Raw genomic sequence first — 56333 nt, 5'->3', positions numbered from 1 at the left:
GGTACATCCAGACAAGAGATCGCGCAAACCATCGAGCGGAGCGGTGACGGCTGATATATCCGGTAGGTCGCCCCCTGCTACGGGGATCGCGACGTCAAATGTTCCGCTGGCCGCACGGTAGTGCATGCTGATCCGTCGCTTAGGGACCCGGACTCGAAGCCCGTCTGGAAATCGCTCTCTGAAACGGATGTGCCAGAGTGCCCGCAACTCCTCGAAGCAGCGCGTGGCCGGCGTTCGTAAGGAGGTGTCCGGCAGGGACAGCACCCAGAGCAACGCATCTTCGCTAGATAGTGGGTGCCCAGCCGCCAAACGTGTGCCGAGGTGCACCTTAATCGAGATCGGAATTTCATAGCCGTCGCGCAAGTCGGGCGCGGGTTCGGGAGCGGCGTTCGGTGTGCCGATTAGCAGCTCGCCGGCATCGAGCAATCGTCGCGCGTAGCTATTGAAGGACCCGTTCCCTCCGTAGATGCCGAGAAGACGGCGCACTTCAGCGATAATCGCCGCGGCCTCTTCAGCCGATCGGTCGACGAAGAGCCGTCGTTCCAGACCGTAGAAAAACAGGAAGACGTGGCCGATGCCTATGTCTGGATCCTGCCTGTGATCTGCCAACCACTCGAGATAGGATCGCCGTGCGCTCGGCGAGATGCTTGAGTAGGACGGCCAGTACGACATCGTATCGCCCGCCGGGTCCACGTCGCGCCGCGACACCGGGAGTTTTGGATCGATTAGACAATTCTCTTCGAACCCTGTTCGGTTCGAGGAAAGTCGACCGCCGACATAGATCATGCCGCCCGGAATAAGGAACCCGGCAATCTCAAGAGTCTCTCCGGCGGGCACCCAACGTGCCTTTGGCCGTTCGGCGCGCGACGGTTTTTGTTGTTGATTGCTAGGTAGACGTCCAGAGATTGCGTCATGCGTTAGGTGGACCGCTACAGGTTCGCCTCCACGCGCGGTGCGGGAGTTGCGGCGCCTAATCCAGACCCAGACGAACAGCGCAATAGCGCCAACGACCAACCACTCCACGGGTCGCTCCAGCTAGAAATCCAGTCACTTTCTTCCTTCCATTAGGATGGCACAACTTGAGAGTTATCCTCTACCCCAACATTGTACCTAAAATAGAAGAGTATACCTGAGGCGCGCGTTACAACGCAGCCGACCGTAGTCATGTGGGCGCGCCGCGCACCCAATACTTTCGCAAATAACCATAATGGCAATGAACCGCTCAAATTAGCGCAACTCAATGGAAATTGGGTTTTCTAATCGTATTAGTGTGTTACTAAAGCCATCTTCTACTATTAGCTGTATCGGTGCAGACGAAGGTCTCGAAGTGAGCATCAAGCTAATCCATACTTCAGACTGGCAAATCGGAAAAGTTTTCCGGTTCGTGGACAACGCCATTATGGGGCTTCTGCAGGATGCCCGCCTACGCGCGATTGCCCGCCTCGGCGAATTGGCGGCCGTTCACGGTGCACGACATGTGCTGGTCGCTGGCGATGTCTACGACATGGAGGTGCTCTCGCCGCGCTCGATCAACCAGCCGATCGAGCGCATGCGCGCTTTTCCTCATCTTCGCTGGCATCTTCTGCCAGGAAACCACGATCCGTATCGTCCGAATGGTCTCTGGGATCAGCTCCTTCGCAGGGGCCTGCCCGACAACGTTCACGTTCACGCCGCGCCCGAACCCGCAATTTTGGAAGACGACACTGCCGTCCTCTTACCGGCGCCGTTGCGACATCGGCGCACCATCGGCGATCCTACTACCTATATGGACGACGCCACCGTTCCGGATGGGCTGATCCGGATTGGACTCGCTCACGGCACAATAGCCGGGTTCGGTTCCGATGACGCGGACATGCCCAACTACATTGCGCCGGATCGCCCAGACAAGGCGGGGCTTTCCTATCTTGCGCTTGGCGACTGGCACGGCCAGAAGAAAATCAACTACCGGTGCTGGTACAGCGGCACGCCCGAGCTCGACGCCTTCGACGTTATCGGCGGCGGACAGGCGTTACTTGTCGAAATCGAGGGACCGGGTGCTCTCCCCAAAGTTACGCCGGTGGCCACGGGCCATTACACTTGGTTTAGCCTGTCCCAGCAAATCAACACCCGCGAAGATATCGACTTCCTTGACGCCAAGCTGCGCGGTGTCACCGAAGACCTCAATAGCGTCCTCGTTCATCTTGCGGTCGAAGGCGCATTGTCCCTGCAAGACCGCAACTATTTCGAGGAGCGGATAGTCGAAAGCGTTTCGGCTGCGCTGTGTTTTCTGCGTATCGATGAGCGCCGCCTCTTTCCGCGCCCTACTCCGGAGGATCTTGATCAGATCGACCGCGGCGGATTTGTGCGGGCAGCGGCAGAAGAGTTGATGCGACAATCAGAAGAGGGTGGCGAGTCCGAGCGGGCCATCGCAGCCGAGGCGCTTCAGCGGCTCTACATCGAGCACATGAAACTTCAGGTGGGGCAGAAATGAAGCTACGGTCCGTAGCTGTCAATCAGTTCAAGAAGTTCACCAGTCCTATCCGGCTCGATGGCCTCGGCGACGGCCTCAATGTAGTCGTCGGCCCGAACGAGATGGGTAAGTCAACCTTGCTCGATGCGCTCCGCGCGGCGCTTTTCGAAAAATACAGCTCCAGGGCGCAGCCCATCTCCGCCTTGCAGAACGACCGCAACCAGGCTGCGCCAGTAGTTGAACTTACTTTCGAGCTTGATGACGGGCTGTACCGGATCACGAAGCGCTTCATCAAAAAGCCTTACGCGCGCCTGTCCTGCCCCGACGGAAGGACACTGGAAGGCGATGCCGCGGAGGACACGCTGCGCACCTTGCTGGGCTTCGATGAACCCGGCAAGACCGGAGCCAAAGCGGAAACGCTTGGTATGTGGAATGTTCTTTGGGTGCAGCAGGGGCAGTCGTTCGGCGCGCTGGATATACCGAGTACCGCCAGATCGAGCCTCCACAGTGCCCTTGAAGCAGAAGTTGGCATGGTCCTGGGGGGACGGCGTGGCAGGGCATTGCCGCAGGCCGTGGAAGCACAGCTCGGCGTGTTTGTGACCAGTGGCGGCAAGCCGCGCGGCAGCTATAAGGAGCTGATCGACCGCATCGATGCTCTGCAGAACGAGCTTGGGGAAATCCAAGGGCGCCGCCAGGAACTGACGCAGACACTAGAGGAACTCGAAACGGCTGAAGAGAGCCTCGCTCGGCTGATTGCCCTTGACCGCGACGAGGCGGACCAGAAGGGGCTTGATGAAGCGCGGCAGCGTCATAGCCAACTTGCCGAGTTAGAGGCGCGCATAGGCGCGGCATCCGCGGAGTTGGAGCTAAAAAAGCGAAATCTCGTCCAGGCCGAGAAGGCGGCCGAAGACCGGCAACGCCTCAAGGAAGACATCAAGGCCGAAGAGGCTGCGCTTAGAGAGTCCGGGCAGCAGCTCTCCGAAACGCGCAGCCAGGAGAAGGGGGCCCGGTCGCAGCTTGATGCACGGCGCGCGCAAGTGCGGGAATCTGAAGCAGCAGTTGCAACGACCGACGATGCCGTTTCCCGCGCGCAGCGCATCACCACGATCGTCGATCGAGAAGCCCGCATTCGCGAACTTGAGGACCGCTGCGCAAAGGCGCAGGCGGCCGAAGACCGCCAGCGAAAGGCTCAGCAAAAAGCCGCCGCCATTCTGGTGACAGACAAATCGCTTGCGGCAATCCTCAAGGCCGTTAAGGAACTAGATGTCGTCACCAGCCAGCTAAGCGCCACGGCTACGCTCGTCTCGTTCGACATCGCATCGGAACGACGAACCGGCATCGAGATTGACGGGCAGCCACTCAAGGCCGGGCAGTCATCCATTCAGGCGGTCGAGCCCACCACTATTTTTATTCCCGATCGCGGCCGGATTACGGTCGAGCCCGCGATCAAGGACCGGGATAATTTACTCCGCCAACAACGAGACTCGACGGCAGAACTTAAAGACGCCCTCGCGGAGGTTGGCGTCGCCGCCGCGGCCGACGCCGAAGAGCAATACGCCACGCGCCGGAGCCTCTTGCAAGAGGCAGAACTTGCCCGCCATGAAGCGGCGCTGCACGCCCCGGCAACGGAAGACCATGATGGGGGCGCCCAGTCTCTTTCTGATTATATCGAGGGAATGCGCACAGTCCTGGAGCGTGAGAAGACCGAGCTTCACCTTGGGCGGTTACCATTGCGCTCCGAAGCGGAGGCGGCCTTACGGGCGGCCCGGGAGCAGGCAGCAGAAGCGCGCAACTCACTGCAAACGGCGCGTGCCGTCCTTACTGGCCCGGAAGAAACTCTGACACGGCTCCAGAGTGAACTTGCGACCGTAAACGCCCGGCATGAGGAAGCTGAAAAGCGCGCCGGAAAACTCCGCCGTCAGCTCACGGACGCCGAGGTCGCGTGTGCCGATGATCAGCTTGCAGCGGCGATTGAGGTATCCCGCAACGTCCTTTCCGAGCAGGAGCGCGCTATCGCGGCCCTCGAAGGGCAGCGGACCGATGAGACGCTGCCACAGTTGGAAGCCCGGATCGGGCGCCTTGAAAAAGCGCTACAGGACCGCCGCGACAAGCGCGCCACCCTCAGGGAGAAGATCGCGGGCTGGCGGTCGCGTGTCGAGGCGGCCGAAGCGGCCGGGCTTGATGAAGCGATCGCGCAAAAGGGCCGCGAACTGGCGCTGCGCGAGAGAGAGCGCCAGCGCCTTGACCGGGAGGTTAAGGTTCTCGGACTTTTGTTGACGACCCTACGAAATGCGGAGCAGGAGGCCAAAGAGCGTTACTTGTCGCCTGTGCTGCGGCGCGTACGTCCCTATTTGCAGCTTCTGTTTCCCGGCGCCGATATCCGGATCGATGAGGATCTCCGGATTGCCGGCGTTGTACGCGAGGCCGGCTACGAGGAAGCCTTCAGTCACCTCAGCGTAGGGACGCAGGAACAGATCGCAGTGCTGATCCGGCTGGCCTTTGCCGAAATGCTCGTCGAACAAGGCCATCCGGCTACGGTCATTCTTGACGATGCGCTTGTCTTCTCTGACGACCGCCGCATGCAATGTATGTTCGACATTCTCAATATGGCGGCGCGCAACGTACAGGTGCTCATCCTCTCTTGCCGCGAGCAGCTTTTCGAAGAGCTTGGGGGACGGGCACTGTCGCTTACGCCAGGCAACAGCGAAGAGCTGTTGTCGGCGTGATTATGCAAATGGGGGCAATGAACAATGAGGATAGAGACTGTCAGAATCGAAAATTTCAGATCCTTCGCGGACGCCACCATTCCTTTCAACGATTACGGCTGTCTGGTCGGTCCTAACGGTGCTGGCAAATCAACCGTGCTCACCGCCCTAAATGTATTCTTCCGCGAGTCAGAGAACCTCCAGACGGATCTGAGTCAATTGGACCAGGAAGACTTCCACTGCAAGAACATCGGTGAGCCGATCAATATCACGCTCACCTTCTGCGATCTCAGCGACGGAGCAAAGCAGGACTTTGCCGATTACGTGCGGCAGGATCAGCTTGTCATCTCGGCAGTCGCCACGTTCGATGCTGCCACAGGAAAGGCGCAGGTGAAGCAATACGGGCAGCGGCTTGCCATGCGCGCCTTCGCGCCCTTCTTCGAGGCTGCCGACGCGGGCACGAAAGTGGCGGAACTGAAAGACGTCTATTCCAAACTGCGACTGACCTATGCCGACCTGCCGGCGGCCGGTACGAAAGACGCTATGTTCCAAGCTCTGCGCGAATATGAAGCGGCACGGCCCGGCGAATGCGAGCTGATTCGGAGCGAGGATCAGTTTTACGGCTTCTCCAAGGGCGCGAACCGCCTCGCGAAACACATCCAGTGGGTCTATGTACCGGCCGTGAAGGACGCGACCTCCGAGCAGGTCGAGGCGCGGAACTCGGCGCTTGGCAAGCTTCTCGCCCGCACCGTCCGCTCAAAGACGAATTTCGATGAGAGGGTGAAAACCCTTCGCTCCGATATGCAGCAGCAATACCAGGCCCTTCTCGACGAAAATCAGAACGCCTTGGATGATATCTCTACAGCTCTTCAGACACGGCTTTCCGAATGGGCGCATCCGGACGCACGTCTGCGCCTGCAATGGAAGCAGGACCCAGATAAATCCGTCCGCGTCGAAGAGCCGTGGGCACACATTCTCGCCGGCGAAGGCGATTTTGAAGGTGAGCTGGCGCGCTTCGGTCACGGCCTACAGCGCTCGTATCTACTTGCGCTGTTACAGGAACTCGCCGGCACGGACGCCGAAGGCGCCCCTACACTCATCCTCGCATGCGAAGAACCAGAGCTTTACCAGCATCCGCCACAGGCGCGTCATCTGGCTTCCGTTCTTCACAATCTTAGCCGCGGCAACTCTCAAGTTATCGTGTGTACCCACAATCCGCTATTTGTGTCGGGCGAAGGATTTGAGGACGTGCGGATGGTAAGGAAAGAACAGGGCGACCCGTGTTCCACCGTTTCGCACATGACGTTTGCGGAGATCGCTGCAGCGGTCGCCGGCGCCACGGGTGAGCCACCGACCAAGCCCGCCGGCGCTCTTGCCAAAATACACCAGGCCCTGCAACCGGGCCTAAACGAAATGTTCTTCACCCGCCGTCTTGTACTGGTAGAGGGGCTGGAGGATGTGGCTTATATACTGGCCTACCTCAATCTTCTCGACCGGTCGGATGATTATCGACGCCTCGGCTGCCACATCGTGCCGGCTAATGGTAAGAGCGAGCTGCTACAGCCACTCGTCATCGCGAGGCACATGCGGATTCCGACTTACCTGGTTTTCGATTCAGATGCTGACAAGCCTGATAAGAACGGCAGCAAGGCCAAGCATGAGAAGGACAACACGGCGCTTCTCACGCTTGCCGGCAATCCCGGCGCGGACCCGATGCCGCCTGCGACCGTTCTGGGAAAGGGGTTCACAATGTGGCACTCCGATATCGGGACAGTCGTCGAATCGGAAATCGGCGCGACCGATTGGGCCACGTACCGTGCCGAAGCCGACAAGCGCTACGGCCACGCTGGAGGCCTGCGGAAGAACTCCCGCCACATCGGAGCAAGTCTCGCGTTCGCTTGGGAGGCAGGACAGCGCTCAGGAAGCCTTGAGGAGCTATGTACCCACATTCTCGACGCCGCCAACTTCCTCCCGTATCCACCAGTAGCGGCGTCCTGATCCAAGCCATGCGCCTTCCGCATTGACGGGCACCAAAGCGTCATCTCTCGGTTTATCGGCCACCGTAAGGGTTTCAAACTATTTATATGAAGCGCACGGTGAATCGTCTCAATATCAGCGATTTATCAGCACGTACTATTTTGCCAAGGTCATGAGCTTCGGAGAAATCCCGATACAGAGAGTAGAGTCTAGCCAATCTTCGTGTGATCGTGGTCAACAGCCACGCTTACAGCGATCCCCGGCAAGACTACATCTTTCGCAGCCGTACCAACTCAAGAGCAGAAATCGGATTCTTAGAAATGGCGGAGAGGGAGGGATTCGAACCCTCGGAACGCTTGCGCGCTCAACGGTTTTCGAGACCGCCCCGTTCGACCACTCCGGCACCTCTCCGCGGTCGGGGCGTCGGCTGTTGCGGCCGACGAGCGGGCACTTCCTACACGACACGTTCGCGTCGAACAAGCACCGTCGTCGCAAATGGGGACAAGCCGTCCCCGGCGCAATCCCAATTGCGCAATCCCGCCCCTGCGATCCCCGCGGCAATCCCCGTCCGCCCGCTCGCCGTCGGACACGGGCCCGCCGCGCCGCATGTCGGCGACACGCACGTGACGATGAGCGACGCGCACGCCGCCGATCGGCCGCGTCCCGAAACCGTGTCCCGTGTCGCCGCCGGGCCGAAGGCCGCGGGCTGTATCCCTTTGGGGGGCTCGCGCCGGGGCGGGGCCAGACCGCCGCGGCGGCGCTGTCGGTGGCCTTGGCACAGAAGGCCAGGCGCACAAAGGGCCCCTGGCCCAGAAGGCCGGCATCGCAGCGGGCTGTATCCCCGTGGGGGGCGGGAGCGGCGGACACCACCCGCTAACCGGCTGTTTGCTCCCGGTTTCTTGGCCGCTTATGCCCCGTTTCAGGATTGACTCCGCGCCCGCGCTTCGTATATTTCGCCCCGGATCGCGCGGGGGCCTGACGCCGCCGCGCTCAATTGCGCTGTCCGAGGCCCGGATCCGCCCGATAGGCCGGATCCCCTCGAAAGTCCGCCGTTGCGCGGCGCCGAAGGACGCGAGACGACAGAAGGAACAGACCCGATGTTCGCGGTCATCAAGACGGGCGGCAAGCAGTATCGCGTCGCCGCCAACGACAAGATTACCATCGAGAAGCTGCCGGCCGAGGCCGGTTCGACCATCACCTTCGAGGAAGTGCTGATGGTCGGCGACGGCGACAAGGCGACCGTCGGCACCCCGCTCGTGGCCGGTGCCAGCGTCGCCGGCGAAGTGGTCGAGCAGACCCGTGGCGACAAGATCTTCGTCTTCAAGAAGAAGCGCCGCAAGCACTATCGCCGCCGGGCCGGTCACCGCCAGTATCTGACCGTGGTGAAGATCACCGACATCCTCACCGACGGCAAGACGGCGGCGCCGAAGGCGGCAGCGGCCGAGAAGGCCAAGACCGAGAAGGCCGCCGAGAAGGCCGAGGCCGCGCCCGCCGAGAAGACGGCGGAAAAGGCTGCCGAGGCGAAGGCCGCCGAAACGAAATCCGAGGCCAAGAAGCCGGCGGCTAAGAAGCCCGCCGCGAAGAAGGCCGCCCCTAAGGCCGAGAAAGAATAAGGAGACTGACCAATGGCACATAAGAAAGCAGGCGGTTCGTCCCGCAACGGTCGCGATACAGCCGGCCGCCGCCTCGGCGTGAAGAAGTTCGGCGGCGAGCAGGTCATCGCCGGCAACATCATCATTCGCCAGCGCGGCACCAAGTGGCACCCCGGCAGCGGTGTCGGCCTTGGCAAGGATCACACGATCTTCGCCACCGCCGACGGCGTGGTCGAGTTCCGCACCTCGACCGGTGGCCGTCAGTACGTGTCCGTCGTTTCGCCGGCGCCGGTCCCGGCCGAGTAACCGGCGCTTTCCCGCCGGTGTCCTCGTCGACCCCGGCGCACGCACGTCACGAAGCCAGGGGAGACGGACCGCCGTCTCCCCTGTTTTCGTTTTTGAAGCCCGATCGTCGTCATGACCGCCCCGCTGGAAACCGAGATCCGCACCGAACGGCTGCTGCTGCGGCCGCTCGCGGCATCTGACGCGCCGGCGATCGAACGGCTGGCGGGCGACGAGCGGGTCGCCCGCCTCACGGCACGCCTCCCCCATCCCTATCCCGCCGGCGCGGCCGAGGACTTCATCGCCATGACCCTCGGGCAGGCGCGCGCCGACGCCGGCCGCTGGTTCGCGATCACCCGACAGGACGAGCCCGACGCCCTGCTCGGCGTGATCGGGCTCGAGGCCGATGACGCCGGCACCGTCGAGATCGGCTACTGGCTCGGCGTTCCCGCCTGGGGCCAGGGGCTGATGAGCGAGGCCGTGCCCACGGTCGTCTCGTTCGCGCGGCAATGGCGCCCCGGCGCACGCATCGCCGCGCACACCTTTCCCGAGAACGTCGCCTCCCAGCGCGTGCTGGAGAAGGCCGGCTTCCGCCGCGACGGCGTCGGCGTCTGCGAGGCACCCGCCCGCGACTGCAGGACCGTTCGCAACGCCCCCCTGTTCGTCTTCGCGCCCGACGAAACCGCCTGAGAAAGCCGCCCCCATGAAGTTCCTCGACCAGGCGAAAGTCTATGTGAAGTCCGGTGACGGCGGCGCCGGCTGCATCTCCTTCCGGCGCGAGAAATACGTCGAGTTCGGCGGCCCCGACGGCGGCGACGGCGGCAAGGGCGGCGACGTCTGGGTCGAATGCGTCGACGGGCTCAACACGCTCATCGACTACCGCTACCAGCAGCACTTCAAGGCCGCGAAGGGCGAGCACGGCAAGGGCGCGAACCGCACCGGCAGGGGCGGGGAGGACGCCGTCCTCAAGGTGCCCGTCGGCACCGAGATCCTGGAAGAAGACCAGGAAACGGTAATCGCCGACCTGACCGAGGTCGGCCAGCGGGTGAAGCTCGCCACCGGCGGCAACGGCGGCTTCGGCAACACCCACTTCAAGTCCTCGACCAACCAGGCCCCGCGCCGCGCCAATCCCGGCCTCGCCGGCGACGAACGCTGGATCTGGCTGCGCCTCAAGCTGATCGCCGATGCCGGCCTCGTCGGCCTGCCCAATGCCGGCAAGTCGACCTTCCTGGCCAGCGTCACCGCGGCCAAGCCGAAGATCGCGGACTATCCGTTCACCACCCTGCACCCCAATCTCGGCGTGGTCCGGCTCGACGACCGCGAGTTCGTGCTCGCCGACATTCCCGGCCTCATCGAGGGCGCCCACGAAGGCGCGGGCATCGGCGACCGGTTCCTGGGCCATGTCGAGCGCTGCCGCGTGCTGATGCACCTGGTCGACGCCACGCAGGAGGATGTCGTCGAGGCCTACCGCATCATCCGCGACGAGCTGTCGGCCTACGGCGCCGGCCTCGACGAGAAGCCCGAGCTGCTGGCGCTGTCGAAATGCGACGCCGTCGACGAGGAGACGCTGACAGAGAAGCGCCGCGCCCTGGCCGCGGCCTCGGGAAGCGACGTGCTGCTCGTTTCCGCCGCGACCGGCGCGGGCACGCGCGACGCGCTCGGCCTCATGCTCAAGGTGATCGACGAGGCGCGCGCCGAGGACGAGGCCAAGGCGACGGCCGAGGTGACCCGGCGCGAAGGCTGGAGGCCCTGAGGCGATGTCCGGGGACACGAGGACAGGGGACGCGAAGACCCGAACCGGCAAGGCCCGAACCGAGAAGAGCGGGGACCTGAAGAAACGCCTGTCGGCCTATCGGCGCATCGTCGTCAAGATCGGCTCCGCCCTGCTGGTCGATCCGGCGAAGGGCCTCCGGCGCGACTGGCTGGCGGCGCTCGCCGCCGACGTGGCGACGCTGGCCGGGGGCGGCGCCGAGATGATCATGGTCTCCTCGGGCGCCATCGCGCTCGGCCGCTCCGTGCTGGGGATGCCGCGCGGCGGCCTGAAGCTCGAGGAAAGCCAGGCGGCCGCGGCCATCGGCCAGATCGCGCTGGCGCGCGCCTGGGCCGAGGCCCTCGGCGCCCACGGCCTGCAGGCCGGCCAGATCCTCGTCACGCTCGGCGACACCGAGGAGCGGCGGCGCTATCTCAACGCCCGCTCGACCATGGCGACGCTGTTGAAGCTGAAGGCCGTGCCGGTCATCAACGAGAACGACACCGTGGCCACCAGCGAGATCCGCTACGGCGACAACGACCGCCTCGCCGCGCGCATCGCCACCATGATGAGCGCCGACTGCCTGGTGCTGCTGTCCGATGTCGACGGCCTCTACACCGCCCCGCCGGCGACCGATCCCGACGCCGAGTTCATCGCCGAGGTCGAGACGGTGACGCCCCGCATCGAGGCGATGGCGGGTGCCGCCGGGTCCGACCTGTCGCGCGGCGGTATGCAGACCAAGATCGAGGCCGCCCGCATCGCCACCGCCGCCGGCACCGCCATGGCGATCGCCTCCGGCCATATCGACCATCCGCTCGCCGCCATCGACGCCGGCGGCCGGGCGACCTGGTTCCATCCGCACGGCAATCCCGTCGCCGCGCGCAAGAAATGGATCGCCGGCGCGCTCGAGCCGCGCGGCGCGCTGATCGTCGACGACGGCGCGGTCACCGCGCTGAAGGCGGGCCGTAGCCTGCTGCCGGCCGGCGTGCGCCGCGTCGAGGGCACCTTCGCCCGCGGCGACGCCGTGGTGATCCGCGACGGCGACGGCAACGAGATCGGCCGCGGCCTGTCGGCCTACGACTGCGCCGACGCCGAGCGGATCCTCGGCCGCAACAGCCGGGAAATCTCCGGCATTCTGGGCTATGCTGGCCGCGCCGAGATGATCCACCGCGACGATCTGACGGTAAAGAAGGTATGAGGGACGAGATGGCTGCCGAAGTGCACGAGTTGACCCGCGACGACGACATCGCGACCGTCATGGCCGGTCTCGGCAGGCGCGCCCGCGCCGCCGCAAACCGCCTCGCCACCGCCCCGGCGGAGCAGAAGAACGCCGCGCTGGCCGCGATGGCGGCCGCCCTGCGCGCCCGCACCGCCGAGATCCTGGAAGCCAATGCCGGCGACGTGCAGGCGGCGCAGGCCAGGGGCACGGCCGCCGCCTTCCTCGACCGGCTCAGACTCGACCCCGCGCGCATCGAGGCGATGGCGAAGGGCATCGAGGACATCGCCGCCCTCGCCGATCCGGTCGGCGCGGTGATCGCCGAATGGGACCGACCCAACGGCCTGCACATCGAGCGCGTGCGCACCCCGCTCGGCGTCATCGGCGTCATCTTCGAGAGCCGCCCCAACGTCACCGCCGACGCCGGCGCGCTGTGCCTCAAGGCCGGCAACGCGGTGATCCTGCGCCCCGGCTCCGAGAGCTTCCACTCCGCCCGCGCGATCCAGGCCTGCCTCGCCGAGGGGCTTGAAGCCGCCGGCCTGCCCGCCGACGCGATCCAGATCGTGCCGACCACCGACCGCGCCGCCGTCGGCGAGATGCTGAAGGGGCTCGACGGCAATGTCGACGTGATCGTGCCGCGCGGCGGCAGGAGCCTGGTGGGCCGCGTCCAGACGGAGGCCCGCGTGCCGGTCTTCGCCCATCTGGAAGGCATCTGCCACGTCTACGTCCACGCCCCCGCCGACCTGGAGATGGCGAAATCCGTCGTCGTCAACGCCAAGATGCGCCGCACCGGCATCTGCGGCGCCGCCGAGACGCTGCTGATCGACCACGCGCTGGCCGGCACCCACCTGGCGCCCATCGTCGGCGCGCTGATCGACGCGGGCTGCCAGGTGCGCGGCGACGAGGCCGTGCAGGCCGCCGACGCCCGCGTCGTCCCGGCGACGCCCGAGGACTTCGGCAAGGAGTTCCTCGACGCGATCATCGCCGTCCGGGTCGTCGACGGCCTCGACGCGGCGATCGCGCATATCGCCGCCCATGGTTCCGGCCACACCGAGGCGATCATCACCGACGACCAGGCCGCGGCGGACGCGTTCTTCGCCCGCGTCGATTCGGCGATCCTGCTGCACAACGCCTCGACCCAGTTCGCCGACGGCGGCGAGTTCGGCATGGGCGCGGAGATCGGCATCGCCACCGGCCGCATGCACGCGCGCGGGCCGGTCGGCGTCGAGCAGCTCACCAGCTTCAAGTACCGGGTCCGCGGCACCGGGCAGACCCGCCCGTGAGCTGACAGGCCCGTGAACCGGAAGTCCGCGACGCGCCGGGCGCGCAGGCCCGACACGAGCCCGGTCTGGCCGGCGCTGCCGCCCTACGGCTCGGGCCAGCGCATCGGCCTGCTCGGCGGTTCGTTCAATCCGCCGCACGCCGGCCACCGGCTGATCAGCGAGCTCGCCCTGCACCGGCTGCGCCTCGACGCGGTCTGGTGGCTGGTGACGCCGGGCAATCCGCTGAAGGATCCCGCCGCGCTCAGGCCCATGGCCGAGCGCATCGCCGAGGCCGGCCTGATCGCCCGCCATCCCCGCATCCGCGTCACCTCGGTCGAGGCCGACGTCGGCGTCAGCCGCACCCGCGACACCCTGCGCTTCCTCACCGAGCGCTGCCCGACGCTGCGCTTCGTCTGGCTGATGGGGGCCGACAACCTGCCGAGCTTCCACCGCTGGCACGCCTGGCAGGAAATCGCCGGGATGGTGCCGATCGCCGTGATCGACCGGCCCGGCAACACCCTGCATGCCGCCGCCGGGCGCGCGGCGAGCTGGCTCTCCCGCTACCGGGTCGACGAATCCGACGCCGCGACGCTCGCCGACCGCGCCCCGCCCGCCTGGGTTTTCCTGCACGGGCGCCGCTCGCCGCTGTCCTCCACCCAGCTCCGCGGCTCCGGGCGGGCGGAAACGGCGCCGTCCGCGTGAAAGGCGCCCGCGTATCGCGCTTATTGAAATTGTTACATGACGTGACTTATCTTAGGGACACGGTAGTGCTTCGCCCCTGCGGAGCCGCCGCTGATCTCGGATGGTATGACGAGAGGTAGAACCCCTGACACCATCGAACACCGCTGAGGGCGTCGTCCGCGGCGCGCCTCCCGTTGCGGCTGGCCGGCAGGTAGATCCGTCGGACGGTCTGCTAGAGACGATCGTGGTCGCGCTGGAAGACGGCAAGGCCGAAGATATCGTCACCATCGATCTCGTTGGAAAATCGTCGATCGCCGACACCATGGTCGTCGCCTCCGGGCGGTCGGACCGGCATGTCGGCGCGGTCGCCGATCGCGTGCTGCGGGCGCTCAAGGAGGCCGGCTTCGGCAAGGCCGCCGTCGAGGGCCTTCAGACCTGCGACTGGGTGCTGATCGACGCCGGCAATGTCATTGTCCACCTGTTCCGCCCCGAAGTCCGCGCCTTCTACAATCTGGAGAAGATGTGGTCCTCGGAGATTCCGCGCGAACGGGCGGTGATCTGACGCGCCACTGACCGGGCCGGCGGTTTTGACGCCGCCGGCGGCACCATGAGAATCGATATCCTCGCCGTCGGGCGCCTCAAGGCCGGAGGCGGCGAACACATCCTTGTCGAGCGCTATCTGGAGCGCGCCCGCGGCGGCGGGCGGGCGATCGGCCTGAGCGGCTTCGCCGTCGGCGAGCTTCCCGACGGCAAGAGCGCCGACTGGGAAGCGGACGCCCTGCTTGCCCGCATGAAGCGCGGATCGCGGCGCATCGTCCTCGACGAGCGCGGCAAGACCGTCTCCAGCGAGACCTTCGCCGGCACCCTCGCCGACTGGCGCGACCAGGGCGCGCCCGCCGCCGCTTTCCTGATCGGCGGCCCGGACGGCCACGGCAGGGCGGCGCGCGACGGCGCCGATCTGATGCTGTCCTTCGGCGCGATGACCTGGCCGCACCAGCTCGTGCGCGCCATGCTCGCCGAACAGCTCTACCGGGCGGTGACGATCCTCTCCGGCCACCCCTATCATCGCGCCTAGGCCCAGGGCCGGTCGCGAGCACGGCCGGTCGCGAGCATGGACGGATCTTAACTGGCGCGGCCGCGTTCTCGCCGCAAAGTTACGGTTATCAACCCGTTAACGCTCAGGACCCTAGTATCGGCCTCATGCGATTCCGTGTTTCGACGCACCGGGTTCCGGCGGTCGCGGCGATCCTCGCCACGGCCGCGCTGACATGCGTCCAGATTCCGGTCGTGAACGCCGAGCAGACGGTCACCGAACAGCCGGCCTCCGAGCACCCGGCCGATATCACGCGGGTCGAGAAGGAGAAGGCGCTGGAAGCCCTGCGCAGGGACATCGAGTCCCAGCACGCCGCCGAAGCCGCGCTCGCCACCGAGATCGAAACCCTGCGCAAGGACCGCGCCGCGCTCAACGAGCAGCTGATCGAGACCGCCGCGCGCGTGCAGGATATCGAGGCCTCCATCGACGAGGTCGAGGAACGCATCGATGGGCTTGAGCAGCGCGAGGATGAATTGCGCGCCTCGTTCCGCTCCCGTTCGGGCCTGTTGTCCGAACTGCTCGGCGCCCTGCAGCGCATGGGCCGCAGGCCGCCGCCGGCGGTGCTGGTCGAGCCCTCGGACGCCCTGAAGACCGTGCGCACGGCGATCCTGCTCGGCGCCGTTCTGCCGGGCGTTCGCATCGAAACCGAGGCGCTGGCATGGGATCTTGAGGAAATGGGCCGGCTGAAGCGGCAAATCGACTCCGAAAAGGCCCGATTACTGGCCCGTTCGCGCGACCTTGCCGGTGATCGGCGACGCATCGCCGCCCTCGTGGAGGCCAAGCGCGAGTCCGTCGCGAAGGGCGAGGAAGAGCTCGGTTCGATTCGCGAGAAGGCGAAGAAATTCGCCCTGGAAGCGCGCAATCTCGAAGAATTGATCGCCTCGATCGACCGCGAGATCGCCGTCGCCCGCCGCGAAAGGGAAGCCGCCGCCAGGCCGCCGGCGACGCCGGAACAGGCGCTCGGCGCCCTGCGCGACCCGACGCGGCTGGAGCCCGCGATGGCCTTCCCGCAAGCGGTTGGCCTGCTGCCGATGCCGGTTACAGGGGCCGTGACGCGCGATTTCGGCACTCCGGACGAGATCGGCAGCCCGGCGCGGGGCATCTCGATCGCGACGCGCTCGCGGGCCCAGGTGACGGCACCGAGCGACGGCTGGGTCGTCTATGCCGGGCCGTTTCGGTCATACGGGCAACTCTTGATCCTGAACGCCGGCGACGGATATCATGTATTGCTCGCCGGCTTGGATACTATCGCGGTTGACTTGGGTCAGTTCGTATTGACCGGTGAACCAGTGGGACAGATGGGCGGGCTTGAAGTGGCGAGCGCCGAAAGCGTGACGGTCGGGCGGAGCCAGCCGGTCCTTTATGTCGAATTTCGGAAGGATGGGCATCCCATCGACCCCGCCCCATGGTGGGCGGAAGGCCGCACAGGAGCAGGCGGATAATGCGTAGAACGACGATACTTGTGCTGGGAATGATGGTGGGTGCGGTCGCGACCTTCGCGGCTTCGCAGCCTTGGCATGTAAGCGGAGCGGCGGAAGCCGCCGGCAATGCCGACACCTATCGCCAGTTGAACCTGTTCGGCGACGTCTTCGAACGCGTCAAGGCGGACTATGTCGAGCAGCCCGACGACGCGCAGCTCGTCGAGTCGGCGATCAACGGCATGCTGGCCGCGCTTGATCCGCATTCCAGCTATATGTCGCCCAAGAACTACCGCGACATGCAGGTGCAGACGCGCGGCGAGTTCGGCGGCCTCGGCATCGAGGTCACGATGGAGGATGGCCTGGTCAAGGTCGTCACCCCGATCGACGACACGCCGGCGGCCCGCGCCGGCGTCATGGCCGGTGACCTCATCACCCATCTCGACGGCGAGGCGGTGCTCGGCCTGACCCTTTCGGAGGCGGTCGAGAAGATGCGCGGCCGGGTCAACACCCCGATCGAGCTGACGATCCGGCGCGAAGGCGCCGACGAGCCGGTCGATATCACCGTGGTGCGCGACATCATCCAGATCCGCGCCGTGCGCTCCAACACCGAGGACGATGTCGGCTACATCCGCATCACCCAGTTCAACGAGCAGACCTTCGACAATCTGAAGACCGCCATCGAGTCCCTCGAGACCGAGATCCCGAACGACAAGCTCAAGGGTTTCGTCATCGACCTGCGCAACAATCCCGGCGGATTGCTCGACCAGGCCATCGCCGTCTCCGACACGTTCCTCGATCGCGGCGAGATCGTTTCGACCCGCGGCCGCAACACCGACGAGAGCCAGCGCTACAACGCTCGCTCCGGCGACCTGATCAAGGGCAAGCCGGTCATCGTGCTGATCAACGGCGGCTCGGCCTCGGCGTCCGAGATCGTTGCCGGCGCGCTGCAGGACCACCGCCGTGCGACCGTGGTGGGAACGCGCTCCTTCGGCAAGGGATCGGTGCAGACGATCATCCCGCTGGGCTCCAACGGCGCGCTCCGCCTCACCACCGCGCGCTACTACACCCCGTCCGGCCGCTCGATCCAGGCCAAGGGCATCGAGCCCGATATCATCGTCGAGCAGGAGGTGCCCGAGGAGCTGAAGGGCGCGACCACGTCGAAGGGCGAGTCGTCGCTGCGCGGGCATCTGCAGTCGGAAGCCGGCAAGGAAGAGGGCGGATCGTCCGCCTACATCCCGCCGGAGAAGGAAAAGGACAAGCAACTGAACTATGCGCTCGATCTGTTGCGCGGCGTTCAGGTCAACAGCCTGTTCCCGCCGGATCCGGGCGCGGGCGTGCCCAACTGACGGGCTGAGGCTTCAGGCGACTTCGCGGCGAGAGGCACGCCGCGAAGCGCCAGCCCCCGGGCCTTGAGAGGCCCGCTTCAACGGAATTGATCATGGCGGCGGATGATCTGACTTCGCCAGGCGGATTCTGGCAGGTGTGGCGAAAGCGGCTGCGCCGCGTCACCGTGCTTGGCTCCCTGCTTGTCCTGACGGGCGCCTTCGCCCTTTTCGTGGCCGGATGGCTGATCTTCGTCGACGATCCGCATGGCGGCGAGCCCGTCGTGGTGGTCGCGCTCGACCATCCCACCGCGATCCAGGCCGACAGCGGCGACGATCTGGGCATTCGGCCGACCGTGGATTCCCGCGAGGCCGCGCCGTTGCCGAGCGGCCACAGCCAGCCGCCCGCCGACATCGTCATCTCCGATCCGCTCGCCGCACCCTCCAACTACACAGGCCCCAGATCCCCGGGCGCCCAATCCTCTGGCCCCGCGTCCGGCGGGACCGTGGTGGCCTCGCTCGACACGAGCCTTCTCGAAAGCGGCCCCTACGGGCCTCTGCCGGTCATCGATCGCGACGGCCGCCGCGCCGCCGAGGTCTATTCCGCCGCGACGGGAACGATCAGCGAGGAACAGCCGCGGATCGCCATACTGATCGGCGGCATGGGCCTGTCGATCACCGCGACGGAAGCGGCCATCGACCGGCTGCCGCGCGAGGTGACGCTGGCCTTCGCGCCCTACGGCGACGAGACCGATCGCCTGACCAGCCGGGCCCGCCAGTCCGGGCACGAGCTCGCGCTGCAGGTGCCGCTGGAGCCCTATGACTATCCCGACAACGATCCCGGCCCGCACACGCTTTTGACCGGCCTCAGCGTCGACCAGAACCGGGACCGCCTGCACTGGGTGATGAGCCGCTTCACCGGCTATGTCGGCATCGTCAACTACATGGGCGCCCGCTTCACCGCGTCCGACCAGTCGCTGCGCCCGATCCTCGGCGAACTGCGCGACCGCGGCCTCATCTATGTCGATGACGGCTCGTCGTCGCGCTCGGTCGCCGGGCACATCGCCTCGGAGGTCGGCCTGCCCTTCGCAAAGGCCGATATCGTCGTCGACGCGGTGCCCGCGCGCGCCGATATCGACGCGCAGCTCGCCCGGCTCGAGGACATCGCCCGGCAGAAGGGCGTCGCCGTCGGCGTCGCCTCCGGCCTTCCGATCGCCATCGACGCCATCGACGCCTGGGCCGACGGACTCCAGGGCAAGGGCATCGTGCTGATCCCCGCCAGCGCGGCGGCAAGCGGCGGCGAGACCTGAGGGCGCCATCCAGCCCCGCGTCTGCGCCCGCGATGGCACACGCCGGTTGACAGATCGCCCCGGACTGTCAGAACTCCCCGGACCGTCAGAATTCCCCGGTGAAGGCCCACATCCGCCCGCGGGATGGGCCAACAGGATCAGCCATGGCGAAAACCGACCCCGAAGCCCTTCCCTACCGCCCCTGCGTCGGCGCGCTCGTCGTCAACGGCGACGGGCTCGTCTTCATCGGCCACCGCGCCGACGGTCCCGAGGAGCCGGAGGGCCCCGGAACCTGGTGGCAGATGCCGCAGGGCGGCATCGACGACGGCGAGGACCCGCTGGAGGCCGTCTACCGGGAGCTCTACGAGGAAACCAGCATCCGCTCGGTGCACCTTGTCGCCGAATCCCGGGACTGGATCCGCTACGACCTGCCTCCCGACCTGGTCGGCAAGGCCTGGAAGGGGCGCTACCGCGGCCAGACGCAGAAATGGTATCTGCTGCGCTTCACCGGCGAGGAAACCGAGATCGACATCCTCACGCCCGGCGGCGGCCACCACAAGGCCGAGTTCAATGCCTGGAAATGGGCCCCGCTCGAGGCGCTGACCGAACTGGTGGTTCCGTTCAAGCGCGATGTCTATCGTCGCATTGTCGCCGAATTCGCCGATGCGCTTAAATAGAGCCGACGACGCCCGACCTTTCGCCGACCGAACCGACCAGGGAGCTGACCGCAATGACCATCGTGCCGATCCTCGATGACGACGCCGCCTCGCCCGAGGCGAAAGCCGTGTTCGACGACATCCGCAAGACCCGCAACACCGATTTCGTCAACAATTTCTGGCGCGCGCTCGCCCACGATCCGGTTCTGCTCAGGCGCACCTGGGAGAGCGTCAAGGAAGTGATGGCCCCCGGCGCCCTCGACCCGCTGGTCAAGGAGATGATCTACGTGGCCGTTTCCGCCACCAACAACTGCGAGTACTGCATCCGCTCGCACACCGCGTCGGCCCGCGCCAAGGGCATGACCGACGAGATGCTGATGGAGCTGATCGCCGTGGTCGGCATGGCCAACGAGACCAACCGGCTCGTCAACGGCCTGCAGGTGCCGGTCGACGAGGCGTTCAAATAACCCCCGAAAACAGCCGCTTATCCCGGACTCGTAACCTTTCCTCCGAAGACGCACCGATGACGCAAACGCCCAGGGAGCGATACGCCGCCCTTGTCGAGGCCGGCGAGATCGCCCACGACCCGGCGCAGGCCCGGCTCGTCGAGCGCCTGACGCGCCTGTCGACCGAGCTCGTCAACCGGCGCCTGGCGGAGAAGGGATCGAATCTCGGCTGGCTGTTCGCCCGCCGCCAGAAGGCGGCCCCGCTCAAGGGGCTCTATATCTTCGGCGAGGTCGGCCGCGGCAAGACGATGCTCGTCGACCTGTTCTACGAGGCCACCGGCCTCAAGCGGAAGCGCCGCGCCCATTTCAACGATTTCATGGCCGACGTGCACCGCCGCGTCCATGCCTGGCGCCAGAAATCCAGGGCCGGCGCGGTCAAGGGAGACGATCCGATCGGGCCGGTCGCCGCCGAGATCGCAGCCGAGACCCGGCTTCTCTGCCTCGACGAGTTCCACGTCGACGACATCGCCGACGCCATGATCCTCGGCCGCCTGTTCACCCGGCTGTTCGACCGCGGCGTGGTGCTCGTCACCACCTCGAACGCCGCACCGGACGGGCTCTACGCCGACGGGCTGAACCGGGCGCTGTTCCTGCCTTTCCTCGCATTGCTGAAGGAACGGACCGACGTCGTCTGCCTGGATGCGATATCGGACTACCGCCTGGGCCGCCTGCGCTCCTCGGATCTCTATTTCTCGCCCGCCGACGGCGATGCCCGCCACGCCATGGACGAGACCTGGAGGCGCCTGACCGGCGCCGCGCACGGTCGCCCGACGACCCTGGAAGTCCTGGGCCGGCGGGTTCCGGTGCCGGAGAGTTTCGACGGGATTGCGCGGTTTTCCTTCGCCGACCTGTGCGAGGCGCCGCTCGGTGCCAACGACTACCTGAAGATCGCCGCGACCTTCCATACGGTGTTCCTCGATGCCGTGCCACAACTCGGACCCGGCCAGCGCAACGAGGCGCGCCGCTTCGTTCTCCTGATCGACACGCTCTACGACCAGAGGGTCAAGCTCGTCGTCTCCGCCGATGCCGAGCCCGATGCGCTGTATCCGAGCGGAGACAGCGCCGCGGAATTCAGGCGCACCGTCTCGCGACTTCACGAAATGCGCTCCGGCGACTACCTGGCGGCAGCCTACGAGGCGCGCGAAAACGGCCTTGGACCCGATAGCGACACCTGAAACGATCAAATCGCCGACCCAGAACAGAGGTTCACTTGAATGGGTCGGGCATTCGGGCTAGTGACTGCGCGGACAGACCAACCGCCCGCACGTGGAACGGTCCGCCGCAGGCAAAATCTGGGAATTTTCATCCAATGGCGCGCAACAAGATCGCATTGATCGGCGCCGGACAGATCGGCGGCACGCTCGCCCATCTCGCCGGCCTCAAGGAACTCGGAGACATCGTTCTCTTCGACATCGCGGAAGGCACCCCGCAGGGCAAGGCGCTCGATCTGGCGCAGTCCTCGCCGGTCGACGGCTTCGACGCGAAACTGACGGGCACGCAGTCCTACGCCGCGCTCAAGGGCGCCGACGTGGTCATCGTCACCGCCGGAGTGCCGCGCAAGCCGGGGATGAGCCGCGACGATCTGCTGGGCATCAACCTGAAGGTCATGGAACAGGTCGGCACGGGCATCAAGAAGTACGCTCCGGACGCCTTCGTGATCTGCATCACCAACCCGCTGGACGCCATGGTCTGGGCGCTGCAGAAGGCCTCCGGCCTGCCGCGCCACATGGTGGTCGGCATGGCCGGCGTGCTCGATTCCTCGCGCTTCCGCCACTTCCTGGCCGAGGAGTTCGACGTCTCCATCGAGGACGTCACCGCCTTCGTGCTGGGCGGCCATGGCGACACGATGGTTCCGCTGGCCCGCTACTCGACGGTCGCCGGCATCCCGCTGACCGACCTGATCAAGATGAACTGGACCACCAAGAAGCGCCTCGACGAGATCATCCAGCGCACCCGCGATGGCGGTGCCGAGATCGTCGGCCTTCTGAAGACCGGTTCGGCCTTCTACGCCCCGGCGGCGTCGGCGATCGCCATGGCCGAGTCCTATCTGAAGGACAAGAAGCGGGTTCTGCCCTGCGCCGCCTATCTCAAGAACGAATACGGCGTGAAGGACCTCTATGTCGGCGTTCCCGTCGTGATCGGCGCCAAGGGCGTCGAGCGGGTCGTCGAGATCGAGTTGAACCGCAGCGAACAGGCGATGTTCGACAAGTCCGTCGAAGCCGTCCGCGGCCTCGTCGACGCCTGCAAGAAGATCGCCCCCGATCTCGGCAAGAGCAAGTGAGCTTAACTGACCGATGAACATACATGAGTACCAGGCGAAGGCGGTTCTGAAGGAATTCGGAGCCCCCGTCGCATCCGGCATCGCCATCTACTCGGCCGACGAAGCCGAGAAGGCCGCAACCGAACTCGGCGGCCCGCTCTGGGTTGTCAAGTCGCAGATCCACGCCGGCGGCCGCGGCAAGGGCCGCTTCAAGGAGTCGGTGGCAGGCGACAAGGGCGGCGTCCGGCTGGCCAGGTCGGTCGAGGAAGTCGTCGACAACGCCAGGCAGATGCTGGGCTCGACGCTGGTGACCAAGCAGACCGGTCCCGCCGGCAAGCAGGTCAACCGGCTCTATATCGAGGCCGGCGCCGACATCGCCCGCGAACTCTATCTCTCCCTGCTCGTCGACCGCACCGTCGGCCAGGTCGCCTTCGTCGTGTCCACGGAAGGCGGCATGGACATCGAGACGGTCGCCGAGGAGACCCCGGACAAGATCCTGACGCTGCCGATCGATCCGGAAGCCGGCGTCACCGACGCCGACGCCGCTAAGCTGGCGGACGCGCTGGAACTGAAGGATCCGGCACGGGCCGAGATGCTCGACCTCGCCAGGATCCTGTACGAGGCCTTCACTAGCAAGGACATGAGCCTGCTCGAGATCAACCCGCTGATCGTCATGCAGGACGGGCATATCCGCGTTCTCGACGCCAAGGTCTCCTTCGACAACAACGCCCTGTTCCGCCATCCCGACGTCGTTGAGCTGCGCGACGAGACGGAAGAGGACGAGAAGGAAATCGAGGCCTCCAAGCACGATCTCGCCTATATCGCCCTCGACGGCACCATCGGCTGCATGGTTAATGGCGCCGGCCTGGCGATGGCCACCATGGACATCATCAAGCTCTACGGCGCCGAGCCGGCGAACTTCCTCGATGTCGGCGGTGGCGCCTCCAAGGAAAAGGTCACCGCGGCGTTCAAGATCATCACCGCCGATCCGAACGTGAAGGGCATCCTGGTCAACATCTTCGGCGGCATCATGCGCTGCGACACGATCGCCGAGGGCGTCGTCGCCGCGATCAAGGAAGTCGGCCTGCAGGTACCGCTGGTCGTACGGCTGGAGGGCACCAAGGTCGAGGAGGGCAAGAAGATCCTCAACGAAAGCGGCCTGAACGTCACCGCCGCCGACGACCTCGACGACGCCGCCCAGAAGATCGTGAAGGCCGTGAACGGCTGAGCCGGGGACGCGGAACGCGAGCCAGGTCACGCAACGAGAGCGTTTCAGTTAGGAAATTCATGTCTATTCTCGTCGATCGCAATACCAAGGTCATCGTCCAGGGCCTGACCGGCAAGACCGGTACCTTCCATACCGAACAGGCACTCGCCTACCACGGCACCCAGATGGTCGCCGGCGTTCATCCGAAGAAGGGCGGCGAAAGCTGGGTCGGCCATGTCGACGGCGCCGAGAAGGCCCTGCCGATCTTCGCGACCGTCGCCGAGGCAAAGGCGGCGACTGGTGCCAACGCCTCGGTCATCTACGTGCCGCCGGCCGGCGCCGGCGCGGCCATCGAGGAGGCGATCGACGCGGAGATCCCGTTGATCGTCTGCATCACCGAGGGAATCCCGGTGATGGACATGGTCAAGGCCAAGGCCAAGCTCGACAAGTCCAGTTCCCGCCTGATCGGGCCGAACTGCCCCGGCGTGCTGACGCCGGACGAATGCAAGATCGGCATCATGCCGGGCTCGATCTTCCGCAAGGGCTCCGTCGGTGTCGTCTCGCGCTCAGGCACCCTGACCTACGAGGCCGTCTACCAGACCTCGATGGAAGGCCTGGGCCAGACCACCGCGGTCGGCATCGGCGGCGACCCGGTCAAGGGTACCGACTTCATCGATGTCCTGGAGATGTTCCTCGCCGACCCCGAGACCCAGTCGATCGTGATGATCGGCGAGATCGGCGGTTCGTCGGAAGAGGACGCCGCCCAGTTCATCAGGGACGAGGCGAAGGCAGGCCGGAAGAAGCCTATGGTCGGCTTCATCGCCGGACGCACCGCACCTCCCGGCCGCACCATGGGCCACGCCGGCGCGGTCATTTCCGGCGGCAAAGGCGGCGCGGAAGACAAGATCGCCGCGATGGAAGCGGCGGGCATCCGCGTATCGCCCTCGCCGGCACGTCTGGGAAAGACGCTCGTTGAGGTGTTGAAAGGCTAACCAAATTGGAACAAAGGTTGGCTTTAGTGCGCTCAGTACCCAATTGAGTCGACCGCGAGAGTGGTCCCGTAGTTCAGATGAAGGGGCGCCGATGCCCCGCCGGAGCCGATCATGGCCAAGCAAGAGGCTAATGAAGCCTTCGCGTTGACGTCGTTCCTTTACGGCGCCAATGCGGGGTGGATTGAAGATCAGTACGCGCGTTACCAGCGCAATCCCGAGTCCGTCGACGCCGGTTGGCGGTCGTTTTTCGAGGCGCTCCAGGACGATCGCGAAACTGTGATCGCCGAGGCGCGCGGCGCCTCGTGGGAACGCAACGACTGGCCGATCCCGATGAACGGCGAGCTGGTCAGCGCCCTCGATTCCAACTGGATGCCCGTCGAATCCGCGGTTGGCGAGAAGATCCGCGCCAAGGCCCAGGGCCAGGGCGTCGAGATGTCCGAGGAAGCGGTGATGCGCGCCACCCGCGATTCGGTGCGCGCCCTGATGATGATTCGCGCCTACCGCATGCGCGGCCATCTGGCAGCCAACCTGGACCCGCTGGGCGTCAACCCGCCGGTCAGCCATCCCGAGCTGGAGCCGGAAAGCTACGGCTTCACCGAGGCGGACTACGAGCGGCCGATCTTCATCGATCACGTGCTCGGGCTCGAGTTCGCCACGATCCCCGAGATGCTGGAAATCCTCCGGCGCACGTACTGCAACACCATCGGCGTCGAGTTCATGCACATCTCCGATCCGGCCGAGAAGGGCTGGATCCAGGAGCGCATCGAGGGCCCCGACAAGGAGGTGAGCTTCACGCCGGAAGGCAAGAGGGCGATCCTCAACAAGCTGGTGGAGGCCGAGGGCTTCGAGAAGTTCCTTGACGTCAAGTACACCGGCACCAAGCGCTTCGGCCTCGACGGCGCCGAGTCGATGGTTCCCGCGCTCGAGCAGATCATCAAGCGCGGCGGTCATCTAGGCGTGAACGAGATCGTCGTCGGCATGGCCCACCGAGGTCGTCTCAACGTGCTGGCCCAGGTGATGGCCAAGCCGCACCGGGCGATCTTCCACGAGTTCAAGGGCGGCTCGGCCTCCCCCGACGAGGTCGAAGGCTCCGGCGACGTCAAGTACCACCTCGGCGCCTCCTCCGACCGGGAGTTCGACAACAACAAGGTACACCTGTCGCTGACCGCCAACCCGTCGCATCTGGAGATCGTCGATCCGGTCGTGCTCGGCAAGGTGCGCGCCAAGCAGGACCAGCTGCGCGATCCCGACCGCTCCACGGTGATGCCGCTGCTCATCCACGGCGACGCCGCCTTCGCCGGCCAGGGCGTCGTGGCCGAGTGTTTCGGCCTGTCCGGCCTGAAGGGCCACCGCACCGGCGGCTCCGTGCACTTCATCGTCAACAACCAGATCGGCTTCACCACCAATCCCCGCTTCTCGCGGTCCTCGCCCTACCCCTCGGACGTCGCCAAGATGATCGAGGCGCCGATCCTGCACGTGAACGGCGACGATCCCGAAGCCGTGGTATTCGCCGCCAAGGTGGCGACCGAGTTCCGCCAGCGGTTCCACAAGCCGGTCGTCATCGACATGTTCTGCTACCGTCGTTTCGGCCACAACGAGGGCGACGAGCCGGCGTTCACCCAGCCGATCATGTATCGGAAGATCCGCTCGCATCCCACGACGCTGCAGATCTACGCCGACAAGCTGGTCGCCGAGGGACTGGTCACCGCCGACGAGGTCGAACAGCTCAAGGCCGACTGGCGCGCCAAGCTGGAAGCCGAGTTCGATGCCGGCACCAGCTACAGGCCCAACAAGGCCGACTGGCTGGACGGTCGCTGGTCGGGCTACAAGGTCGCCAACGACGAAGGCCCGCGCCGCGGCCATACCGGCGTCCCGGAAGATGCGCTGAAGGACATCGGCGTGAAGCTGTGCGAGGTGCCCCCGGACTTCAAGGTCCACCGCACCGTCAAGCGTTTCCTCGACAATCGCCGCGCGATGATGGAGACCGGCGAGGGCATCGACTGGGCGACCGCGGAAGCGCTCGCCTTCGGCAGCCTCTGCGTCGAGGGCATTCCGGTCCGGCTGTCCGGCCAGGACTGCGAACGCGGCACCTTCTCGCAACGCCACTCGGTCCTGTACGACCAGGAATCCGAGGACCGCTACATCCCGCTCGACAACCTGTCGGACGACCAGGCCCACTACGAGGTCATCAATTCGATGCTCTCGGAAGAGGCCGTGCTCGGCTTCGAGTACGGGTTTTCGCTGGCAGAGCCGCGCGCGCTGACCATATGGGAGGCCCAGTTCGGCGATTTCGCCAACGGCGCCCAGGTGGTGGTCGACCAGTTCATCTCGGCCGGCGAGCGCAAGTGGCTGCGCATGTCCGGTCTCGTGATGCTGTTGCCGCACGGCTACGAGGGCCAGGGCCCGGAGCATTCCTCCGCCCGTCTGGAGCGCTATCTGCAGATGTGCGCCGAGGACAACATGCAGGTCGCCAACTGCACGACGCCGGCGAATTACTTCCACATCCTGCGCCGGCAGATGAAGCGCGATTTCCGCAAGCCGCTGATCCTGATGACGCCGAAATCGCTTCTGCGCCACAAGCGGGCGGTCTCGAAGCTGTCGGAACTGGTCCAGGAGTCCTGCTTCCACCGTCTGTTGTGGGACGATGCGGAGATCCGCGAGGGCGAGAAGATCAAGCTCGCCAAGGACGACAAGATCCGTCGCGTGGTCATGTGCTCCGGCAAGGTCTACTATGACCTCTACGAGGAGCGCGAGAAGCGCGGCATCGACGATGTCTATCTGCTCCGGCTCGAGCAGCTCTATCCCGTGCCCGCCAAGGCGCTGGTGACCGAGCTTGCCCGTTTCAAGAATGCCGAGATGGTCTGGTGCCAGGAAGAGCCCCGCAACATGGGGGCCTGGAACTTCATCGAGCCCTATCTGGAATGGGTGCTCAACCAGATCGAGGCCAAGCACCGCCGGCCGCGCTATGTCGGCCGCGCCGGCGCCGCCGCGACGGCAACCGGCCTCATGTCGAAGCATCTGGCTCAGCTCGAGGCCTTCCTCGACGAGGCCCTAACCGAATAAGCCCGACCCTCAAGGACGACGAGAATGGCGATGGAAATCCGCGTACCGACGCTTGGTGAATCCGTAACCGAAGCGACGGTGGGCCAATGGTTCAAGAAGCCCGGCGACGCCGTGGCCCAGGATGAGCCGCTGGTCGAGCTCGAGACCGACAAGGTCACCGTCGAGGTGCCCGCGCCCGCGGCCGGGACCCTGTCCGAGATCGTCGTGGAGGAAGGCCAGACCGTCGAGGTCGGCGCCCTGCTGGCCCAGTTCGCCGAAGGCGCCGCCGGCGCCGCGCCCGCCCCGAAGGCCGCGAAGCCTGCCGAGGCCCCGAAGGCCGAGGCGGCCGCACCGGCTGCGGCCAAGGGGCCGGAGATGCCGCCCTCGCCCGCCGCCGGCAAGATGCTCGCCGAGAAGGGCATGTCCGCCGATCAGGTATCGGGCTCGGGCAAGCGCGGTCAGGTGCTGAAGGAAGACGTGCTGAAGGCGTTGGAGACCGGCATCACCGCCCCGGTCGCGAAGCCCCAGGCCGCCCGCGCGCCGGTCGCCGAAGACGATGCCGCCCGCGAGGAGCGGGTGCGCATGACCAAGCTGCGCCAGACCATCGCGCGCCGCCTCAAGGACGCCCAGGACACGGCGGCCATGCTGACGACGTTCAACGACGTCGACATGGGCGCGGTGATGGAACTGCGCAAGCAGTACAAGGAGCTGTTCGAGAAGAAGCACGGCGTGCGCCTCGGCTTCATGGGCTTCTTCGTCAAGGCGGTGATCCAGGCCCTCAAGGAGATCCCGGCGGTCAACGCCGAGATCGACGGCACCGATCTCGTCTACAAGAACTACTACCATGTCGGCGTCGCCGTCGGCACCGACAGGGGCCTCGTCGTGCCGGTGGTGCGCGACGCCGACCAGATGAGCCTCGCCGAGATCGAGAAGACCATCGGCGACTACGGCCGGCGCGCCCGCGACGGCAAGCTCGGCATCGACGAGATGCAGGGCGGCACCTTCACCATCACCAATGGCGGCGTCTACGGATCGCTGCTGTCGACGCCGATCCTCAACATGCCGCAGTCGGGTATCCTCGGCATGCACCGCATCGAGGAGCGTCCCGTCGCCCGCAACGGCCAGGTGGTGATCCGCCCGATGATGTATCTGGCGCTCAGCTACGATCACCGCATCGTCGACGGCAAGGAAGCCGTGACCTTCCTCGTGCGCATCAAGGAATCGATCGAGGACCCGCAGCGGCTCGTGCTGGATCTGTAGTCCGAGAACAGGTTGGAGCAATGTCCCCGGAGTTCCTCCTCACAGCGCTCGTCGTCGTGCTGATTCCGGGAACCGGGGTGATCTACACGGTGGCGACCGGTCTCACCGCCGGCCGCCGGGAAAGCATCGCCGCCGCCTTGGGGTGCACCTTGGGAATCGTGCCGGCGCTTGTTGCGTCCGTGGTCGGCCTTGCCGCGATCTTCCATACGAGCGCGCTGGCCTTCCAGGTCCTGAAGTACATTGGCGCGGCCTACCTGCTCTATCTCGCCTGGCAGACCCTGAAAGAATCCGGGCCTATGCAGATCGGCAATCAGAAACCAGCGCCCCGCAGCCTTTTAGCCATCGCCCGCACCGGTTGCCTGATAAACGTGCTGAACCCGAAACTCTCGGTGTTCTTCCTCGCCTTTCTGCCCCAGTTCATACACGTCGGCGACGGAGTCGCGGCAGGCTCTCCCACCGCGCAGATGCTGTTCCTGGGCGCGGTCTTCATGGCCATGACCTTCGTCGTCTTCGTTGGCTACGGGATGTTCGCCGCCCTCGTCGGCGAGCGCGTCCTGCGCTCGGAGACGGTTCTCAAATGGATGCGCCGCACCGTTGCCGCCGCCTTCGCGGGCTTCGGGCTGCGTCTCGCTTTCGCAGGCCGCTGACCGGCGGCCGGAGCGACATCAGTCGCAACGACTACAAACGCAAAGAGGCAGTTCAATGGCTTCCTACGATCTCGTCATCATCGGTTCCGGCCCGGCCGGCTACGTCTGCGCCATCCGCGCGTCGCAACTCGGCATGAAGGTCGCCGTCGTCGAGAAGCGCGCGACCTACGGCGGCACCTGCCTCAATATCGGCTGCATCCCGTCGAAGGCGCTTCTGCACGCCTCCGAGATGTTCGAGGAGGCCGGCCACGGGCTCGAGAAGCTCGGGGTCAAGGTCGGTGCGCCGAAGCTCGACCTGAAGGCCATGATGGCTCACAAGGACGGCACGGTGAAAGGCAATGTCGACGGCGTCGCCTTCCTGTTCAAGAAGAACAAGATCGACGGCGTCATCGGAACGGGCCGCATCGTCGCGCCCGGCAAGGTTGAGGTGACGCCCGAGACGGGCGACAAGCAGGTCCTCGAGGCCAAGAACATCGTCATCGCCACCGGCTCCGATTCCACGCGCCTGCCCGGCATAGACGTCGACGAGAAGCGCATCGTCACCTCGACCGGCGCGTTGTCGCTGCCGAAGGTGCCCGGCAAGCTGCTGGTGATCGGCGCCGGCGTCATCGGCCTCGAGCTCGGCTCGGTCTGGGCCCGCCTCGGCGCGGAGGTAACGGTCGTCGAGTTCCTCGACCGCATCCTGCCCGGCATGGACGGCGAGGTCGCCAAGCAGTTCCAGCGCACGCTTCAGAAGCAGGGCTTCACCTTCAAGCTCGGCTCCAAGGTCACCGGCGTCGACGCCACGGACAAGACGCTGAAGGTCTCCGTCGAACCGGCCAAGGGCGGCGACGCGGAGCAGCTGGACGCAGACGTGGTCCTGGTCGCCGTCGGCCGCGTCCCCTACACCGAGGGCCTCGGCCTGAAGGAGGTCGGCGTCGAGCTCGACGAACGCGGCCGGGTGAAGACCGACGACCACTACAAGACCACAGTCGACGGCATCTACGCGGTCGGCGACGTCATCGTCGGACCGATGCTGGCCCACAAGGGCGAGGAAGAGGGTGTCGCGGTCGCGGAGCTCCTTGCCGGCCAGGCCGGTCACGTGAACTACAACGCCATTCCCGGCGTCGTCTACACGCGCCCGGAAGTCGCCTCGGTCGGCAAGACCGAGGAGGAGCTGAAGGAGGCCGGCATCGCCTATGTGACCGGCAAGTTCCCCTTCTCCGCCAACGGCCGCGCCCGGGCCATGAATGCGACCGACGGCTTCGTGAAGGTTCTCGCCGATGCGAAGACCGACCGGGTCCTGGGCGCCCACATCGTCGGCCCCGTCGCCGGCGAGCTGATCGCGGAACTGACGGTACTAATCGAGTTCGGCGGCTCGGCCGAGGATCTGGCCCGCACCTGCCATGCCCATCCCACCCTGTCGGAAGCCGTCCGCGAGGCGGCCCTGGCGGCGGGCAAGCGCGCCATCCACATCTGACGCGCGCCACCTCTGACTAGCAGCGGCCGGGCGTTACCTCCGGCCGCTGAGCGTGAACCATCCCACGCCGCCGATGACCAGCACGGCGCCGATCATGTCGCGCGTGCCCAGCACCTCGCCGAGGACGATCGTGGCAAGCAGGATCGTCGCGACCGGCGACAGCATGCCGATGGTCGCGTTGGCCTGCGCGGTGATGTGCTGCAGCGCCGCGTTCATCATGAAGGTCGGCAGGATCGTCGCCACAACGGCGAGCAGGATCGCGTAGGTCCATCCCGCCGGCGTTATGACGAGCGCGGAAACGGGCTCGCTCACGAGGAAACCCGCGATCGCCAGCACCGCCACCGCGATCATCGTCACGCAGGTGAACAGCCGCGGCCCCATGCGGCCGATTATCTCGCGGGCGTACAGCATGTAGATCGCGAAACAGATCGCCGATCCAAGCACCATGCCGGCGCCAAGCGCGACATCGCCGTTCGCCGTTCCCAGCTTTCCGTAGAAGATGATGGCCAGGCCGATATAGCTGATCGCGAACGCGACCACGGCGCGAACCTGCACGGGAAAGCGGAAGAAGAGCGCGCCGAAGATCACCACGAACAGCGGATAAGTCATCAGGATCAGAACGTTGAGCTGCGCCGGGATCAGGTCGAGCCCGAGAAAATCGAGATACATCGCGACCCAATAGCCGAGCACCCCGACCAGCACCGCCTTGGCGAACAGGTCGAAGCCGGGCAGCCCCTCTCCGCGTCGACGCCGGTCGCGCAGCGACAGCGCGCCGACGACCAGATAGACCGGCAGCGACAGCATCATGCGCAGCGCCAGCAGTGCCTCGACCCCGATACCCTCGGCGTATGCGAGCTTGATGAAGATCGCCTTGGAGGAAAACGTCAGGGCGCCGAGAACGGCAAGGACGTAGCCGATGACAAGGCTGCGCGGCGGGCCGGAAGGCTTCGGCTCCTTGCGGAAGACGACCGGAACCTCGGGTGCGGCGGTTTGCGGCGGTACGGTCTCGTCGCGGAGATCCCGCTGCCGGCCGGACGGGACAGTGGTCATCAAAATCGCGTATCACGGCTTCACGGACCCGGCCAGCGCGGAAAACGCAGGGTGGCTATTCGGGCCGCGGCAGCGGCATGCGACGGGTCGCGCCCCCCATGCTCCGCGTCTGCACCGGCTTGCCCGCGAGCGCGGGCACGAACCGCACGCGCGCGCGGCTGCGCTCCTTCGCCGGCACGGCCGCGTAGAGCTGCTTCGTCGCCTCGACCAGCAGCACGCCCGGCGGCATCGCCCGGATGACGGTGCCGGCCCGCTCCCAGGCCGCGGCCGAGCGGATCATGAAGCGTCCGCGGAACGGCGGCACCCAAAGCGCCTCGCCCCAGCTGTTCGGCGTGAACAGCGTGTCGCGCAGCAGCCTGACGATCTGCGAGCGGCTGTAGGGACGCCCGTGTCCGAACGGAGTGTGCTCGAACCGCGCCCACAGGCCGCGCCGGTTCGGCACCAGCACCGCCAGGCGGCCCCCAGGCGCCAGGACCCGCCAGGCTTCCCGCATCAGGTCGCGTGGCTGCTCCGACATTTCCAGGCAATGCATCAGCACGAGCCGGTCGACCGTGCTATTGCCGAGCGGCAGCTGCGTCTCGTCGACGAGCGCGGACGACGACGGCCCGTCGGCCGGCCAGTTCACCACGCCCTGTTCCGCCGGCATGAAGGCGAGCGTGCATTCCGATTCCTCGCGGAAGACGCCGAGCATCGGCCCGGCATAGCCGAGACCGACCACCGTCAGGCCGGAGAGATCCGGCCACAGCCGGCGCAGCCGGTGCACCAGCAGCCGCCGCGCGGTCTGCCCCAGGCCGGTAGCATAGAAGTCCCTGAGATCGACGATATCTATATACATTGCACCTCGACGATATCCGGTCGTTCGGGGTTGGCCCGTTTCGCTCCCGGATGATAGGTAACCTGGAACCCTTTCTGAAGTGCCCCACGCGGACCGGTTTCAAGGGGCCAGCGCCGAGGAGAGACGCCATGCAAGGCCTCGAGATCCGACTGTTCCCCTGCCTCAGCGACAATTACGGCGTGCTGATCCACGACGAGGCCTCCGGCGTCACCGCCTCGATCGACGCCCCGGAGGCGGAGGCCGTCGAAAAGGCGCTCGAGGAAACGGGCTGGACGCTGACCCACATCCTCGTCACCCATCACCATGCCGACCACACCCAGGGCATCCCCGCCCTGAAGGCCAGGTACGGCTGCAAGGTCGTCGGACCGCGCGGCGAGGCGGGCAAGGTGCCGGGGGTCGACGAGAGCCTGGGCGAAGGCGATACCTTCCAATTCGGCCGCTACGAGGCGCGAATCTTCGACACGCCTGGCCATACCCTCGGCCATATCGCCTGGTGGTTTCCCGACCCCGGTGTCGTCTTCGCCGGCGACACCCTGTTCGCGCTTGGCTGCGGCCGCGTCTTCGAAGGCACGACGGACCAGATGTGGGCCTCGCTGGAGAAGCTCGCACGGCTGCCGCGCGAGACGCTGCTCTATTGCGGCCACGAGTACACCCAGGCGAACGCGGAATTCGCCGTCACCATCGAACCGGCCAACGTCCACCTTCAGGCCCGCGTCGGCGAGATCGACGAAAAGCGCGCCCGCGGCGAACCGACGATCCCCTCGACCATCGGCGCCGAACGCGACTCCAATCCGTTCCTGCGCGCCGACCGCGACGAGGTGAAGATGGCCGTCGGCATGCCGAACGCGGACCCGGCGGCGGTCTTCGCCGAGATCCGCCGGCGCAAGGACAATTTCTGATGGGAGGGGCAAAGTCGACGATGACCGCCGAGGACGTCATCGCGCTGCTGAAGATGCAGCCGCATCCCGAAGGCGGCCATTTCGTCGAGACCTTCCGCGACGCACATCCCGCCGGTGCGCGCGATCATTCGACCGGCATCTACTTCCTGCTGCGATCGGGCGAGTTCAGCCACTGGCACAAGGTCGACGCCAGCGAGATGTGGCACTGGTACGCCGGCGCGCCGCTGGCGCTGCACATCAGCACCGACGGCAAGGCGGTGACGACACACCGGCTGGGCAACGACCTTGCCGCCGACGAGCGCCCGCAGGCCGTGGTTCCGCCGCATGCCTGGCAGGCCGCCGAAAGCCTCGGCGCGTGGACGCTGGTCGGCTGCACCGTCGCCCCCGGCTTCGATTTCGCCGGTTTCGAACTGGCCCCGAAGAACTGGCGTCCGGGCTGACACGCAAAGCCGTCTACGCGCGGCGGTCGGGCCCATTCCCTACGAGGAACGTGAGTCCCGCCAGGACTGCCAGGATCAGCGAGAAGGGAATCGACGCCCAGGCAAGGAGGCCGAGCCCGATCGGGTTGCCGTCCAGCGGCCCGAACGCGGTGTAGAGCAGGATCGGGGACCATCCAAGAACAAGAACGGCCAACGCCGCGCGCATGAGATTGGCGGACATGAACTGCCCCAAGGGTTGTTATCCTACAATCCAATAACAACCCAGGATTTTAAAAATTCGGTTTCGCCGATCCGCGAAATCGAATGGCTGGTATATGCAACTTGCTAACCTGATCGGTGCCGGCTTTCACACCGGCACCGAAAAGAGCCTCAGAGCATCGCCACGCGGCCCGTCGCAAGGTCGTAGACCCCACCGACGATTTCGATGCGACCGGCATCGGCGGCTTCGGCGATAATCGCGCTGCCCTTGACGAGGGCCTTCTGCGTCAAGCGGACGTTTTCCTTCGTCGCCTCGGCCAGAAGATCCTTCGGATCGTTCGCCTTGGCCGCGATCACGGCCGGCTCGATCGCGTTGATCAGGCCGGGCAGGTGACCCGGCAGGACAGCGTCGTCGCGAACGGTGCTGATGGCCGCGTTGACGGCACCGCAGCTCGTGTGCCCAAGCACCATGACGAGCGGCGTCGACAGGAACTTGACGCCGAACTCGAGGCTCGCCAGCCCGTCCGGCGAAACGATGTTGCCGGCCACCCGGACGACGAACAGATCGCCGGGGCCCTGATCGAAGGCGAGTTCGGGCGCGACGCGCGAATCCGCGCAGCTCAGGATCGCGGCGATCGGATGCTGGCCGAGCGTGCGGGCCGCCCGCCCGGCGGAGTTGTCGCGCGGCTCCACCTGGTTGGAGGCGTAGCGTTCGTTGCCTTCGAGCAGGCGCTTCAGCGCGTCGGACGGCGATATCGCGTTCTGCGGCGTGCCCGCCTGCTCGGCCATGGCCAGACCCGGCAAGGCCATGGACGCGGCCGCAAGCCCGGCAATGCCGGTAACGAAGCCGCGCCGAGACAGACTGGTGCGACCGGTGGTCGCGCATTTCTCACACATGGAGGTCATCCTGTTTACCAATGAATCGGGACATAGGACACGGAACCGCTGAAGAAATAGTTCCACCGGCCGACAAAGTTGGATCGAAGCGGACTACCGGGGCGTCCGCCGCCAGATTAGGTCCCTGGCCGCGACCGCCGCGCCGCCGGTGATCAGAACGCAGGCCAGTGCAATCGCCCAGGTCGCCTCGGCGAACCCGGCGGCGATCAGGATCACCGTCGACAGCAGGGGGGCGGCGTAGGAACTCGCCCCGAGCACCTGGATGTCGCCGTGCTTGACGCCGTAGTCCCAGACGTAGAAGGCCGCGCCCACCGGCATCAGTCCGAGCGCCACGACGGCGCCCCATTCGGTCGCGGAGGCCGGCCACACCGTCGTCTCGAGCATGAGATGCGCGATCGCCGACAACGCCGCCGCCAACAGGCAGAAGCCGGTCACCACGTCCGTCGACACGCCGGAAAACCGGCGCGACAGCACGGAATAGCCGGACCAGATCAGGGCGCAGGCGAGCGCGGCGCCGTAGCCGAACGCGTAGTCCTGGTTGAACGCCAGGCCGCGCCCGCCGGTGACGATCAGCGCCGCGCCGGCCAGTCCGAGCAGGCCGCCGATCACGTGATGGAGCCTGAGCCGTTCACCGGGCAGCAGTGCCGAAAACAGGACGATCAGGAGCGGCCACAGATAGGCGATGAGACCCGCCTCGACCGCCGGCGCGTTGCGCAGCGCGGTGAAGTAGAAGAAGTGATAGCCGAACAGGCCACCGACGCCGAGCAGCCAGACGATCACCGGCTGCCTGAGGCTCGCGCGCGCCGACGGCACGCCGACCCAGCGCACCAGCCCGATCGATCCGCCGATCAGGAAGCACATCGCCGCGAGCTGGAACGGCGGCACCTTGCCGCTCGCCGCCGTGAACAGCGCGAGCAGCGACCACATCAAGACGGCGCTGAAGCCGATCGCGGTCGCCCGCAGCCGGACACGGCGATCGATCGTGAGCGTGGATGCGTCCATGGGGCTAGCGCATTGCCACAGCCGGGCGGAGCAGACAAGCGGGGATCGTCACGTCGGAACTCGGCGACCGGGCCCGGATCGCGTAGCCGTTGATGAGGCCGTGGCGGCAGCGACGGCCCGCGTCTCAGACGACGACCAGCAGATAGGCGGCATAGCCGCCGAGCAGCACCGCGCCCTCCGACCGGCTCAGCCGCGCGCCGGTCGCCGCGAACACGGTCATGAGCAGCATCACGCCGATCATCACCGGGATATCGAAGCGTACGACCTCGGCCGGCACCGCGATCGGATGCGTAAGCGCGGTGACGCCGGCGATACCGAGTACGTTGAAGACGTTCGAGCCGACGATGTTGCCGTAGGCGATATCGGATTGCTTGCGCATGGCGGCAACGAACGAGGTCGCGAGTTCGGGCAGCGAGGTTCCGATCGCCACGACCGTCAGACCGATCACCGTGTCGGAGACCCCGGCGGTCTGAGCCAGATCGACGGCGCCGTCGACCAGCAGCCGTCCCCCCACCACGAGGCCGGCGAATCCGGCGAGAACGAGGCCGATCTCGCGCGCAACGGCGATCGCCCCGGCTTTCGGCGCGTCGTCGCCGGCGCCATCGGCGGGGCCTTGCACCTTGCGTCTTTCCTGATGCCAGACCAGGACCAGGTACACGGCGAGGCCGAGCACCAGGATCGCCCCGTCGGTCCGGGTCAGGACACCGCCCATGGTCAGCGCCGCCAGCGCCAGCGCGGCGGCCACCATGATGCCGCCGTCGCGCATGACGCTGCGGGTGGGGCAAGGAATCGGCGAGACGAGCGCGGCGATACCGATGATCAGCAGCACGTTGGCGATGTTGGAGCCGACGATGTTGCCGATGGCGATGCCCGGCGCGCCGGCGAAGGCCGCCTGCAGGCTCGTCACCAGTTCGGGCATGGACGTGCCGAATCCCACGACCGTCAGGCCGATCATCAGTGGCGAGACACCCAGACGAAGGGCGAGGAGCACCGAACCGCGCACCAGGATCTCGCCAGCCAGGAACAGCAGCACCAGCCCGCCGAGCAGGAACAAAGCGGTGGTCATGAAAGCTGGCTCCGGAATGGCGTAGTTCGGGATAGGCGCGGATATGTGGTTTCGCCGGCCAGGGCGCAAGGCCTGCCGCCGGGCTTGCAGCGAGGGCGCGCCCCACTCCCCGAGGGTTAGGCCGTCCCTGCGCGACAAAGAAACGCCCGCCCCGCGAAGGGCGGGCGCCGTCTTTCGAGCCCGTTCCGGCTCAGACCATGTACTGGCCGCCGTTGGCGGTCAGCGTCGAACCGGTGATGAAGCCGGCATCGTCGGCGGCGAGGAAAACGACGCAGCGCGCGATCTCCTCCGGCTCGCCGAGGCGACCGACCGGAATCTGCGCCACGATCGAGTCCAGCACCTTTTCGGGAACGGCGCGCACCATGTCAGTGCCGATATAGCCCGGGCAGATCGCGTTGACCGTGACGCCCTTGCGCGCGTTCTCCTGGGCCAGCGCCTTGGTGAAGCCGATATCGCCGGCCTTGGCGGCGGAATAGTTGGTCTGGCCCATCTGGCCCTTCTGGCCGTTGATCGACGAGATGTTGACGATGCGCCCGAAGCCGCGCTCGCGCATGCCCTCGATCACCGGGCGGCACATGTTGAACAGCGACCCGAGATTGGTGTCGGTCACCGCCTTCCACTGCTCCACCGTCATCTTGTGCAGCGTGGTATCCCGCGTGATTCCGGCGTTGTTCACCAGAACCTCCACCGGCCCGAGATCGGCCTCGACCTTCGCAATGCCCGCGGTGCAGGCCTCGAAGTCCGAGACGTCCCATTTGTAGACCGGGATACCGGTTTCGTCCTTGAACTTGTTGGCCGCTTCATCATTGCCGCCGTAGTTGGCCGCAACCGTGTATCCCGCGGCCTTCAGGCCCTTGCAGATGGCTTCGCCGATACCCCGCGTCCCACCGGTGACCAGTGCAACTCGTCCCACTTTTCGTCCCTCCCTTTAAACCGACCTGTCGCGAGGCCCGCCGGACTGGATTTCGACGCGGGCCGCGCGACGGTTCGATGCGAATGCGGAGCCGTCTCCGCGGTTCAGCGCTCGACGCACATGGCGACACCCATGCCGCCGCCGATGCAAAGCGTCGCCAGGCCTTTCTTGGCGTCGCGCTTCTGCATTTCGAACAGCAGCGTATTGAGCACCCGCGCGCCCGAAGCGCCGATCGGATGGCCGATGGCGATGGCGCCGCCGTTGACGTTGACGATCTCCGGGTTCCAGCCGAGGTCCTTGTTGACCGCGCAGGCCTGAGCGGCGAACGCCTCGTTGGCCTCCACGAGATCGAGGTCCTCGACCTTCCAGCCGGCCTTCTCCAGCGCCTTGCGGCTCGCCGGGATCGGCCCGGTTCCCATGATCGCCGGATCGACGCCGACGCTCGCCCACGAGACGATGCGCGCCATCGGCGTGATACCGCGCTTGGCGGCTTCCTCTGCCGACATCAGCACCACCACGGCCGCGCCGTCGTTGATGCCGCTGGCGTTGCCCGCCGTCACCGAGCCTTCCTTGTCGAAGGCGGGCCGCAGCCCGGAGAGCGAGTCGATCGTCACGCCTTCGCGGATGTACTCGTCCTGATCGACGACGACGTCGCCCTTGCGGCCCTTGATCGTCACCGGTGCGATCTCGTCCTTGAACTTGCCGGCCTTCTTGGCCGCTTCGGCCTTGTTCTGCGAGGCGACGGCGAACTCGTCCTGCTGTTCGCGGGTGATCTGCCACTGCTTGGCGACGTTCTCGGCCGTGTTGCCCATGTGGTAGCCGTTGAAGGCGTCCCAGAGGCCGTCCTTGATCATCGTGTCGATCATCTTGTAGTCGCCCATCTTCACGCCGTTGCGCAGATGCCCGGCGTGGGGCGCCTGGCTCATCGATTCCTGACCGCCGGCGACGATGACCCCGGCCGATCCGTCGGCGATCTGCTGCATGCCGAGCGCAACCGCGCGCAGGCCCGAGCCGCATAGCTGGTTCATGCCCCATGCCGGCGTCTCGACGGGAATGCCGGCGCCGATCGAAGCCTGGCGCGCCGGGTTCTGGCCAGCGGCGGCGGTCAGGATCTGCCCCAGGATCACCTCGCCGACATCCTCCGGCGCGACGCCGGCCCGCTCAAGGGCTGCCTTGATGGCGACCGTGCCGAGATAGGACGCCGGCACCGAAGACAGCGAACCGTTGAACGAACCGACCGGCGTGCGGGCGGCGCTGGCGATGACGATTTCGGCACTCATGGGATCAGGTCTCCTGTTCCGGGCATCCATAGCCGGGTTCACGTTCTGTGGCCTTCCTGCGTATCCGGCCCCGCCGGACCCGCGTGGGAAAGGTTTGTATAGCGCAATTGCGACGACACTGCTGTCGCATCCCGCCTTGTTTGCTGCATTGCAGTGCACGGAGTCAATTCGACTTGCGCCGCCTCTTGTTGCGGCGCGGCGAAAAACGGTGGCCCGGCGGACGAAAACTTCCTATCGTGGACGTCAACTAACGATTGCGGGGGGCGCCGTTCCAGGCGGCAATGACAACAATGAGCAATGCAGACCAGCCGACGGTAATCAAGAAGTACGCCAACCGGCGTCTCTACAATACCGGCACCAGCACCTACGTGACGCTCGACGACCTTGCCGAAATGGTGAAGTCCGAGGACGACTTCGTCGTCATCGACGCCAAGAGCGGCGAGGACATCACCCGTTCGGTGCTCACCCAGATCATTTTCGAGCAGGAAAGCCGCGGGCCGAACCTGCTGCCGATCAATTTCCTGCGCCAGCTCATCCGGTTCTACGGCGACAGCATGCAGAACCTGGTGCCGAGCTATCTCGACTTCTCGATGAGTTCGCTGACCCGCGAGCAGGAGAAGTTCCGCGAACAGATGGCCAAGACCATCGGCGCCACCGCGATCGGGGCGATGGAGGATCAGGTCCGCCGCAACATGCAGATGTTCGAACGGGCCTTCCGCATGTTCTCGCCCTTCGGCCAGGAGGGCGAGGCGCAGCCCCAGGGCATGGCCAAAGCCGAAGAGCCGAAAAAGACCGGGCAGGGCGATCCCGAGATCGAATCGCTGAAGCGGCAGCTCTCCGACGTTCAGGATCGTCTCGACAAGATTTCGAAGAAGCGCTGAGCGGCGCCCGGGACGCTGGCTATACGGCCGCCTGGATCGGGCTTGGCGCCGGGACGTCCTCGAGGGTCGGGAACAGGTGGCCCTGCAGGTAATCGACGCCGAGCTCCTCGAGGATGCGGGCGTCGGTCTCCGTCGAGACCTTTTCCGCGATGGTCTCGAGCCCGATGCGCTGGGCGAGCGACACCAGCGTTGCGACGAAGAAGCGATCGTCCTCGGTCTCCGCGATCCGTTCGATGAAGGCGCCGTCGATCTTGACGATGTCCGCGCCGAGCGATCGCAGGTTGCGGAACGAGGTATGGCCGGCGCCGAAATCGTCGATCGCGACCTTGCATCCCAGGTCGCGCACCGAGCGGACGAACGCCACCGCCCGTTCCATGTCGCGGATCGCCATGGTTTCCGTGATTTCGACGATCATCCGGTGCGCAATATCCGGATGGCGGCGCAAATGGGCGTGCAGGCGGCCGAACCAGCTTCCGTCATAGGCGCTGACGGCGGACACGTTGATCGACAGGACGAGAGACGAATCCCGCACCAGCCTGGCAACGGCCAGATCGAGCGTGCGGTGATCGACGAGGCGGACGATGCCCAGCCGCTCCGCGGTCTCGATGAACGCGCCGGCGGCGACTTGCGAGCCGTCGTCCAGATTTATACGGCACAAGGCCTCGTGAAAGATCGGCGTGCGGTCGCCGACGGCGACGACCGGCTGCAGCACGAGGGCGATGCGGCCCTCGTTGAGCGCGGCGACGATCTGGGCCGCGACCTGGACGTTGTGCTTGCGGACGGCGTCGCGCTGCGGTGAGGGCTCATAGACGACGATGCCCGCGCAGCCGCGCACCCGCGCCTCGTCGAGCGCTTCCTGGGCATGCATCATCGCGTCGTTCGCGGTGCGTCCGTGGCGCGGCAACACAACCGCGCCGACGGATACCGTGACCGCCACAGAACCGGTGCCGGTCGAGATCGGCCCGGCGCCCACGGCGCGCGAGAACCGCGCGATGGCCACGCACAGGTCGGTGTCGGAGCAAGCATTGAGGACGATCCCGAGCTTGTTGCCCGACAGACGGCCGATGCAGTCGTCGGCGCGCATCTCGCGGCGAATCCGACTGGCGACGCCCGCGATCACTTCATCGGCGATGTCGAATCCGTAGGCGTCGTTCAGGATCGCCAGATTGTCCACCGCCACCACGGCAAAGGCCGCGCTCGACTGAAAGCGGTCCGCCGCGTCGATCGCGGCGGCCAACTCCTCTATCAGCCGCGGCCGGTTCAACCCGCCGGTCAGCTCGTCCTGGTCACTGTGATAGATCAGCCGTTCGTCACGGGCACGCCGCTCGTTGACCGCGCGCACCACGCCGCGCGCCCTGGCAGGCCTGCCGTCGGGACCGGCGTACCAGCGCCCGTTGTCCTCGATCCACAGTTCCTTCTCGTCGGGGTCCTCGGTCAGGATCCGGTATTCGATGTGGTAGACAACGCCCTCGCCTTCGTCTCGCTGTCCCGTGCCGGTGACGGTGTCGTAGCGTCCGGAGGGGCCCTTGGGGTCGATCAGGCGCGCGTAGCCGCGACCCGACGCGAGCGCCTCGGGAGCGACCTTGAGCACTTCGGGCGCCTTGTTGCTCCAGATCAGCCGATCGGTGGCGAGGTCCCAGTCATAGGCCACGACGCCGGCAAGCGGCAGCACCTCCGTCGAGTCCAGGGACTCGGAGACGGAGCGATGCGCACCGGCCACGGTCGACTGGTCGGCAAGTCCAGCGATCTTCGCCAAATCCTGCTCCCCTTTTGGTCAGAACGTGCAAAGGCGGCCTAGTCCGATCGTCCATCGTCCCGCCGTTAGGTTAAAATTTCCCCAACAAACTATCTCGGGTTGAGACCATTCCGCGGCAAAATATGATTAAGATTCCGTTAGCGGTTGGCGCGGGGCTTGCTCCTGTACGGGCAAGGGGCCGATGCCGGTCCCGATCTGGAACGGAGACAAAGAATGACGCCGACACAGTCGTCCGTCAGGCCAAAGATGATCGAAATCGGGACGGTTCCAGCAATCCGGCCGGCGGCCGATCCGGGCACGGATGACCGCGACCGGCCGTCACGGGGCAACGCGACTTCGGCCGAACAGGCCCACCTCCCCGTCCCGGCTGGTAAACAGGAGGCCCCGGTTCCCGGACAATTCTCGGCATCCTTGCGGCCCCAGGCGCCGCTCGTCGCACAACTCATCGCGACCCATCTGGGCCTGCCTCAGACGCGCAATCTGCGCCGCGCCGGCAATGACCAGGCCCGGACGGCCTATCGTGATGCCGCGACCCTCGGCCCGGTGGCGCCCAGCCGCCGCGACCGCCGGATCTAGCATTCCATCCTAGAAACCGATCGCGCAGCCGTCCTTGCGCGGGTCTGAACCGCCGATCAGAACCCCGCGTTCGCGGTCGATCAGCACCATCTGGCCGCCCCCGAGCGGCATCGTGCGCCACCCGATCTCGTGGCCCCGTTCGGCAAGCCCGGCGGCGGTCGCCTCGGGAATGCCCGTCTCCAGCATGGTCAACTCGCCGTCGAAGAAGGCCCGCGGGGCATCGATCGCCTCCTGCGGGTCCATGCCGAAATCGATCAGGTTTCCGAGAACATGCGCGTGGCCGCAGGCCTGGTACTGGCCGCCCATCACTCCGAACACGGCGAGCGGCAGCCCGTCGCGCATCAGCAGGCCGGGGATCAGCGTGTGCATCGGGCGCTTGCGCGGGCCGACCTGATTGGGATGGCCGGGCGTCGTGACGAAGCCGCTGGCCCGGTTCTGCATCGCGACGCCGCTTGTCACCCCGATGATCCCCGAGCCGAAGGAGTCGAACAACGAATTGATGAACGAGACGGCCATGCCGTCCTGGTCGACCACGCAGAGATAGACCGTATCGGTCGCGTCGCGCGGGTCCACGGGACCGGGATCCGGCATGCGGCGGTCGGGCCGGATTCGCGCTGCCAGCCGGTCGACATAGGCCTCATCGAGCAGCATCGCGGCCGGAACGTCCGCGGTCGCCGGATCGCTGACGAACCGGTCGCGACAGGCATAGGCGAGCCGCGCCGTCTCGATTTCCAGATGCAGCCGCTCGGCGCCGACCGGGTCGAGACCCGACAGGTCGAAGCGCGACAGGATCGACAGCATCAGCAGCGCGACGATGCCCTGCCCGTTCGGCGGCAGCTCGCCGACCGACACCGAGCGATAGGGCGACAGCATCGGCTCGACCCAGTCCGCCTCGACGGCCGCCAGATCCTCCAGCGCCATGCAACCGCCGCGGCGGCCGATCGCGGCGACCAGGTCCTCGGCAACCGTCCCGGTATAGAACCCGGATGGCCCTTCGGCGGCCACCGTGCGCAACGTCGCGGCAAGCGCGGGATATGCCATCACGTCGCCGACGGACGGTGCGCGCCCCTCCGCGGTCAGGTAATGCCGGCGCCCGCCAACGTCCCGCGAAAGCCGGTCGACTTCGCCCGCCCAGTCGGCGGCGACACGCGGGGCCACCGCGACCCCGCGCTCGGCGAGGTCGATCGCAGGCGCCAGCGCACCGTCGAGCCCGATCGTGCCGAACCGCTCCAGGAGCCGTGCCCAGGCGTCGATGGCACCAGGCACCGTCACTGAGCAGCCGTGTCTGCCCGCCAGCGCCTCCGGCCCCGCTGCGGCCACCCGCTCCGGCGTCAGCGCGGCCGGCGCCCTGCCCGAGCCGTTGAGACCGTGCAGCGTGCCGTCCGGTTCGGCCACGATGGCGAAGCAATCGCCGCCTATCGACGTCATCTGCGGCTCGGCGAGCGGCAGGATCGCGGCGGCGGTGATCGCCGCGTCGACCGCGTTGCCGCCGCGCTTCAGGACATCGAGCGCCGCATCGGACGCCAGTGGATGCGAGGTCGCGACAAGGCCGCCGGTGGCGTAGACCGCCGAACGGCCAGGCTTCTGGAAGTCCCGGGTCATGCAGGTCAGGCGTCCCCGTGCGGACCGACGGCGAAATCGCGCCGGGCTCCGCGGATCGTGATCGAGAAACCGGCGACGACATCGACGAAGGCGATCGCCGTCATCAGGAAAAACGTCGACGTCGCGGCCCGCGGGACGAGCAGGAATTCGATGACGCAGCCGACGAAGACGACGGTCGACAGGATATGGTCGACGATCGATCCGGACCCGGTATGGGTCGCCTTCAGGATCTCGATGAACAGGAAGACCAGCGTGACCAGCAGGAAGATGTCCGAGGACGTCGCCGTCCAAACCGCGCCCGACGACATGGTCAGCGAGAAGACCGGCGCCTGCCAGTCGACGCCGCCGAAAACGAATTCGAGGACGTTGTAGCCGATCAGCGGCAGTATCATCAGCGGGACGCCGTACATGGCCTGTCTCCGTCACGAATCGATTGGTTGGCGTTTCCAGACATCTTGCAGACCGGCGATGCCGGGGCAAACCCCGACTCGGCCCGCGAAACGAAAAAGGCCGGCTCGAGGCCGGCCTTGTCGGTCAGTCGTAGGCTGCGGACGACCTCAGTCGTTGCCCTTCGGCTGCAGCACCTGCCGGCCGCGATACATGCCGGTCTTCAGATCGACATGGTGCGGACGGCGCAGCTCACCCGACTCCTTGTCCTCGACATAGGTCGGAGCCTTCAGCGCATCGGCGGAACGCCGGTGACCGCGCTTCATAGGCGTGGTTTTCCTTTTCGGTACGGCCATTTCTAATCTCCTGCAAACGGCGGCGCCGCAGGCGCCCGAAAGAGCGATCCGCTCCCGGCAGCCTCGGCGAAAGTACGGAAGTCGGCAGGCTTATAGCGCCAAGTAGAGCAAAACGGAAGTCCACATCGACGCAGAATCTTTATTTGTCCGGTTGGATGCATGTCACGTAGGCGCCGGCCTGGCGGGTACGCTTTTCGACAATTCCGGCAAGATGGGCGGTGGAGCGACCGGGTTTCACCGGGTTTCGCTCCAATGGATTGGGCAGAATCGCGGCCAGGCGCGCCGACTGGCGCAGGGACAGCTTCGCGGCGGGTACACCGAACCAGTACTGCGCGGCCGCCTCTGCGCCGAACACGCCCGGGCCCCATTCGACGACATTCAAGTAAATCTCGATCATCCGCCGCTTCGACCAGACGAAGTCCATGTAATAGGCCAGCGGCACCTCCAGCGCCTTGCGCACGTAGCTGCGCGACTGCCACAGGAACAGGTTCTTGGCGACCTGCATGGGGATGGTGCTCGCCCCCCGCGACGCGTCGGAATCGATGACCTCGCGCACCGCCGACCAGTCGACGCCGGCGTGTTCGCAGAACTTCCCGTCTTCCGACATGATCACGGCATAGGCGAGGTTTGGCGCGATGTCGGTGAGCGGCACCCACTGCTTCTTCACCGCCCCCCCGGAAAGGCGCGTCCAGACCTCGAGCGTCGAGAACGGCGGAGGCACGACGGCATAGAGGGGAACCAGGACGAGAGGCAGAGCGACCAGCACCACGGCGACGGTCACGGCAAGGCGGACGATCCGCCGCAGCGGGCCGCGCTTCCGCTTCCTCTTGCCGCCGTTGCGTTTCTGTCCCGCCTCCGGCGTCCCGCCTTTCGGGGCCGGCTTCCGGGAGGACTTTGCCGTTGCCATCGGCTGGCAATAGCGCCTCTGCCGGTCAGCCGGCAACCTTTCTGGCGATTTCATCGATCGCGCCGGACAGCAGTTGCCATCGTCGTCCGCCTCGGCCACAGTCGCCGCGAACAGCGACAGAGTCGGGTCGGGGACACCGGAAAAGCATGGCGACAACAGACTTCGAAGCCGACCTGGCGACGACCGGGAAACAGGTCGATGCCGCGCTCGAGACCCTTCTCGGCGAAGGGGCCCTGCCCAAGGGCCGCCTCGGCGGTGCCATGCGCCATGCCGTGCTTGGCGGCGGTAAGCGGCTGCGGCCCTACATCGTGCTGCGCAGCGCCGAATTGTTCGCCATTCCGGACGCCGCCGCCATGCCGACGGCCTGCGCGCTGGAACTGCTTCATTGCTACAGCCTCATCCACGACGACCTGCCGGCCATGGACGATGACGATCTGCGCCGCGGACGCCCGACCGTTCACCGCGCCTACGACGAGGCAACCGCGATCCTCGCCGGCGACACCCTGCTGACGCTCGCGTTCGAAGTCGTGTCCACTCCCGCACCTCAGGCCGATCCGGCGATTGCCGCGACGCTGGTGCACACGCTTGCCCGCGCCGCCGGGGCCACCGGTATGGCCGCGGGCCAGATCCTGGATCTCGAGGCCGAAGGCCGCTTCGACGGCGGCAAGCCGTTGTCGCTGTCGGAATCGCAGGTCAGCCATCTGCAATCGCTGAAGACCGGCTCCCTATTCCGCTTCGCCGCCGAGGCCGGCGCGATCCTCGGCAAGGCAAGCCCGGAAGACCGCGTCCGCCTCGCCCGCTACGGCGCCGCGCTGGGCCGCGCCTTCCAGATCGCGGACGACCTGCTCGACGAGGAGGCAAGCCCGGAGGAGCTGGGAAAGGCGACCGCCAAGGATCGGGCCAGGGGCAAGGCGACGTTGCCCGCCGTCATCGGCAAGGGCGCGGCGCGGGAGAGGCTGGCCGAATCCGTATCGGCGGCCCGCGAAGCGCTCGTGCCCTATGGCGACCGGGCCTCCCGCCTGCTGGCGGCGGCCGATTTCGCGGCGACAAGACGGAATTAGGCGGCTCGGTCGAACGGGACCCAGAGTATCGCCTTGAAACAGGATGAAGACGTCTCATCTATACGGACCGGGGACGGCCCCACGCATTGCGCGACTTCCGGATGAGGACGACCTCATTGACAGCAATTGAGGTGGGATATGCCGTGGCTCTTCCTTTTCGGCGCAGGGGTCTTCGAGATCTTCTGGGCACTCGGCCTGAAATACACTGACGGATTCACGCGGCTGTGGCCGTCGCTCGGCACGGCCGCATCGATGGTCATCAGCTTCATCCTGCTCGGCCTCGCGCTCCGCGACCTGCCGCTCGGCACCGCCTATGCCATCTGGACGGGAATCGGGACTGTCGGAACGGCAGTCCTCGGCATGATCCTGTTCGGCGAGCCGTCGGACGCCCTAAGGCTCTTCTGCATCGGCCTGATCCTCGCCGGCATCGTCGGGCTCAAGCTGTTCACCCCGCACTGAGGCGGAACACCCAGGGAAGCGGACCGGGCTACTCGGCCGCGTCGGCGTCCCGAGCAATACCGGCCGCCTGCCCGAACCGGCGCTCGATGTAGTCGATCACGATTTGCTTGAAATCGGCCGCGATCGTCGCCCCGCGCAGGGTCATCGCCTTGCTGCCGTCGATGAAGACGGGCGCGGCCGGCTGCTCGCCCGTGCCCGGCAGCGAGATGCCGATATCGGCATGCTTGGATTCGCCCGGACCGTTGACGATGCAGCCCATCACCGCGACGTTCATCGCCTCGACGCCGGGATATTTCTCCCGCCACGCCGGCATTTCGTCGCGGATGAAGTCCTGGATGTCCCGGGCAAGCTCCTGGAACACCGTCGAGGTGGTCCGCCCGCAACCGGGGCAGGCCGTGACGACGGGCAGGAAGGTCCTCAGCCCCATCGTCTGCAGCATCTCCTGGGCGACCTGCACCTCCTTGGTGCGGTCGCCGCCCGGCTCCGGCGTCAGCGAGACGCGGACCGTGTCGCCGATGCCTTCCTGCAGCAGCACCGCCATGCCGGCCGTCGAGGCGACGATGCCCTTCGAGCCCATGCCGGCTTCGGTGAGCCCGAGATGCAGCGCATGGTCGCTGCGGCGCGCGAGCATCCGGTAGACGGAAATCAGGTCCTGAACCTGGCTGACCTTGGCCGACAGGATGATGCGGTCGCGCGCCAGCCCGATTTCCTCGGCCCGCTCGGCCGACAGCAGCGCCGATTGCACGATCGCCTCGTGCATCACCGCGCGCGCCGATTTCGGCGTCGCGGAGGCCGCGTTCTCGTCCATCAGCCGGGTCAGCAGTTCCTGGTCCAGCGAGCCCCAGTTGACGCCGATGCGCACCGGCTTGCCGTACTTAAGCGCCGTCTCGATCATTGCCGAGAACTGCCGGTCGCGTTTCTCGCGAAAGCCGACATTGCCCGGGTTGATCCGGTATTTGTCGAGCGCCTCGGCGCAGGCCGGATGCTCCGCCAGGAGCTTGTGGCCGATATAGTGGAAGTCGCCGACGAGCGGCACCGTGACGCCGCGGGCCAGTAGCGCGTCGCGGATATGCGGCACGGCGGCGGCGGCCTCGTCGCGATCGACCGTGATGCGCACGAGCTCGGAGCCGGCCCGCGCGAGCGCGGCGACCTGGGCGACGGTGCCGTCGATATCGGCGGTGTCCGTATTGGTCATCGACTGGACGACGACCGGATGGTCGCCGCCGACGAAGACCCCGTAATCGGCTTGCCCGACCAGCACGCCGACCGTCTTGTGCCGCGGCGCCGGACCAAACTCTTCGAACTCTGCTGCGTCCATTGCGTATCGCTTCCTATTGCACCGACGTGGGCCGCGAGACGCCCGCGCAATGGCTGCACCGGCCCTCGATCTCGACCACCGCCAGATCGGGGCTGAAATCGCTGTCCCGCGCCACCTTCCCGATCGCCGCTTCGACGTCTTCCGCCGGTGCCTCGCCGACATTGCCGCAGTCCCGGCAGATCAGGAACACCGTCCCCTCGTGCGCCGCGTCGCCGATCATGCAGGCGACATAGGCGTTGCGGCTCTCGATCCGGTGCGCGAGCCCCTGCTGAAGCAGGAAATCGAGGGCCCGGTAGACCGTGATCGGGGCCGGTCGTTTCCCGTTCTCGGCCATCATGTCGAGAATTTCGTAGGCCCCCATCGGGCGATGGCTCTGGGCCAGCACGTCGAGCACCTTCTCGCGCTGGCTCGTCAGCCGGACGCCGCGCCGCCGGCACACCGCGCGCGCTACCCGCACCACGCGGTCGGCGCAGACGTCGTGATCGTGGCCGGGATTCGGGAAGTCCGACATATCGCGTTCCTTAACGCCATTTCCGGCGCCAAACCAGTGCAGGGGCTTCAGTATAGCCGGTCGGAGGCCGCGATACAGCGACGTCCCGGCTTCACGCCTTTGCTGCAGCGCAATATATCCTATGTAGTCCGTCACGGACGCGCTGCCAGTAGAAAGGGCTTCGAATGACTCTCAAGGGTAAATCCGCCGTCGTCACCGGCTCCACCTCCGGCATCGGCCACGCCATCGCGGACGGCCTGGCCAGGCATGGCGCCAACATCACGCTCAACGGGTTCGGCGACCCGGCGGAAATCGAGGCGACACGCGCCGAAATGGCGGACAAGCACAAGGTCGAGGTGCGCCATTCGCCGGCCGACATGACCAGGCCGGACGAGATCGCCGCCATGATCGCCGACGCGGAAAAGGCGTTCGGTTCCGTCGACATCCTCGTCAACAATGCCGGCATCCAGTTCGTCTCGCCGGTCGAGGACTTTCCGGTCGAGAAATGGGACGCGATCATCGCGATCAACCTGTCCGCCGCCTTCCACGGCATGCGCGCCGCGGTTCCCGGCATGAAGAAGCGCGGCTGGGGCCGCATCATCAACACCGGATCGGCCCACGCCCTCGTCGCCTCGCCCTACAAGGCGGCTTACGTGGCGGCCAAGCACGGCCTCGCCGGCCTCACCAAGACCGTCGCCCTGGAGACCGCCGAGCACGGCATCACGGTCAACACCATCTGCCCCGGCTACGTCTGGACTCCGCTTGTCGAGAAGCAGGTCCCCGACACCGCCAGGGCCCGCGGCATCAGCGAGGAGGCGGTCAAACGCGACGTCCTGCTCGCCGCCCAGCCGACGAAGGAGTTCGTCACCGTGGACGAGGTCGCCGACATCGCGGTGTTCCTCTGTTCCGACGGCGCCCGCTCGATCACCGGCTCGCTGCTGCCGGTCGACGGCGGCTGGACGGCGCAGTAGTCCGATGGCCGCCCGAAAGGCCCCCCGAAAGGCCGCCGCCAAAGGCGCACGGGCCGCGCAGCCGGCGAAGCCGGCGCCGCAGCCCTTCGACATCGACGCCCCCGTCGATGGTCATACGCCGATCAATCTCGCCCTGCAGGGCGGCGGCGCGCACGGCGCCTTCACCTGGGGCGTGCTCGACTGGATCCTGGAGCGGGGGCCGCTGAAGATCGACGGCATCAGCGGCACGAGCGCCGGCGCCATGAACGCCGTCGCGCTGGTGTCGGGCTACCACAAAGGCGGCCCCGACGGAGCCCGGCAGGCGCTGGAGGACTATTGGCGCGCCGTCAGCCGCAGCTCGCGGATGTCGCCGGTCCAGCGCACCGTCGTCGACCGGATGATGGGCAACTGGAGCCTGGACTGGTCGCCCGGCTTCATGATGGTCGATCTCATCAGCCGTTTCGTGTCGCCCTACGAGTTCAACCCGCTCAACCTCAACCCGCTGAAGGACCTGCTCGAGGAGATCGTCGATTTCGACGCGGTCCGCGCCTGCGACTCGGTCCGGCTGTTCCTGTCGGCGACGAATGTGCGCACCGGCAAGGTGAAGCTCTTCCATAACCGGGAGATCACGGCCGACCACGTGATGGCCTCGGCCTGCATTCCGCTGATGTTCCAGGCCGTCGAGATCGACGGCGTTCCCTACTGGGACGGAGGGTACTCCGGCAACCCGGCGCTGTGGCCGTTCTTCTACGAGACCGAGACTCGCGACCTGCTGCTGATCCAGATCAACCCGATCGAACGGCCCGAAACGCCCAAGTCCGCCCGCGAGATCCTCAATCGCATGAACGAGATCACCTTCAACTCCTCGCTCCTCAAGGAGCTGAGGGCGATCGAGTTCGTCGACCGGCTGGTCGAACAGGGCGTCTTGCCCGCTGACCGCTACCGGCAGATCCGCGTTCACGTGATCGACGGCGGCGAATCCCTGAACGGCCTGACCGCCTCCAGCAAGTTCAACGCCGAGTGGAAGTTTCTTACCTTCCTGCGCGACAGCGGCCGCGCCGCCGCCGAGCGCTTCGTCGAGCAGTTCCATCGGAACCGCGGGGAACAATCGACCGCCGACATGCGCCGCATATTCGAGTAGCGCGGGATTGGCGGGTGCGCTCCCGCGTGCTGAAATCGGCGCATGACAGCAATCGAGATCCGTGTCGCCGATATCACGACGCTGCCCGTCGACGCGATCGTCAACGCGGCGAACGAAGCGCTGATGCCCGGCGGCGGCGTCTGCGGCGCGATCCACCGCGCCGCCGGTCCCGAACTTGCCGAGGAATGCCGGACGATCGGCAATTGCCCGACCGGCGAGGCGCGCATCACCGGCGGCTACCGCCTGCCCGCCGGCCACGTCATCCATACGGTCGGCCCCGTCTGGCAAGGCGGCTCTGCCGGCGAGGACGGGTTGCTGGCACGCTGCTACCGGGCGTCCCTGGACCTCGCCAGAGACCATGGCCTGAGGACCGTCGCCTTTCCGGCGATCTCGACGGGCATCTTCGGCTTCCCGCCCGACCGTGCCGCGGAGATCGCGGTCCGGACGGTGCATGACGTGGCCGAAGCCGCGCCGGACGCCTTCGACGGCATTGTCCTGTGCTGTTTCGACGAGGCGTCGGCGAAGCGACACGAGCAGGCGGCCGAAGCAGCCTCCATTCCTGCAACCCGCCTATGACGACGGGACCACTTCCATCCTGGCCGCGCCCGGCTAGGATGGCGGTCCTTTTTCGCCGGACGGGAAATGATGACAGAAGAAAATCGGCAGAACACCGGCCCACTCGCCGGCATCCGCATCCTTGACCTCACCCGCATCCTGGCCGGGCCGACCTGTACCCAGCTTCTTGGCGACCTCGGTGCCGACGTGATCAAGATCGAGCGGCCCGGCGAGGGTGACGACACCCGCAAGTGGGGTCCGCCCTACGTGAAGGACGCCGACGGCCGGGACACGGACGAAAGCGCTTACTACCTCTCGGCCAATCGCAACAAGCGCTCGCTCGCCGTCGATGTCGCCAGGCCCGAGGGCGCGGCGCTGGTGAAGCGGCTGGCGGCGAAATGCGACGTCTTCGTCGAGAACTTCAAGGTCGGCGGGCTGGCGAAGTACGGTCTCGCCTACGACCACCTGAAGGACGAGCTGCCGGGCCTGGTCTATTGCTCGATCACCGGCTTCGGCCAGACCGGCCCGAACCGGATGCGCGCCGGCTACGACTATCTGGCGCAGGGCATGGGCGGCATCATGTCGATCACCGGCGTGCCCGGCACCGAGCCGGTCAAGGTCGGCGTCGCCATCGCCGACGTGATGTGCGGCATGTATGCCTCCACCGCGATCCTCGCCGCGCTGCGCCACCGCGACGCCACCGGCCAGGGCCAGTACATCGACATCGGCCTGGTCGACACCCAGGTCGCCTGGCTGATCAACGAGGGCACCAACTACCTAACCTCAGGACAGGTGCCGGTCCAGCGCGGCAACGCCCACGCCAATATCGTGCCCTACCAGGTGTTCGAGACCGCGGACGGCCATGTCATCGTCGCCGTCGGCAACGACAGCCAGTACAGGCGCTTCTGCGATTTTCTCGGCGCCCCGGAGCTTGCCGCGGAGCCGTACGCGACCAACAGCGCCCGCGTCTCCCATCGCGACGAGCTGGTGCCCAAGATCGCCGAACGGCTGAAGACCCGCAAACGCGACGACATCCTGCAGGGCCTGGAGGCACGCGGCGTGCCGGCCGGTCCGGTCAACACCATCGCCGACGCCTTCGCCGAGCCGCAGGTGGCCGCGCGCGACATGAAGATCGCGATGGACCATCCGCTCGCCGGGTCCGGCGCCGTGGATCTGATCGGCAATCCGCTGAAATTGTCGGAGACGCCCGTCAGCTATCGCAATCCGCCGCCGTATCTCGGACAGCATACCGACGACGTGCTCGCGGACGTGCTGGGCCTCGATGCGGCCGAACGCGACAAGCTGCGCGATTCCGGCGTGATCTGAGCTAGGATTCGCGTCGGTTCACTGATTCGACGGCCGAAGGGCCGCTCAATGCTCGACGCGCATCCTGTCCTGCTCGGAACGATCGGCAGCCTGCTCGCCGGGGCGATGACGTCCGTCGGCGCGCTTCCGGTGTTTTTCGGCCGGGACATTTCCACGCGAACGCAGGATGCCCTGCTCGGGTTTGCCGCCGGCGTCATGCTGGCGGCCTCGTTCTTCTCGCTGATCATTCCCGGCCTCGACGCCGCCGGGCAGCTTTACGACAGTACGTTCGCGGCCGCGACGATCTGCGTCGGCGGCCTCGTTCTCGGCGTCGCCACGATCGCCTGGATCAACGAATCCGTCCCGCACGAGCACTTCCTGCTCGGCCCGGAAGGGCCGGCCTCCCCGAGCCTCAGGAAGATCTGGCTGTTCGTGATCGCCATCACGATCCACAACTTCCCCGAAGGCCTGGCGGTCGGCATCGGTTTCGGCGCCGGTGATTTCGCCAACGGGCTGTCGCTCGCCACCGGCATCGGACTGCAGAATGCGCCGGAGGGCCTTGCGGTCGCCGTCGCGCTGGCCTCGCAGGGCTATTCGCGAACGAGCGCCTTTCTGATCGCGTCGGCGACCGGAATCGTCGAGCCGGTCGGCGGACTGCTTGGCGCCGGCGCGGTTTATTTTTCGCAACCGCTCCTGCCCTGGGGCCTCGCCTTCGCCGCCGGCGCCATGCTCTACGTCATCAGCCACGAGATCATCCCGGAGACGCACAGCCGGGGAAACCAGAACCAGGCCACCGCCGGTCTGGTGGTCGGCCTTGTGGTCATGATGTTCCTCGACGTGACGCTCGGCTGAGGTCCACGGGACGCCACAGCACCGCCGTCGGTCTCCTAGAACGCGTCGTCGAAGCCGGTCAGGACATTGACGGCGTTGATGCCGATCTCGTCGACCGCGTAGCCGCCCTCCATCAGGATCACGGTCGGCAGGCCCAACCCGGCCATCGTCTTGCCGATATCCAGATAGTCGGCGCTCGTCAGCTTGAACTGCGAGATCGGGTCCTTCTCGAACGTGTCGACGCCGAGCGACACGACGACCGCGTCCGGGGCGTAGGAGGCGACCTCGTGGCAGGCATCCCTCAGCGCCTGCCCCCAGGCGTCGTAGGCCGTGCCCCATTCCATCGGGTAGTTGACGTTGTAGCCTTCGCCCCGCCCGGCGCCGATCTCATCGGCATAGCCGAGGAAGTAGGGATATTCCTGCCTGGGATCGCCGTGCAGCGACAGGAACTGCACGTCGGCACGCTCGTAGAAGATCGTCTGCGTGCCATTGCCGTGATGATAGTCGATGTCGAGGACGGAAATCCTCTCGGCGCCCTGGTCGCGTAGCCACTGGGCGGCGATCGCGGCGTTGTTGAGGAAGCAGTAGCCGCCGCAATAGTCGCCGGCGGCGTGATGGCCGGGCGGGCGGCACAGGCCGAAGGCCACCCGCTCGCCATCCTTGACCAGCCGCGCCGCCGTCAGCGCCACGTTGGCGCTCGCCCGGACCGCCGGCCAGGTGCCCGCTGTGATCGGCGCGCCGGCGTCGAAGGAGAAGTAGGAGAGCTTGCCGTCGATCTCCTCCGGCTCGATCGCGCGCAGGCCGCGCACCGGCCAGACGAGCGGCAGCGCGTCCCACTCCCGGCCCGTCTCCTTCCACATGTCCCACGCCGTCTCGAGGAACGCGAGGTAGCGCCCGTCATGTACCCGCGCCAGCGGCGCGACCCCGAAATCCTCCGGCGCCAGGATCTCGCCGAGCCCCACCTCCTTGACGCGCGCCAGGATGATGTCGGCGCGCTGCGGCCTTTCGTGCGCGGGCATCAATGTCCCGTCGACCAGCTCCTTCTTCGCGGCATGCAGGCGGTGATCGTCGGAATAGACGGTTTTCATGGATCGGGATCCTCGGCTGGGCTGCGACCGGCCCTGTCTAGCGAATTCAGGCGGGCGCGCCCAGCCGCGCCGCCACATTAGCCGAGAAACAATCGAAACGGTCAGCGGCCGGACGGAAACGTCGGCGATGTCGTTCTGCAAACCGCATCCGGTTTGCTCGCGCCCCGTCCCAACACGGGGAGTGGCCCAACACGAGGAAAGGCACACACGACATGAACCAGATGTTTCGACCGGATACCGACCGGGCCCAGGAATTCGAGGGCCGCGTGGTCGGCATGATCAACGACGGCGCCCTGTGCCTGATGGTGGCGATCGGCCATCGCACCGGCCTGTTCGACACGATGGCGGGCATGGCCTGGGCGAACAGCGCCGAAATCGCCGAAGCCGCCGGCCTGCAGGAACGCTACGTTCGCGAATGGCTGGGCGCCATGACCGTCGGGCGCATCGTCGACCACGATCCCGACACCGGCACGTACCGGCTTCCGGACGAGCATGCCCGCGTTCTCACGCGCGACGGCGAGGGCGACAACATGGCGGTCGCGGCGCAGATCATCCCGGTTCTCGCCAACGTCGAGACGGACATCGTCGACTGCTTCCGCGAGGGCGGCGGCGTGCCCTACGAGAGGTTCGATCGCTTCCACGAGGTGATGATGGAGGACTCGAACCAGACGGTCGTTCCCAACCTCGTCGACAAGATCCTGCCCCTCGTCGACGGGCTGGTCGGAAAGCTGGAGAGGGGCATCCGGGTTCTCGACGTCGGCTGCGGCCGCGGCCGCGCCCTCAACAGTCTGGCCGCCGCCTTCCCGAACTCCACCTTCGTCGGCTACGACCTGTCGGACGACGCCATTGCCTTTGCGCGCGCGGAAACCCGGCAGCAGGGCAGCACCAACGTCGCGTTCTACAGCCGCGACGTCACCGATCTCGAGGCAACCGTCGAGGCGACGGCGTTCGACCTCGTGCTGACCTTCGACGCCATCCACGACCAGGCCGATCCGATGGCGGTGCTGCGCGGCATCCGCCGG

54 protein-coding genes and 1 tRNA gene (2 of these 55 cut by a window edge) are annotated in these 56333 nt (G+C 66.4%); 37 read left to right on the top strand and 18 right to left on the bottom strand.

Features of this window, described 5'->3' with window-relative positions; translation table 11 throughout:
• Positions 1 to 1023 carry the 5' portion of a tellurite resistance TerB family protein gene (locus ACSF9G_RS20490; RefSeq protein ID WP_436643975.1) on the bottom strand. Its footprint begins 1242 nt before the window's first position, so the window shows 1023 of its 2265 coding nt (coding positions 1–1023); its start codon is at positions 1021 to 1023; its stop codon lies beyond the left edge, outside the window.
• A gap of 304 nt (positions 1024 to 1327) precedes the next feature.
• On the opposite strand from ACSF9G_RS20490, the gene ACSF9G_RS20485 reads away from it, so the two are divergent.
• The 3 genes from ACSF9G_RS20485 to ACSF9G_RS20475 are packed head-to-tail and all read left to right on the top strand — an operon-like array spanning position 1328 to position 7152.
• Positions 1328 to 2470 (top strand): metallophosphoesterase family protein, encoded by a 1143-nt coding sequence (locus tag ACSF9G_RS20485; protein ID WP_436643974.1) that lies wholly within the window; start codon positions 1328 to 1330, stop codon positions 2468 to 2470.
• Complete coding sequence (locus tag ACSF9G_RS20480; RefSeq protein WP_436643973.1) at positions 2467 to 5175, top strand: AAA family ATPase; 2709 nt, start codon at positions 2467 to 2469, stop codon at positions 5173 to 5175. Before ACSF9G_RS20485 ends, ACSF9G_RS20480 begins: the two co-directional genes overlap by 4 nt.
• A 24-nt stretch (positions 5176 to 5199) precedes the next feature.
• Positions 5200 to 7152 (top strand): ATP-dependent nuclease, encoded by a 1953-nt coding sequence (locus ACSF9G_RS20475; RefSeq protein WP_436643972.1) that lies wholly within the window; start codon positions 5200 to 5202, stop codon positions 7150 to 7152.
• A gap of 300 nt (positions 7153 to 7452) precedes the next feature.
• Here ACSF9G_RS20475 and ACSF9G_RS20470 read toward each other — a convergent pair.
• A tRNA-Ser gene (locus tag ACSF9G_RS20470) sits at positions 7453 to 7542 on the bottom strand.
• Between the two features lie 686 nt (positions 7543 to 8228).
• On the opposite strand from ACSF9G_RS20470, the gene rplU reads away from it, so the two are divergent.
• The 22 genes from rplU (at position 8229) to lpdA (ending at position 31068) form a co-directional block, all read left to right on the top strand.
• Positions 8229 to 8744, top strand: a complete 516-nt coding sequence (gene rplU / locus ACSF9G_RS20465; RefSeq protein WP_436643971.1) for a 50S ribosomal protein L21 — start codon at positions 8229 to 8231, stop codon at positions 8742 to 8744.
• A gap of 12 nt (positions 8745 to 8756) precedes the next feature.
• Positions 8757 to 9029 carry a 50S ribosomal protein L27 gene (rpmA, locus tag ACSF9G_RS20460; RefSeq protein ID WP_436643970.1) on the top strand — a complete coding sequence of 91 codons (273 nt, stop codon included), beginning with the start codon at positions 8757 to 8759 and terminating at the stop codon, positions 9027 to 9029.
• Positions 9030 to 9140: 111 nt separating this feature from the next.
• A complete protein-coding gene (locus ACSF9G_RS20455; protein ID WP_436643969.1) occupies positions 9141 to 9695 on the top strand; it encodes a GNAT family N-acetyltransferase in 555 nt (184 codons plus the stop codon).
• Between the two features lie 13 nt (positions 9696 to 9708).
• Positions 9709 to 10758, top strand: coding sequence for a GTPase ObgE (obgE, locus tag ACSF9G_RS20450; protein WP_436643968.1), 1050 nt, complete (start codon positions 9709 to 9711; stop codon positions 10756 to 10758).
• A 4-nt stretch (positions 10759 to 10762) separates the two neighbouring features.
• Positions 10763 to 11953 (top strand): glutamate 5-kinase, encoded by a 1191-nt coding sequence (gene proB, locus ACSF9G_RS20445; protein ID WP_436643967.1) that lies wholly within the window; start codon positions 10763 to 10765, stop codon positions 11951 to 11953.
• Positions 11954 to 11961: 8 nt separating this feature from the next.
• The gene (locus tag ACSF9G_RS20440; RefSeq protein ID WP_436643966.1) at positions 11962 to 13254 is read left to right on the top strand and encodes a glutamate-5-semialdehyde dehydrogenase; all 1293 of its coding nucleotides are present in this window, start codon (positions 11962 to 11964) and stop codon (positions 13252 to 13254) included.
• 12 nt (positions 13255 to 13266) lie between these two features.
• The gene (locus ACSF9G_RS20435; protein ID WP_436643965.1) at positions 13267 to 13935 is read left to right on the top strand and encodes a nicotinate-nucleotide adenylyltransferase; all 669 of its coding nucleotides are present in this window, start codon (positions 13267 to 13269) and stop codon (positions 13933 to 13935) included.
• A 124-nt stretch (positions 13936 to 14059) separates the two neighbouring features.
• On the top strand, positions 14060 to 14476 hold the full coding sequence (rsfS, locus tag ACSF9G_RS20430) for a ribosome silencing factor (RefSeq protein ID WP_495542738.1): 417 nt from the start codon (positions 14060 to 14062) through the stop codon (positions 14474 to 14476).
• Between the two features lie 45 nt (positions 14477 to 14521).
• The gene (gene rlmH, locus ACSF9G_RS20425; RefSeq protein ID WP_436643963.1) at positions 14522 to 14989 is read left to right on the top strand and encodes a 23S rRNA (pseudouridine(1915)-N(3))-methyltransferase RlmH; all 468 of its coding nucleotides are present in this window, start codon (positions 14522 to 14524) and stop codon (positions 14987 to 14989) included.
• Positions 14990 to 15114: 125 nt separating this feature from the next.
• Complete coding sequence (locus ACSF9G_RS20420; protein WP_436643962.1) at positions 15115 to 16449, top strand: murein hydrolase activator EnvC family protein; 1335 nt, start codon at positions 15115 to 15117, stop codon at positions 16447 to 16449.
• Positions 16446 to 17774, top strand: coding sequence for a S41 family peptidase (locus tag ACSF9G_RS20415; protein WP_436644048.1), 1329 nt, complete (start codon positions 16446 to 16448; stop codon positions 17772 to 17774). Before ACSF9G_RS20420 ends, ACSF9G_RS20415 begins: the two co-directional genes overlap by 4 nt.
• 92 nt (positions 17775 to 17866) lie before the next feature.
• The gene (locus ACSF9G_RS20410; RefSeq protein ID WP_436643961.1) at positions 17867 to 19060 is read left to right on the top strand and encodes a divergent polysaccharide deacetylase family protein; all 1194 of its coding nucleotides are present in this window, start codon (positions 17867 to 17869) and stop codon (positions 19058 to 19060) included.
• A gap of 143 nt (positions 19061 to 19203) precedes the next feature.
• Complete coding sequence (locus ACSF9G_RS20405; protein ID WP_436643960.1) at positions 19204 to 19716, top strand: RNA pyrophosphohydrolase; 513 nt, start codon at positions 19204 to 19206, stop codon at positions 19714 to 19716.
• 53 nt (positions 19717 to 19769) lie between these two features.
• Complete coding sequence (locus tag ACSF9G_RS20400) at positions 19770 to 20162, top strand: carboxymuconolactone decarboxylase family protein (RefSeq protein ID WP_436643959.1); 393 nt, start codon at positions 19770 to 19772, stop codon at positions 20160 to 20162.
• Between the two features lie 56 nt (positions 20163 to 20218).
• Positions 20219 to 21376, top strand: a complete 1158-nt coding sequence (gene zapE, locus ACSF9G_RS20395; protein WP_436643958.1) for a cell division protein ZapE — start codon at positions 20219 to 20221, stop codon at positions 21374 to 21376.
• 134 nt (positions 21377 to 21510) lie between these two features.
• Positions 21511 to 22482 carry a malate dehydrogenase gene (mdh, locus tag ACSF9G_RS20390; protein ID WP_436643957.1) on the top strand — a complete coding sequence of 324 codons (972 nt, stop codon included), beginning with the start codon at positions 21511 to 21513 and terminating at the stop codon, positions 22480 to 22482.
• A 13-nt stretch (positions 22483 to 22495) separates the two neighbouring features.
• On the top strand, positions 22496 to 23689 hold the full coding sequence (gene sucC / locus ACSF9G_RS20385; protein WP_436643956.1) for an ADP-forming succinate--CoA ligase subunit beta: 1194 nt from the start codon (positions 22496 to 22498) through the stop codon (positions 23687 to 23689).
• A gap of 59 nt (positions 23690 to 23748) precedes the next feature.
• The gene (gene sucD, locus ACSF9G_RS20380) at positions 23749 to 24660 is read left to right on the top strand and encodes a succinate--CoA ligase subunit alpha (RefSeq protein ID WP_436643955.1); all 912 of its coding nucleotides are present in this window, start codon (positions 23749 to 23751) and stop codon (positions 24658 to 24660) included.
• 111 nt (positions 24661 to 24771) lie between these two features.
• Complete coding sequence (locus ACSF9G_RS20375; RefSeq protein WP_436643954.1) at positions 24772 to 27723, top strand: 2-oxoglutarate dehydrogenase E1 component; 2952 nt, start codon at positions 24772 to 24774, stop codon at positions 27721 to 27723.
• A gap of 24 nt (positions 27724 to 27747) precedes the next feature.
• Positions 27748 to 28962, top strand: coding sequence for a 2-oxoglutarate dehydrogenase complex dihydrolipoyllysine-residue succinyltransferase (odhB, locus tag ACSF9G_RS20370; RefSeq protein WP_436643953.1), 1215 nt, complete (start codon positions 27748 to 27750; stop codon positions 28960 to 28962).
• Positions 28963 to 28982: 20 nt separating this feature from the next.
• Positions 28983 to 29609, top strand: a complete 627-nt coding sequence (locus tag ACSF9G_RS20365; RefSeq protein WP_436643952.1) for a LysE family translocator — start codon at positions 28983 to 28985, stop codon at positions 29607 to 29609.
• 55 nt (positions 29610 to 29664) lie between these two features.
• Positions 29665 to 31068 (top strand): dihydrolipoyl dehydrogenase, encoded by a 1404-nt coding sequence (gene lpdA, locus ACSF9G_RS20360; RefSeq protein WP_436643951.1) that lies wholly within the window; start codon positions 29665 to 29667, stop codon positions 31066 to 31068.
• 33 nt (positions 31069 to 31101) lie between these two features.
• Here lpdA and ACSF9G_RS20355 read toward each other — a convergent pair whose 3' ends face one another.
• A complete protein-coding gene (locus tag ACSF9G_RS20355; protein WP_436643950.1) occupies positions 31102 to 32118 on the bottom strand; it encodes a DMT family transporter in 1017 nt (338 codons plus the stop codon).
• A gap of 55 nt (positions 32119 to 32173) precedes the next feature.
• Complete coding sequence (locus tag ACSF9G_RS20350; protein ID WP_436643949.1) at positions 32174 to 32953, bottom strand: class I SAM-dependent methyltransferase; 780 nt, start codon at positions 32951 to 32953, stop codon at positions 32174 to 32176.
• Between the two features lie 128 nt (positions 32954 to 33081).
• On the opposite strand from ACSF9G_RS20350, the gene gloB reads away from it, so the two are divergent.
• Positions 33082 to 33852, top strand: a complete 771-nt coding sequence (gene gloB / locus ACSF9G_RS20345; protein WP_436643948.1) for a hydroxyacylglutathione hydrolase — start codon at positions 33082 to 33084, stop codon at positions 33850 to 33852.
• Positions 33852 to 34292, top strand: coding sequence for a cupin domain-containing protein (locus ACSF9G_RS20340; protein WP_436643947.1), 441 nt, complete (start codon positions 33852 to 33854; stop codon positions 34290 to 34292). The genes gloB and ACSF9G_RS20340 overlap by 1 nt, the downstream gene beginning before the upstream one ends.
• A gap of 13 nt (positions 34293 to 34305) precedes the next feature.
• Here ACSF9G_RS20340 and ACSF9G_RS20335 read toward each other — a convergent pair whose 3' ends face one another.
• The 6 genes from ACSF9G_RS20335 to ACSF9G_RS20310 form a co-directional block, all read right to left on the bottom strand.
• A complete protein-coding gene (locus tag ACSF9G_RS20335; protein WP_436643946.1) occupies positions 34306 to 34524 on the bottom strand; it encodes a hypothetical protein in 219 nt (72 codons plus the stop codon).
• Positions 34525 to 34661: 137 nt separating this feature from the next.
• The gene (locus ACSF9G_RS20330; RefSeq protein ID WP_436643945.1) at positions 34662 to 35387 is read right to left on the bottom strand and encodes a carbonic anhydrase; all 726 of its coding nucleotides are present in this window, start codon (positions 35385 to 35387) and stop codon (positions 34662 to 34664) included.
• A 93-nt stretch (positions 35388 to 35480) separates the two neighbouring features.
• A complete protein-coding gene (gene yddG / locus ACSF9G_RS20325) occupies positions 35481 to 36389 on the bottom strand; it encodes an aromatic amino acid exporter YddG (protein ID WP_436643944.1) in 909 nt (302 codons plus the stop codon).
• A gap of 124 nt (positions 36390 to 36513) precedes the next feature.
• Positions 36514 to 37455, bottom strand: coding sequence for a calcium/sodium antiporter (locus tag ACSF9G_RS20320; RefSeq protein WP_436643943.1), 942 nt, complete (start codon positions 37453 to 37455; stop codon positions 36514 to 36516).
• Positions 37456 to 37645: 190 nt separating this feature from the next.
• Positions 37646 to 38368, bottom strand: a complete 723-nt coding sequence (locus tag ACSF9G_RS20315) for a beta-ketoacyl-ACP reductase (RefSeq protein ID WP_436643942.1) — start codon at positions 38366 to 38368, stop codon at positions 37646 to 37648.
• A gap of 104 nt (positions 38369 to 38472) precedes the next feature.
• The gene (locus tag ACSF9G_RS20310) at positions 38473 to 39648 is read right to left on the bottom strand and encodes an acetyl-CoA C-acetyltransferase (RefSeq protein WP_436643941.1); all 1176 of its coding nucleotides are present in this window, start codon (positions 39646 to 39648) and stop codon (positions 38473 to 38475) included.
• A 290-nt stretch (positions 39649 to 39938) separates the two neighbouring features.
• On the opposite strand from ACSF9G_RS20310, the gene phaR reads away from it, so the two are divergent.
• Positions 39939 to 40529 carry a polyhydroxyalkanoate synthesis repressor PhaR gene (gene phaR / locus ACSF9G_RS20305; protein ID WP_436643940.1) on the top strand — a complete coding sequence of 197 codons (591 nt, stop codon included), beginning with the start codon at positions 39939 to 39941 and terminating at the stop codon, positions 40527 to 40529.
• 19 nt (positions 40530 to 40548) lie between these two features.
• Here the strand turns inward: phaR and ACSF9G_RS20300 are convergent, their stop codons facing one another.
• Complete coding sequence (locus ACSF9G_RS20300) at positions 40549 to 42285, bottom strand: EAL domain-containing protein (RefSeq protein WP_436643939.1); 1737 nt, start codon at positions 42283 to 42285, stop codon at positions 40549 to 40551.
• Between the two features lie 213 nt (positions 42286 to 42498).
• Between ACSF9G_RS20300 and ACSF9G_RS20295 the strand changes: the two genes are divergently transcribed.
• Positions 42499 to 42861, top strand: coding sequence for a hypothetical protein (locus tag ACSF9G_RS20295; RefSeq protein WP_436643938.1), 363 nt, complete (start codon positions 42499 to 42501; stop codon positions 42859 to 42861).
• Positions 42862 to 42870: 9 nt separating this feature from the next.
• Here the strand turns inward: ACSF9G_RS20295 and ACSF9G_RS20290 are convergent, their stop codons facing one another.
• The 4 genes from ACSF9G_RS20290 to mtgA form a co-directional block, all read right to left on the bottom strand.
• Positions 42871 to 44463: a gamma-glutamyltransferase family protein gene (locus ACSF9G_RS20290; protein WP_436643937.1), complete on the bottom strand. Its 1593-nt coding sequence runs from the start codon at positions 44461 to 44463 to the stop codon at positions 42871 to 42873.
• 5 nt (positions 44464 to 44468) lie between these two features.
• Positions 44469 to 44873, bottom strand: coding sequence for a hypothetical protein (locus ACSF9G_RS20285; protein ID WP_436643936.1), 405 nt, complete (start codon positions 44871 to 44873; stop codon positions 44469 to 44471).
• 147 nt (positions 44874 to 45020) lie between these two features.
• On the bottom strand, positions 45021 to 45206 hold the full coding sequence (gene rpmF, locus ACSF9G_RS20280) for a 50S ribosomal protein L32 (protein WP_436643935.1): 186 nt from the start codon (positions 45204 to 45206) through the stop codon (positions 45021 to 45023).
• A 139-nt stretch (positions 45207 to 45345) separates the two neighbouring features.
• On the bottom strand, positions 45346 to 46113 hold the full coding sequence (gene mtgA, locus ACSF9G_RS20275; RefSeq protein WP_436643934.1) for a monofunctional biosynthetic peptidoglycan transglycosylase: 768 nt from the start codon (positions 46111 to 46113) through the stop codon (positions 45346 to 45348).
• Positions 46114 to 46259: 146 nt separating this feature from the next.
• On the opposite strand from mtgA, the gene ACSF9G_RS20270 reads away from it, so the two are divergent.
• Positions 46260 to 47174 (top strand): polyprenyl synthetase family protein, encoded by a 915-nt coding sequence (locus ACSF9G_RS20270; RefSeq protein WP_436643933.1) that lies wholly within the window; start codon positions 46260 to 46262, stop codon positions 47172 to 47174.
• A 138-nt stretch (positions 47175 to 47312) separates the two neighbouring features.
• The gene (sugE, locus tag ACSF9G_RS20265) at positions 47313 to 47633 is read left to right on the top strand and encodes a quaternary ammonium compound efflux SMR transporter SugE (protein ID WP_436643932.1); all 321 of its coding nucleotides are present in this window, start codon (positions 47313 to 47315) and stop codon (positions 47631 to 47633) included.
• A gap of 28 nt (positions 47634 to 47661) precedes the next feature.
• Here sugE and ispG read toward each other — a convergent pair whose 3' ends face one another.
• The gene (gene ispG, locus ACSF9G_RS20260; protein WP_436643931.1) at positions 47662 to 48951 is read right to left on the bottom strand and encodes a flavodoxin-dependent (E)-4-hydroxy-3-methylbut-2-enyl-diphosphate synthase; all 1290 of its coding nucleotides are present in this window, start codon (positions 48949 to 48951) and stop codon (positions 47662 to 47664) included.
• Positions 48952 to 48964: 13 nt separating this feature from the next.
• A complete protein-coding gene (locus ACSF9G_RS20255; RefSeq protein WP_436643930.1) occupies positions 48965 to 49462 on the bottom strand; it encodes a Fur family transcriptional regulator in 498 nt (165 codons plus the stop codon).
• 164 nt (positions 49463 to 49626) lie between these two features.
• Between ACSF9G_RS20255 and ACSF9G_RS20250 the strand changes: the two genes are divergently transcribed.
• The 5 genes from ACSF9G_RS20250 to ACSF9G_RS20230 all read left to right on the top strand — a co-directional run bounded on the left by ACSF9G_RS20250 (position 49627) and on the right by ACSF9G_RS20230 (position 54244).
• Complete coding sequence (locus tag ACSF9G_RS20250) at positions 49627 to 50412, top strand: 3-hydroxybutyrate dehydrogenase (RefSeq protein ID WP_436643929.1); 786 nt, start codon at positions 49627 to 49629, stop codon at positions 50410 to 50412.
• Positions 50413 to 50416: 4 nt separating this feature from the next.
• Positions 50417 to 51532 (top strand): patatin-like phospholipase family protein, encoded by a 1116-nt coding sequence (locus ACSF9G_RS20245; RefSeq protein ID WP_436643928.1) that lies wholly within the window; start codon positions 50417 to 50419, stop codon positions 51530 to 51532.
• Between the two features lie 42 nt (positions 51533 to 51574).
• On the top strand, positions 51575 to 52108 hold the full coding sequence (locus tag ACSF9G_RS20240) for an O-acetyl-ADP-ribose deacetylase (RefSeq protein WP_436643927.1): 534 nt from the start codon (positions 51575 to 51577) through the stop codon (positions 52106 to 52108).
• A 69-nt stretch (positions 52109 to 52177) separates the two neighbouring features.
• Complete coding sequence (locus ACSF9G_RS20235) at positions 52178 to 53413, top strand: CaiB/BaiF CoA transferase family protein (protein ID WP_436643926.1); 1236 nt, start codon at positions 52178 to 52180, stop codon at positions 53411 to 53413.
• 48 nt (positions 53414 to 53461) lie between these two features.
• Positions 53462 to 54244, top strand: a complete 783-nt coding sequence (locus tag ACSF9G_RS20230) for a ZIP family metal transporter (RefSeq protein ID WP_436643925.1) — start codon at positions 53462 to 53464, stop codon at positions 54242 to 54244.
• Positions 54245 to 54279: 35 nt separating this feature from the next.
• Here the strand turns inward: ACSF9G_RS20230 and ACSF9G_RS20225 are convergent, their stop codons facing one another.
• Positions 54280 to 55311 carry a histone deacetylase family protein gene (locus tag ACSF9G_RS20225; protein ID WP_436643924.1) on the bottom strand — a complete coding sequence of 344 codons (1032 nt, stop codon included), beginning with the start codon at positions 55309 to 55311 and terminating at the stop codon, positions 54280 to 54282.
• A 212-nt stretch (positions 55312 to 55523) separates the two neighbouring features.
• Between ACSF9G_RS20225 and ACSF9G_RS20220 the strand changes: the two genes are divergently transcribed.
• Positions 55524 to 56333, top strand: the 5' portion of a protein-coding gene (locus ACSF9G_RS20220; protein ID WP_436643923.1) for a class I SAM-dependent methyltransferase. 273 nt of this gene lie beyond the right edge of the window; the window shows 810 of its 1083 coding nt (coding positions 1–810); its start codon is at positions 55524 to 55526; its stop codon lies beyond the right edge, outside the window.

It is taken from the genome of Microbaculum mangrovi, from assembly GCF_051390635.1.
Taxonomy (GTDB): domain Bacteria; phylum Pseudomonadota; class Alphaproteobacteria; order Rhizobiales; family Tepidamorphaceae; genus Microbaculum.
Note: the sequence above shows the minus strand (reverse complement) of the source record. Positions and strands in the feature narration are given on the sequence as shown.

Bases quoted from the DNA above. Each gene is read 5' to 3' on its own strand.
- ACSF9G_RS20230 (WP_436643925.1), top strand. From the start codon at position 53,462: ATGCTCGACGCGCATCCTGTCCTGCTCGGAACGATCGGCAGCCTGCTC.
- ACSF9G_RS20290 (WP_436643937.1), bottom strand. From the start codon at position 44,463: ATGACCCGGGACTTCCAGAAGCCTGGCCGTTCGGCGGTCTACGCCACC.
- ACSF9G_RS20285 (WP_436643936.1), bottom strand. From the start codon at position 44,873: ATGTACGGCGTCCCGCTGATGATACTGCCGCTGATCGGCTACAACGTC.
- ACSF9G_RS20270 (WP_436643933.1), top strand. From the start codon at position 46,260: ATGGCGACAACAGACTTCGAAGCCGACCTGGCGACGACCGGGAAACAG.
- ACSF9G_RS20410 (WP_436643961.1), top strand. From the start codon at position 17,867: ATGGCGGCGGATGATCTGACTTCGCCAGGCGGATTCTGGCAGGTGTGG.
- rpmF (WP_436643935.1), bottom strand. From the start codon at position 45,206: ATGGCCGTACCGAAAAGGAAAACCACGCCTATGAAGCGCGGTCACCGG.
- mtgA (WP_436643934.1), bottom strand. From the start codon at position 46,113: ATGGCAACGGCAAAGTCCTCCCGGAAGCCGGCCCCGAAAGGCGGGACG.
- ACSF9G_RS20400 (WP_436643959.1), top strand. From the start codon at position 19,770: ATGACCATCGTGCCGATCCTCGATGACGACGCCGCCTCGCCCGAGGCG.
- ACSF9G_RS20240 (WP_436643927.1), top strand. From the start codon at position 51,575: ATGACAGCAATCGAGATCCGTGTCGCCGATATCACGACGCTGCCCGTC.
- ACSF9G_RS20455 (WP_436643969.1), top strand. From the start codon at position 9,141: ATGACCGCCCCGCTGGAAACCGAGATCCGCACCGAACGGCTGCTGCTG.
- ACSF9G_RS20310 (WP_436643941.1), bottom strand. From the start codon at position 39,648: ATGAGTGCCGAAATCGTCATCGCCAGCGCCGCCCGCACGCCGGTCGGT.
- rlmH (WP_436643963.1), top strand. From the start codon at position 14,522: ATGAGAATCGATATCCTCGCCGTCGGGCGCCTCAAGGCCGGAGGCGGC.
- ACSF9G_RS20250 (WP_436643929.1), top strand. From the start codon at position 49,627: ATGACTCTCAAGGGTAAATCCGCCGTCGTCACCGGCTCCACCTCCGGC.
- ACSF9G_RS20440 (WP_436643966.1), top strand. From the start codon at position 11,962: ATGGCTGCCGAAGTGCACGAGTTGACCCGCGACGACGACATCGCGACC.
- ACSF9G_RS20235 (WP_436643926.1), top strand. From the start codon at position 52,178: ATGACAGAAGAAAATCGGCAGAACACCGGCCCACTCGCCGGCATCCGC.
- ACSF9G_RS20375 (WP_436643954.1), top strand. From the start codon at position 24,772: ATGGCCAAGCAAGAGGCTAATGAAGCCTTCGCGTTGACGTCGTTCCTT.
- sucC (WP_436643956.1), top strand. From the start codon at position 22,496: ATGAACATACATGAGTACCAGGCGAAGGCGGTTCTGAAGGAATTCGGA.
- sugE (WP_436643932.1), top strand. From the start codon at position 47,313: ATGCCGTGGCTCTTCCTTTTCGGCGCAGGGGTCTTCGAGATCTTCTGG.
- zapE (WP_436643958.1), top strand. From the start codon at position 20,219: ATGACGCAAACGCCCAGGGAGCGATACGCCGCCCTTGTCGAGGCCGGC.
- ACSF9G_RS20330 (WP_436643945.1), bottom strand. From the start codon at position 35,387: ATGTGTGAGAAATGCGCGACCACCGGTCGCACCAGTCTGTCTCGGCGC.
- ACSF9G_RS20365 (WP_436643952.1), top strand. From the start codon at position 28,983: ATGTCCCCGGAGTTCCTCCTCACAGCGCTCGTCGTCGTGCTGATTCCG.
- ACSF9G_RS20350 (WP_436643949.1), bottom strand. From the start codon at position 32,953: ATGTATATAGATATCGTCGATCTCAGGGACTTCTATGCTACCGGCCTG.
- yddG (WP_436643944.1), bottom strand. From the start codon at position 36,389: ATGGACGCATCCACGCTCACGATCGATCGCCGTGTCCGGCTGCGGGCG.
- ACSF9G_RS20255 (WP_436643930.1), bottom strand. From the start codon at position 49,462: ATGTCGGACTTCCCGAATCCCGGCCACGATCACGACGTCTGCGCCGAC.
- ACSF9G_RS20480 (WP_436643973.1), top strand. From the start codon at position 2,467: ATGAAGCTACGGTCCGTAGCTGTCAATCAGTTCAAGAAGTTCACCAGT.
- phaR (WP_436643940.1), top strand. From the start codon at position 39,939: ATGAGCAATGCAGACCAGCCGACGGTAATCAAGAAGTACGCCAACCGG.
- ACSF9G_RS20225 (WP_436643924.1), bottom strand. From the start codon at position 55,311: ATGAAAACCGTCTATTCCGACGATCACCGCCTGCATGCCGCGAAGAAG.
- obgE (WP_436643968.1), top strand. From the start codon at position 9,709: ATGAAGTTCCTCGACCAGGCGAAAGTCTATGTGAAGTCCGGTGACGGC.
- mdh (WP_436643957.1), top strand. From the start codon at position 21,511: ATGGCGCGCAACAAGATCGCATTGATCGGCGCCGGACAGATCGGCGGC.
- ACSF9G_RS20355 (WP_436643950.1), bottom strand. From the start codon at position 32,118: ATGACCACTGTCCCGTCCGGCCGGCAGCGGGATCTCCGCGACGAGACC.
- rplU (WP_436643971.1), top strand. From the start codon at position 8,229: ATGTTCGCGGTCATCAAGACGGGCGGCAAGCAGTATCGCGTCGCCGCC.
- sucD (WP_436643955.1), top strand. From the start codon at position 23,749: ATGTCTATTCTCGTCGATCGCAATACCAAGGTCATCGTCCAGGGCCTG.
- ACSF9G_RS20320 (WP_436643943.1), bottom strand. From the start codon at position 37,455: ATGACCACCGCTTTGTTCCTGCTCGGCGGGCTGGTGCTGCTGTTCCTG.
- ACSF9G_RS20475 (WP_436643972.1), top strand. From the start codon at position 5,200: ATGAGGATAGAGACTGTCAGAATCGAAAATTTCAGATCCTTCGCGGAC.
- ACSF9G_RS20295 (WP_436643938.1), top strand. From the start codon at position 42,499: ATGACGCCGACACAGTCGTCCGTCAGGCCAAAGATGATCGAAATCGGG.
- gloB (WP_436643948.1), top strand. From the start codon at position 33,082: ATGCAAGGCCTCGAGATCCGACTGTTCCCCTGCCTCAGCGACAATTAC.
- rpmA (WP_436643970.1), top strand. From the start codon at position 8,757: ATGGCACATAAGAAAGCAGGCGGTTCGTCCCGCAACGGTCGCGATACA.
- lpdA (WP_436643951.1), top strand. From the start codon at position 29,665: ATGGCTTCCTACGATCTCGTCATCATCGGTTCCGGCCCGGCCGGCTAC.
- ACSF9G_RS20420 (WP_436643962.1), top strand. From the start codon at position 15,115: ATGCGATTCCGTGTTTCGACGCACCGGGTTCCGGCGGTCGCGGCGATC.
- ACSF9G_RS20340 (WP_436643947.1), top strand. From the start codon at position 33,852: ATGGGAGGGGCAAAGTCGACGATGACCGCCGAGGACGTCATCGCGCTG.
- odhB (WP_436643953.1), top strand. From the start codon at position 27,748: ATGGCGATGGAAATCCGCGTACCGACGCTTGGTGAATCCGTAACCGAA.
- ACSF9G_RS20405 (WP_436643960.1), top strand. From the start codon at position 19,204: ATGGCGAAAACCGACCCCGAAGCCCTTCCCTACCGCCCCTGCGTCGGC.
- proB (WP_436643967.1), top strand. From the start codon at position 10,763: ATGTCCGGGGACACGAGGACAGGGGACGCGAAGACCCGAACCGGCAAG.
- ACSF9G_RS20245 (WP_436643928.1), top strand. From the start codon at position 50,417: ATGGCCGCCCGAAAGGCCCCCCGAAAGGCCGCCGCCAAAGGCGCACGG.
- ispG (WP_436643931.1), bottom strand. From the start codon at position 48,951: ATGGACGCAGCAGAGTTCGAAGAGTTTGGTCCGGCGCCGCGGCACAAG.